This window comes from Pseudomonas sp. HD6515 (genome assembly GCF_024971855.1).
Classification (GTDB): Bacteria; Pseudomonadota; Gammaproteobacteria; order Pseudomonadales; family Pseudomonadaceae; genus Aquipseudomonas; species Aquipseudomonas alloputida.
Window position 1 is genome coordinate 3,739,042 of the sequence record NZ_CP079827.1, and the last position, 57,671, is coordinate 3,796,712.

Genomic DNA, 57,671 nt, shown 5'->3' on the forward strand with positions numbered 1-57,671 from the left:
GGCTGATGGTCAGCGCCTTGGTCCAATGGTGGTTGATTTCGGCCGGCAGGTCGGTGACCTTGGTTGGCGGGCCGTCGGCCTGGGTCTGGCCTTCCTTGTAGTCAAAGCGCACCAGCGCATCCTGGTTGGCTACATACAGCTTGCCGTTGGCATAGGCCAAGCCGTACGGTGCGTTGAGGTTATCCGCAAACACGGCCTGTACCTCGTAGTTGCCATCGCCATCAGCATCGCGCAGCAAGGTCAGACGGTTGCCACCCTTGACCTGGGTATTGCCCTTGGCCTTGATCTGGCTGGCGATCACATCCTTGGGCTTGAGCTTGGCCGCGCTGCCCCCCCCTGCCCTCAGCCACCAGAATGTCGCCATTGGGCAGCACCAGGCTCTGGCGCGGGATTTTCAAGTTGGTGGCAATGGCGGTGACACTGAAGCCCTCCGGCACGGTCGGTTTCAGTTCGCCCCAGGCAGCCGGTTGCGCAATCTTCATGCTCGGCAGCAAGCCGCGCTGAGGCTCCGGCAGCTTCGGGTCCGGGCCATGGGCCTGGGTCGGCTCGCCGTCGCCACCACAGGCACTCAGCAATAGCGCCACGCCCAACAGGCTAAATGCATGCAAAGGCTTCATGCCACACCTCCTGAACGCAGGTTGCTCAAACCGGTCCAGGCGGCCACCACCGCGAGCACTGTCACGATGACCGACAACACCAACCCAGAAGGCATCACCGCCCAGGCGTCCTTGGCATGCTCAAAGGCATTGATCAGCCCAAGCCCCCAAGTCACCAGCAGCAGCACGAAGTACAGCGTAGCGCGCCCGCCCTTGCGCTCGGCGCGGATCAGGTTGGCCAGCGCGAACAATAGTGCCAGCCCACAGAACACCAGGGCACCGGCGATCAGCCAGGCGGCGAAGTTGCTCCACTGAATCTGGTAGCTGTTGTAGTAGGCGATATCGCTCAGCAGCGCACCAAGGAACAACGGTACGCTGCCCGCCAGCAGCAGGGCATGCAGCGGGCTGGGCGTACAGCGGTAAAGGGTTTGATCAGGTGCGGTCACGGTGCCTCCTTTTCATTCAGTGACCCAGGGCTGATGGTCTTGCGCCATCAGGTAAGCGCGGGGTGCGCTTAGCAAAGGAGCCCCTTGACGCCCCGATAGTTCACCGCTTCGCTGTAATGAAATATCCTGCAAGGCATTTGCTGCCAAGCGCAGAAGGGGAATACATGAGCAGACCAAACGCGTACTGGGCCCTGGCCACCCTGCTCGGCCTCAGCCTGGCTCTCGCCGGCTGCTCCAGCAACGCCAGCAAGGCACGCTACGCCACGCCTGCAGTCGGCTCCAACTGCTTTGCCAAGGCCGTCCCCACTACCGGGGAAGGCGGCCTGGCCTGGGGCAATACCTTGAGCATTGCGCGACAGAAATCCCTGAATAACTGCGTGCGTTATGCCAGCCGCTCGGGAGGCACGCCCAGGACTTGCCAGGTAGTGATGGCCAAGTGCAAAAACTGAACATATAACAACCTTAAAGTACGAAACTTCCTACAAAAATACTGCAACTTTTCACACGATATTGCGCAAACACAATACATATACATTCAAATAAAATCTTACACTTTCAGCCTCGACCCAAAAGCAGCGATCGAGGCATTGTCTTTCACTTGAATTCCAGATACTTGATCGCCCGCGCATCTTAGCAAGTAAGTAGGAAACTTCTTACAGCATAGAGTCGGGCCTGAAATCCAGCACAGTATGAATAACGGCATTTCAGTCTTGTCAGTACTGAAAGTTGCCGCAGTGCGTCTCTGGTTCGAAAAGACTGTCTCTCTGAGCAAGGAGCTCGCATGACCAATGCCTCCGTCAGCAGCGCCACCTCCGGCCCGGCCTGCAGCGCACGCGTGCCCATCCTGCCAGTGCGCTACGCCATCGTACCCCGCACCGGCGACGCCCCCGCCTGCCGCTATGCCGATGCAGGCTTCAACCTGGAACAAGGCTTCGCCCCGCTGCAGCACTCGGCCTACACCCTCCGCGCTGTGCGCCCAGGCTATGTCTACGTGTTCATGAAAGGCCCTCTGGGCGAAAAGCTGGTCATTCATGAGCACGTCGGCGCGGGCCTCTACAAGGAGATGCGCTACCAAGGGCTGGAGGACGACCACCGCCGTGAGCGCTACCTGTCCGGCCAGAGCACGGGCTGGGTGTGGGCCGACACCTGCCAGGACACGGCCAAGGAAGTGTGGATCGGCTACAGCCCGCACCTGTGGACCAACGCCATCACCGCCCGTATCACCGGTTCGGCAGCCCTGCGCAAACGGCACATGCGCCAGCTGGACATGGCCGAGCTGGTCAGCGGCAACCCGGCGCCGTCCACCCAGCCCCATGTGTTGCCGGTCAGTGCCCTGCAAACCTGGGTCGAAGACTTCAAGCCAACCGAGCGGCGCATGCCGCTGACCTGGAGCAGCGACCCGGTCACCGAAACCTTGCCCATCGGCAACCTCAATGCCATCGCCCGCCACTACCCCTGGACCCAGCCGAAAGTGCCAGTGGTGGTGGCGCTCGCCGACGCCGAAGGCATGGCCCTGGACCTGAGCCTGTCGGTCTCGGCCTACCAGCACCAACTGCGTGACCTGATGCCGGCCGAGCAACTGGAGCACACAAGACCCGCCCAACCTCCCGAGCAGGAGCGCGTGCCGGCATGCTACCGGCTGGATGCCGAACAGCTCAGCCCGCAGAGCCGCGACTTTCACCATCGCAACCTGGTCGCCATGCTGCTGAACAAGACGCTGGAAAGCCTGTACCCGGCGGATGCACCTTCACCGGAACTGGCCGCGTTCAGGCTGGGCACGTCACGCCGGGGGCCTGCCCTGTCGCCGGCCGAGTCCCATTTCCAGGCCCTCACCCATGAAGATTACTCCCCCAATGGCGCGCGCCTGGCACAGCGCCTTGATGTCGACAAATACCGGCGCTTCCTCGCCGAACGCGACGCGCTGGAACGGCGGATTGCCGCCCTGCGCAACCTGGCCTTGCAAGCCAGCAACGATCATGACGCCTGGCTGGCGACGGCCGAATCCCAACACATTGATAACCCCTACAGCCTGGCTGCGGCACTGGCCTGTTACGACCGCGACGAACGCACCTCCGCCCGCGATCTGGAAATCTCACTGGCGTTGCTGATTCACCCGATGGGCCAGCCGACACCCGGCACCGAAGATCATGACCGACGCTTCAAACGCCTGGAGCAATGGCTGGACCAGCACGACAGCCCGCTTTACACCGCCTTGGCGCCGTTCAACCCGTTCAAGGATAAAGCCGATTCGATCGGCGCCATGTTCGGCGCCAGCGACAACGTGATCGAAGGGCTCGCCGGTCGCTTCCCGGCCATGGCGGACATCACCGACCTCACCGCCCAGTCGGTCAATGCCGTGGTGCTCAAGCGCCTGCGTGGCCAAACCCGTTGGGATGCCAGCCATGGCCTGCGCCAGCAAGTGTTGCTGGCAGCGCGTGAGGCCAATGCCGAGAAAGCGCTGGGGTTGTTGGCGGCGCGCTATCGCATCACCGAGCAGGCCGTTACGGAAAATCCCTTTAGCCAGGAGGTGCAGCGGTATTTGAAGAGCGGCATGGCGCAGGTTGAAGAGATGAAAGCGTTGCGCATTTCGGGTAGCCGCACGGTGTCCATCGAGCTGACCACCACTGCGCGGGTGAAACCCAACTTTCTGGGGTTGCTCACCTCCGGCGGTGGTGGCGGTTTAAACGCGGGGATGCTGTGGTTCAACATCTTATCGCTCAAGACGGCTTACAACAGCCTGCAAAAGAGCGACGCACCGGAATACACCATGGGGTTCGCTTCATCTGTTTTCGGGGTGATCGGTGCAGCGGCGGCGACATTGGTCAGCGTGCGGGCGACGCAAAAGGCCATGATGTTGAAGTGGATCTCAACGGCGCCAGGCATGGCCTTTGGTAACGGCATCATCAACTTTCTGACGAGTAATCTTTTCGCGCGGGCATCAGGCTACCCGGCGATAATAATTGGGTTTTCCTCAGATATTTTTAAGGCAGTACGTCAATGGCAGAACGGCAATCTTATTTCAGGCTTATATACAGCGGCCGCCAGCGCGACTACTGCTTTAGGTTCGATTCTTGTTCTAGAAGGAAGCCTTGCCATCGCGGGCACGACAGTCCTCATTCCTTTTGCAGGCTGGACAGCAGCTGGAATCGCCTTGATCGGAGCAACTTTGATCGGTGGAGGACTATTCCTCTACTCAAAAGCACACTCCCGCCTTCACAGCCCTTTAGAATTATGGGCCAGCAGAAGCATATTCGGGACAAGGGAAAATGATGGAGAAATACGGGAGAATATAGAGTTAGACTTTGATAAAAAATTGCCACCCTTTCGCCACATCCACGAAGAAATCAAGTCATGGCAGATTGAATTTCTCTCACCGAAAGCATTGTTGGCACCGTATTCTGAGCAGCTCGGCTTAGGCGCCCTAACGACACATTTGGATATAAATAACAAATGGCCAACACCTGACTGGGCAACAATTATCCATACACAGGTCATTAAACAAAACGCAACACTCGAGCTAACTATACTTTTACCAGAATTCGTATTAGGTCAAAGCGAATGGTCAGGGAGCTTAGTGAGCCAGAACCTCGACAGGCAGACAACCCCACTCCAAATAACCCCTGACTGCCATATCACCCCAGCAGGCTTATTACTTCATTACAAAACTGATGCTAGACAAATCAGGTCTGCCACGCTAACGATTAATTACTATGCCAACCAAGGACTGGATGACGACACCCCTTCTACTACCACTATTCATCTGGAACGCTAAACCTATGGCGACTATCTGGTTTTTTAATCAAGCCCACAATTCAGGATTCAAGCCAAAAATTTCCGGACAACTCATTCAAACAACCAGTTCACACTTATGCCTGCGAAACCCTTGGGTGTCCGACTCTGTATTCATGGGAAAAATCTACACAGCCATGTTTCTATTTACCTGGATATTCTCATGCTACAATCTCATTAACGAAAATATAGATTACTCAATCAACGGCGGCGACATTTTCATTGCCATCCTGATCTCACTCCCCTTTATTTTTACCCCATTCTTAGCCTACAGAATACTTTTCATAAAAAACTTATCGAACATATATTTAAATCGACACACAAAGAAAATCTACTATAAGCGATTCAAAAAACTCATAATATTTGACTGGAGCCAAGTCGCAGGCGGTCTTTTCAGTCGCACAGAATTCAGTGGTTCCTCCTTCACCACCAGCTATGCCCTCGCCTTCGCCCCCCGCCGCGAAGACGGCAGCCTGCATCAAAAAGACTGCCTCTGGGTCGACAGCAACGAACCCACCGAACCCGGCGTCAAACATGTGGCCGAAGTGTGGGAATACCTGCGCCACTTCATGGACCACGGCCCGGACAAACTCCCCCCGCCCGGTGAACCCAACTGGTGGCACAAGCCACTGCACGCCATCTGCCTGACCCCGGCAGAAGCCTGGCGCCACTATGCCCCTTGGCGAACCGGCGAGCCCGGTGAAATGCAGGGCAAAAAGAACTGGCAATTGCCGTTCTGGGCCGTGCTGTTTCCCTACAACCTCTCCGTCGCACTCTGCTGGTATGGCATCTGCCGCCTGTTCAACGTCCGAGCAGCGCCACCGCCTCCCGAAGCATTTGAGGAGGCCCCAGCGCATTCAACCCAAAGGAAACGCACATGAGCGACACCTCTGTCAGCAGCGCTACCTCCGGGCCCGGCCTGCAGCTAACGCGTATCCATCCTGACGGTGCACTACACCAACGTGCCAGGCACCCGCGACTTCCCGGCCATGGTTGAGACCCTGTCAATTTTTCGTCTGGAGCGCTGATCATGGCAACCATCTGGATATTCAATTCAACGTCAGCTTCAGGGCATAAGCCCGCTATTGGCGGGCAAGTATCAAACTTATCAAAAAACACTTTATGCCTGCGAAATCCTTGGGTATCAGATTCTGTATTCATGGGGAAACTGTACTGCACAATGACCCTATCATTAATAATCGGCTTATACCCAAATCTATTTGGTAGAGAATTCCTGGGCTACTTTAATTCCGACCCCATATTAATGTCCAGCTTCACACTCGCCCCCTTCACCTTCCTTCCTTTCCTTATTTATCGAATATATTTCATAAAACGCTTATCAAGTTTCTGCTTCAATCGGTCAACCCAAAAAATCTATTACCAACGTTTGAGCAAGGTCCTCGTATTCGAATGGGCCGACATCGGAGGTGGCATCTTCAAGCGCACCGAATACGGCGGTTCATCATTCAGCACCAGCTATGCCCTCGCCTTCGCCCCTCGCCGTGAAGACGGCAGCCTGCACCAAAAAGACTGCTTGTGGATCGACAGCAACGAACCCACCGAACCCGGCGTCAAGCATGTCGCCGAGGTATGGGAATACCTCCGCCACTTCATGGACCACGGCCCAGACAAACTCCCTCCGCCCGGTGAACCCAACTGGTGGCACAAGCCACTGCACGCCATCTGCCTGACCCCGGCAGAAGCCTGGCGCCACTATGCCCCTTGGCGAACCGGCGAGCCCGGTGAAATGCAGGGCAAAAAGAACTGGCAATTGCCGTTCTGGGCCGTGCTGTTTCCCTACAACCTCTCCGTCGCACTCTGCTGGTATGGCATCTGCCGCCTGTTCAACGTCCGGGCAGCGCCACCGCCACCAGCAGCCTTCGAAGAAGCCCCCGTTCAACCCGGCAAAAGGAAGCGCAAATGAAACCCATCGTACTGGTAGGCCATCGTCATAGCTGCCCGCTCCATGGCGAAGGCACTGTGGAAACCGGCGCAAATGCAACATTCGTGGATGGCAAGGCCGTCGCTCGTGTGGGCGATCGCATCAGTTGTGGCGCCGTTATCGAAACCGGCGCTGCCTGCACAATCATCGAGGGCCACCCCGCAGCAAGGGAGGGTGACACCACCAGTCATGGAGGGACGTTGATCGAGGGGGACCAGGGTTGGCTCATTGATTGAAAGCCACTACCGGCTACCGAGCCGGATGCTGAAGCCTGCCAGTCAACAGGTTTGGGCCGTCCAGCGGCCCAACTGGCGAGCAAAGCCACCTTTCTGGGTGACCCGTTCTCACACGCATGGCGCCATGCCCGCAGACTGCGCCATGTCTGCGTCAATCCAGCACTGGCCGAAGCAACGCCTGTGCCTCATACAGGGTCGGCAAATACCGCAACCGTATCTCATCAATACTCAACCGCGAAGCATGAGTCGTGATGGTCAGCGTCGCTTTCAACTGACCGGCCCGTCCCAGCAATGGCACCCCCAGCACCCGCATACCGATTTCATATTCCTGATCAACGATACAGAACCCCTGCCCCTTCACGCGCAACAGCTCAGCGTCCAGCTGCGCCCGGTCTGTCAGTGTGTAAGGCGTCAACGCCCGCAGCGGCTGACGGGCAAAGTATTCGTCCCGCTCCCCCTCATCCAGCCAGGCCAGCCAGACCCGCCCGCCGGCCGTGCAATACATGGGTACCCGCGAGCCCGGCCTGATCGACAAAGACGCCACATGGCTATACCGGCTACGCACCAGATGGATGATCTCATCGCCATCGCGGGTACCCACCGATACGTGCTCCTGGGTCTGGCGCGCCACCTGTTCAACAATCGGCCGCAGCATGCGCGGCAGTTGCGCCGAGTCCACATAGGCCTGGCCGATACGCAAGGCCTTGGGGGTCAGCCAGTACTCACGGCTGTCAGTTTCGGCAAAGCCCTCATGCACCAAGGTCAGCAGAAACCGCCGCACCGCACTGGGCGTAAGGCCAGACAACCTGGCCGCCTGCGGCACACTCAGGCGCGGCTGCTCGGCGCTGAACAGTTGCATCAGCGCCAGGCCTTTCTGCAAGCCCGCGATCAAGTCACGGGGATGGATGGCGGGTGTGTTCATGCATTCGACTCGCTACCAGAGGAACAAAAACAGCCGATTACTGCGATAACCGGATCATGACTGCGATTATCGCATTAAGTGGCCGCTTGACGCATTGTTGCACGCGTCCCTCTGCCTCACCCTTGCCTCCATAACAACGCCAATAAGGAGGTCAGCATGATTCGAGGTTCCACTGAACTGGTCGCCATCGTCGGTTCGCCCATCGCCCAGGTGAAGTCTCCGGAAAACTTCAACACCTGGTTCAACCACAACAACTGCAACCTCGCCATGCTGCCCTTCGACCTGCACGAGGCGGCGCTGGACAGCTTTGCGGATACCCTGCGTGGCTGGCAGAACCTGCGCGGTTGCGTGGTCACCGTGCCTTACAAGCAGGCGCTGGCCAACCGCGTGGACGGCCTGAGCGAGCGCGCAGCTGCCCTGGGTTCGGTCAATGTGATACGTCGCGAGCGCGACGGACGCCTGCTGGGCGACAACGTGGACGGCGCCGGCTTCCTCGGCGCTGCGCACAAGCATGGCTTCGAGCCGGCGGGCAAACGGGCACTGGTGATCGGTTGCGGCGGTGTTGGCAGTGCCATTGCCTATGCACTGGCTGAGGCAGGGATCGCCAGCATTACCCTCAGCGACCCCAGCACAGCACGCATGGGTGCTGTATGCGAACTGCTCGGCAACGGCTTCCCCGGGCTCACGGTCAGCACACAGTTCAATGGGCTGGAAGACTTCGACCTGGTGGCCAACGCGTCCCCAGTCGGCATGGGCACCCGCGCAGAGCTGCCGCTGTCCGCCGCCCTGCTGGCTACCCTGCTGCCAGACACCCTGGTCGCCGACGTGGTCACCTCACCCGAGATAACCCCGCTGCTGAACCGCGCGCGGCAAGTAGGTTGCAGGATCCAGACTGGCCCGGAAATGGCCTTCGCCCAACTGGGCCACCTTGGCGCCTTCATGGGCGTCACACCGTTGGAGATCTGAAGCCATGACGACTCTGGAGCACACACACAACAGCTTCGACCTGGTTGTGCTGGGCAGCGGTGCCGGTGGTTTTGCCGCTGCCGCCACGGCGGCCCGCCGTGGGCTGAAGGTGCTGGTGGTGGAAAAGGCCGAACGCTTTGGCGGCACCTCGGCGATTTCTGGCGGCGCGGTGTGGCTGTACGGCACCGACCAAGCCCGTGACGCCGGCGCCAAGGACTCCCCCGAGGCAATGCGCACCTACCTCAAGCAGGTCATCGGCGACGGCTACGATCCCGCCTTGGGCGATGCCTTCATCGAGCATGGCCACCAAGCGCTGCGCTGGCTGGAGCAGAACACCGAACTGCGTTATGCCCTGCGCCCACTCTCGCCCGACTATTACCCGGATGCACCCGGCGCCACTCAGTTCGGCCGGGCGCTGGAAATGGTCGAATACGACGGCAAGCACCTGGGCACACGCTTCAAGGACCTGCAGATGCCACCGCCCGGCATGCTGCTGTTCGGCGGCATGATGGTCAACCGGGTGGATATCCAGCATTTCCTCAGCATTCGCCGCTCACCCAAGTCGCTGTGGCATTGCCTGAAGCTGATGGCGCGTTACGCGCGCGACCGCCTGCAGCACCCACGCGGCACCCGGCTTACCACCGGCAACGCATTGATCGCCCGCCTGGCCACCAGCGCCTTCGCCCACGGCACGCAGTTGTGGTTGCGCAGCGAAGCCGTGGAGCTGATCGCCGAGCACGGCGTGATCACGGGCGTGGTCGTACAGCGCGAGGGCCGCCGTGAGCGGGTAATGGCCCGTGGTGGCGTGGTGTGCGCCATGGGCGGATTCGCAGCAGGCGCAATGGCCGCCGGCTACCGCCCTGCTCAAAAGGCGCCGCACCTGACCATGTCACCACCGGCCAACGACGGAGCCGCCCTGCGCCTTGCCCAGGCCGTGGCAGCAGCCGAGGGCGAGAGCCTGGCGGCCAACTTTTTCTGGGCACCGGTTTCCGAACTGCGTCATGCCGATGGTGAACGTGAGCGCTTCCCGCACCTGGTCACCGACCGCGCCAAGCCGGGCGTGATTGCGGTAGACCAAGCCGGGCGGCGCTTCGTCAACGAGTCCGACTCCTACCACCACTTCGTGCACACCATGTTCGCCAACGGCATTGCCAGCTGCTGGCTGGTCTGCGATGCCGAAGCAATGAACCGGTACGGGCTTGGCCTGGCGCGGCCCAAGCCCGTCAACAACCAGGCGTTGATCGACGCAGGCTACCTGTATCGGGCCACCACATCGCAGGCACTGGCCCTGGCCATCGGCGTCGATCCACAGGTGTTTGCGCAAACACTTGCACAGTTCAACAGCGATGCCAGCAATGGCATCGACCGCGCATTTGGCAAAGGCGGCAACAGTTACAACCGCTACATGGGCGACCCGCAACATACGCCCAACCCATGCTTGGCACCCCTGACCAAGGGGCCGTTCTATGCCATCCGCATTCACACCGGCGACCTCGGTTCAGCCCGTGGCCTGGTGACCAACGCCGATGCCAACGTGCTGAACCGCAGCGGTTTGCCCATTCCCGGGCTGTATGCGGTCGGCAACGACATGAACTCACTGATGAAGGGCACCTACCCCGGCCCCGGCATCACTCTGGGCCCTGCCCTCACCTTCGGCTGGCTTGCTGCCAACCACATCACCGCGCGCCTGCAGGCGCCGGCTACCCCTACGGAGAAACCGGCATGTACTACGAACTGAGAACCTACACCCTCGACCCATTGAAAATGGCCGACTGGCTGGCCCTGTACCAAAGCCACGCACTCGAGGTGCAGAGCGAACACCTGGGCAACCTGGTGGGCTTTTTCACCAGCGAGTTCGGCGACGTCAACCAAGTGGTACACATCTGGGGCTATGCCAGCCTCGACGACCGCATGGCGCGCCGCGCAGCCATGGCGGCAGACTCACGCTGGGCGGAATTCTCGCGACGCAACCGCGAGCTGGGCGCGGTACTGCGCCTGCAATCGCGGCTGCTGCGCCCGACCGGTTTCTCACCGCTGCAGTAAGCCACACGCCACCTCTTCCAACAGCCGAGCGGACCCCTTCCATGCCCCCCCTTGAATGTGACGTACTCATCATCGGCTCCGGCGCCTCTGGCCTGGCTGCCGCCGTAACCGCCGCGCATCATGGCCTGACAGTGGTCGTCGCGGAAAAAGCCAGCCAGCTGGGCGGCACCAGTGCCTGGTCGGGGGGCTGGTTGTGGATACCGCGCAACCCTCTGGCCATCGCCGAAGGCATCGTCGAAGCCGACGATGCCCCGGAGCGCTATTTGCGTGCGCAAACCCACACCCGCGAGCTGGACCCGCGTCAACGCGCCTTCCTGCGCCATGGTCCGGAAATGGTGGCGTTCTTCCAGCAACACACTGCCGTGCAGTTCCAGTGCGGCAGCCGTATGCCCGACATGCGTGAAGGCGATGGCAGTGCACGCGGTGGTCGCTCGCTGTGTGCATTACCTTACGACGGGCGACGGCTAGGGCCTTGGCTGCACACGTTACGCCCACCGCTGGACATCGTCAGCCTGGCCGGCATGGGCATTGCCGGAGGTGCCGACATGGCTGCCTTCTTCAACGCCACACGCTCGCCGAAGGCAGCGCTGCATGTTGGCAAGCGCCTGTTGCGCCATGGCCGAGACCTGCTGCTGCACCGTCGCGGCCTGCATCTGGTCAATGGCAACGCGCTGGTGGCGCGCCTGCTGCGCAGCGCCCTTGATCGTGGCGTGACATTGCTGACCGAGAAAGCGGCCAGCCGTCTGTTGTTGTGCGAGGAACGGGCCAACGGCGCGCTGTTTGCCGATGGCCAAACGATCTACGCACGGCGTGGTGTGGTGCTGGCCTGCGGTGGCTTCCCACATGATCGCCAGCGTATCTCGCGACTGATACCGCACGCGCCGGACGGTGACCAGCATTACTCCGCTGCGCCCAGGGAGAATAGCGGTGATGGTTTGCGCCTGGGCGAACAGGCGGGTGGGCGGGTGTCTGCGGCAGGCGCCCACGGGGGCGCCTGGGCGCCGGTATCGCAGGTACCGCGCCGCAATGGCCATTTCGGCCATTTCCCACACCTGATCGACCGTGCCAAGCCCGGTTTCATCGCCGTGCGCCGCGATGGTCGGCGCTTCGTCAACGAAGCCGATTGCTACCACGACTTCATGAACGCGCTGTTCGCCGCCACGCCGCAGGCTGAGCAGCCGGAGGCCTGGCTGATCTGCGACCATGCTGCGCAACGGCGCTATGGCATCGGTTGGGCCAAGCCCTTTCCCTTCCCTACCCGCTTCTATCAGCGCAGTGGCTATTTGCACAGCGGCGCTACCCTGGCGCAACTGGCGCAGCGCTGCGGGATCGACGCCGAGCAGTTGCAGCGCACGGTGGCGGACTTCAACCATCATGCGGCACAAGGTGAAGACCCTACCTTTCTACGTGGTGCGTCGGCCTACAACCGGGCCCAAGGCGACCCGCAGCAGGCACCCAACCCGTCGCTTCGGCCGTTGCTGAAGGGGCCGTTCCATGCGGTGAAACTGCTGCCAGGCAGCCTTGGCACCTTCGCCGGCCTGGACACAGACGCCTCAGCCCGCGTACTGGACCACGCAGGGCAGCCGATACCCGGGTTGTTTGCAGTGGGTAACGACATGCACAGCGTGATGGGTGGGTACTACCCGAGCGGCGGCATTACCCTTGGCCCTGGGATGACCTTCGGGTATCTGGCCGGTAGAGCGTTGAGCGGGGGCCGTGCACATCATTGATGTCGGTGTTGCGCCCATCAGGCAACCAGGGCCAAAGCCTTCTACCCTTCAGTGACGTGAATACCTGCCGCGCCCGCAGGCCAACGCAACCGTTCGATAACCGAACAGTAGCCCGTCTCTTGAATTGACGCTGCCGTCTTCACTGCTCACCATGCACCGGCCTTGCGTGCCCCCCCTGCCTGGGAAACGGTCACGTACCCGTAGCACCGCAGCTGAATACAATTTCAAGAAACGAGCAGTCTATGAACCACTCCAAGATCCCCCCCGCCGCGCCCCGGATGTCCCAGGGCTCGATCGGCGACAAGCTCCGCGGCGCCTTCGGCGTCGGCAAGACCCGTTGGGGCATGCTCGCCCTGGTGTTCTTCGCCACCACCCTGAACTACATCGACCGCGCCGCCCTCGGCATCATGCAGCCCGTGCTGGCCAAGGAAATGAGCTGGACGGCGATGGACTACGCCAACATCAATTTCTGGTTCCAGGTCGGCTATGCCATCGGCTTTCTGCTGCAAGGCCGACTGATCGACAAGGTCGGGGTCAAACGGGCCTTCTTCTTCGCTGTACTGCTGTGGAGCCTGGCCACGGGTGCCCACGGCCTGGCCACCTCGGCGGCAGGTTTCATGGTCTGCCGCTTCATCCTCGGCCTGACCGAGGCCGCCAACTACCCGGCCTGCGTCAAGACCGTGCGCCTGTGGTTCCCGGCGGGTGAGCGGGCGATTGCAACGGGGCTGTTCAACGCCGGTACCAACGTTGGTGCCATGGTCACCCCCGCGCTGTTGCCGCTGATCCTGGCTGTGTGGGGCTGGCAGGCTGCGTTCATCGCCATGGGCAGCCTGGGCCTGGTGTGGGTCGTGCTGTGGGTATTGAAGTACTACAACCCTGAAGACCACCCCCGCGTGCGTCAGAGCGAGGTGCAGTACATCCAGCAGGATGATGAGCCCGAGCCGACCCGCGTGCCGTTCAGCCGGATCCTGCGCCTGCGTGGCACCTGGGCTTTTGCAGTGGCCTATGCGATTACCGCACCGGTGTTCTGGTTCTACCTGTACTGGCTGCCGCCGTTCCTGAACCAGCAATACAGCCTGGGCATCAACGTGACCCAGATGGGGATCCCGTTGATCATCATCTGGCTGACGGCAGACTTCGGCAGCATCGGGGGTGGCATTCTGTCGTCGTGGCTGATCGGCCGTGGCGTGCGTGCCACGACGGCGCGGCTGGTGTCCATGCTGATCTTTGCCTGCACCATGCTCAGCGTCATCTTTGCCGCCAACGCCAGTGGACTGTGGGTCGCGGTGGCGGCCATCTCAATCGCGGTGGGCGCGCACCAGGCGTGGACGGCGAATATCTGGAGCCTGGTGATGGACTACACACCCAAGCATCTGGTGAGCACCGTATTCGGCTTCGGCAGCATGTGTGCGGCAATTGGCGGGATGTTCATGACGCAGATTGTCGGCAGCGTGCTGACCGCTACCAACAACAACTATGCCGTGCTGTTTACCATGATCCCCGCCATGTACTTCCTGGCGCTGGTGTGGATGTATTTCATGGCACCGCGCAAGGTCGAGAGCGCCTGAGAGCGCTAGCTACTTACCTCTACGGGGCCCTTGCGGGCCCTTTTTTTTGGCCTGGTATTTCTTGAGAAGCAAACAACGACAAGGCAATGTTCGGTGTGGGAGCGGGTTCACTCACGAACGTGACGCAGCCGGTGACAGGCGCCACGTTAGCTCGATCAGACGGTGGCCAACACCGCCTTGGCTTTCTCCAGCGCCATGCGCGCGCGCTGTTCGCCGCTGATGCCCTGCTCCAGCAATTGCCGCGTGGGGATTTCCAGGCTCAGCGGCACGCTCGGCGGCAAGGCGCGCAACAGGCCAACCAGGTCAGCATCGCCATCACCCGGGAAGCGTCGCTCGTTACGCGCCTGGCGCAGGATCTCGTCCATGTCGGCCGGTACCGGGCCAGCAACGTCACACAGTTGGGCATAGCGCATGCGCTGCGGCGCCAGCTGCGCCAGGTCGTCCAGCGAAGAGCCGGAGCGGTTGAAGTGGAAGGCATCCACCAGCACGCAGCCATTGGCGCGGTCGGCGTTGGCCACCACCCGCATGGCCTGGCGCAGGTCACGTACGTCGGTCCAGGGCATGAACTCCAGGTGAGGGTGAATGCCGTATTGCGCCGCCAGCTCGCACAATGCGGCAAAGCGTTCGGTCAGGCGCGCTTCGTCGGGGTCGTTGCCCGCTACCAGCAATTCAGTACCACCCAACCCGGCGCCCACCGCCAGGATCGCTTCGAAATCGGCCACACAGGTGGCCGGTTCAAGACGCAGGATCTCCAGGTCGAGCACCTTGATACCCGTGTCGCGCAAGCGCGCCTGGGTTTGCCGGCGCAGTTCGGCATCGGCGACCAACGGGAAATGCCGCTCCTGTTCGGTGGCTGGCACCAGCCGTAGGCCGACATGGCTGTAACCCGCTCGGGCGGCGGCCTCGACCATGTCCGGTGGAGACAGCTCGAGCACCGTCAGGGCCGCGAGGGAAAAAATTCGATCAGTCATTTATCATCACCCGCAATAGTAAGGTTGTATCAGCCAATGTGCTCGGGCGCGCAAGCCCGACCGCTTTGGGCTGCCTGCCTTATCGCTTCGATCAGCGCCAGTGTGCGCCCCCCGTCAGCAGCGTCGATCAGCGGCGCCTGTTCACCCCGGGCAACCCGCACAAAATGCTGCAATTGCAGGGTCAATGCCTCGCCGGCGGGGATGCTTTCCGAGCTTTGCAACAGGGGCGTATGCCAGCCCGAGCCTGCCTCGGCGTAATGCCAGCGCTTGAGCTGGGGAATGCTCAGTGCTCCTTGGGTACCGGCCAGCAGATAGCACGGCTGGCCATCCTGGCGCGGGTACACAGGGCTTTCGCCAGCGTCCAGCTCCCAGCTCCACGGTGCAGCCACCGCGTCGGACCCGGTCAGGCTGCCGAGGGCACCGTTGGCAAACTGCAGCAGCACCGCGGCGCTGTCTTCGTTGGCAAAACCGCGGACATCGTTGCGGGTGAAGGCCTGCACCTGCACCACCTCGCCGCACAGGTAACGCAACAGGTCAAGGTCGTGGATCAGGTTGGTCAGCAAGAAACCGGCCCCTGGCTCGCGACGTCAGGGCGTTTCGAAATAGCTGTCGGGCTTTTGCAGTTGCCACAGCGCGGTGACGTTGATCAAACGGCCCAGCTTGCCTTCGTTGATCACCTGGTGCGCCTTGGCGATCAGCGGATTGTGTCGGCGATGGTGCCCTACAAGCACCGGCACACCTCGGCGGCGTGAGGCTTCCACCAGTGCACGCACTTCATCCAGGTTCACGCCCACCGGTTTCTCCACCAGCACAGGCACTCCGGCCTCGACACAATCCAGGGCGGTGGCGACATGCAGGTTGTTGGGGTTAGCGACGATCACTGCCTCGGGGCGCGCATGCGCCAACATTTGCCGGTGGTCGGCAAAGCAGGGCACACCGCACTCGGCAGCGAAGGCCTCGGCCTGCGGGCCGGGGTCGGCTACCGCACACAGTTGGGCTTGCGGCACATTGCGCAAGTGCTGGTAATGCTGCCGGCCCATAATGCCGGCGCCAATCAAGGCAATACGAAGGGGTGCGTTCAACAGCCTGTCCTCTTGTCATTGTTGTTATGAAATTCTGAAACCGGGTTCCAAAATTCATACTCGACAATTTAGAACCAAGTTCAGCTTTTCAGAAGAACGGGCGCAACAGACTGTGCGGTAATCGACCGGAATATCCTCTCAGGCAAACAGCTCGCTGGCGGGGCTGGCCGCCGACAGCTCTTCTGCCGCCGACAGCAATAGCGGTGCCAGCGCGGTAAGGCGGCTTTGTGCCAGCCGCGCGCTGGGCCCGGCGATGCTCAGCACGCCGATCACCTCGTCACTTTGCGGGCGGCGTACCACTGCGGCCAGGGCTGAGGTGCCGATGGCGGAGGTCTCCTCGACCCAGGCATACCCACGCTCGCGGGCGCGGTGCAGGTAGGCGAGCAGCTCGTCGGTGGAGCGTGGCGCGTTCGGGCCGAACTGGTCGGGGTCGGCAATACCTTGGCGCAACACCATCTGCAGCGCCTGCTCATCGTCCAGGCTGGCCAACCAGGCATGCCCGGAGGCGGTATAGAACAGCGGCGCGTCGCGCCCCATATCCGGGTCGTAGCGCAGCCCGGAGCGGGCGCCCTGAGACTTGGCGATCCAGGTTTGCCGGGCACCGTCGATCACCCCAAGGCGCACCAGCTCACCGCTGTCCTGGGCCAGGCGGTCAAGAATCGGCTGGATGATGTCGGCACCGTTGCTGGCGAGGTAACGAAAGCCCAGCGCTACCAGCTTGGCCGACAGCTGATAGCGGCTGTTTTCCCGGTTCTGGCGCACGTAGCCCAGCCGCACCAGCTCCGTGAGCATGCGGTGGGCAGCGCTTTTGGGAATGTCCAGGCGCTCGGCCAGGGTTTGTAACGGCAGCCCTTGGGGTTCACCGGTAAGGCTTTCTACAAGACTGAAGGCGCGTTCGATCTGACTACCAGCCATGTCACAGGTCCCTGATTTTTTTGCGGATTCTAGAAGATGATTCCACATCGTCGCTAGCCAGCGCAGCTCGGGCCACCTCGAATGTCCGATGATCGCCCAGTTCTTGCCTGACATGACCAACCTGACCTTGCAGGACCACCCGCTGCCGATAAGAATGTGGAACATTGTTCTAATAAAAGCACAGGAAACCCGCAATGCCTTCCGCTCCTCTCGAAACCGAATGCGATGTACTGGTCATAGGTTCTGGCGCCGCCGGGCTGGCGGCGGCTGTCACGGCTGCCTGGCATGGGCAGAAGGTGATCGTGGCGGAGAAAGAACCGGTGTTTGGCGGCGCCACCGCCTGGTCCGGCGGCTGGGCCTGGGTGCCACGCAACCCGCTGGCGCGCAGGGCCGGCATCGAGGAAGACATCGAGCAGCCGCGGACTTATCTGCGCCATGAGCTGGGGGCGAACTACAATGCCGAGCGCGTCGATGCCTTCCTTGAGGCGTGCCCGCACATGGTGGCGTTTTTCGAGAAGTACACGGCGTTGCAGTTTGCCGACGGCAACGGCATCCCGGACATGCATGGCGATACGCCGGGGGCAGCCCTTGGCGGCCACCAGGTGATCGCCGCGCCCTACGATGCCCGCGAGGTTGGCGCCCTGCTGCCACGCTTGCGCAAGACCATGCGCGAAACCTCGTTCATGGGCATGCCGATCATGGCCGGTGCCGACCTTGCCGCCTTCCTCAACATGACCCGCTCACCCAAAGCCCTGCTGCACGTGTGCAAGCGCTTTGGCCGCCACCTGTACCACCTGGCCCGCCATGGTCGGGCCATGCACCTGGTCAACGGTGTGGCACTGGTGGCGCGCCTGGCTAAATCGGCACAGGACCTGGGTGTGCACCTGCAAGCGTCGGCGCCGGCCAAACGCCTGCTGATCGAGGGTGGCCAGGTACGCGGGGCGTGGGTCGCGACGCCACAGGGCGAGCAGCTGATCCGCGCCAAGGCCGTGGTGCTGGCGGCAGGTGGTTTCCCCAATGACAACGCCCGGCGCCAGCAACTGTTCCCGCGCGATGCCAGCGGCCACGACAACCTGGCGCTGCCGCCCAAGGGGTGTTCTGGCGATGGCCTGCGCCTGGGCGAATCCGCCGGCGGTGTGGTTGCCACCGACCTGAAGTCGCCGGTGGCCTGGGCACCGGTTTCACAGGTGCCGTATCGCGACGGCAGAGTCGGCCACTTCCCGCACATTATCGAGCGCGGCAAACCGGGCGTTATCGGCGTGCTGGCCAACGGCAAGCGTTTCGTCAACGAAGCGCATGGCTATTACGACTATGTGTCGGCCATGGTCGCTGCAGTGCCGCAGGGCCAGGAGGTGTGCTCGTGGCTGGTTTGCGATCATCGCTTCTTGCGCCGCTATGGCCTGGGGCATGCTCGCCCGGCACCGCTGCCGGTAGGGCCGCATGTGCGCAACGGCTACCTGAAACGCGGCGCCACGCTTGAGCAGCTCGCCCAGGCCTGCGGCATTGACCCGTCCGGGCTGCGCGCCACGGTCACTGACTTCAATAACCATGCCCGTAACGGCCAGGACCCGGCGTTTGGCCGTGGTTCCACGCCGTTCAACCGCAAGCAGGGTGACCCACAGCACAAGGGCCCTAACCCTTGCGTGGCGCCCATCGAGCAAGGGCCGTTCTATGCGGTGAAAGTAAAGCCCGGCTGTTTTGGCACCTTTGCCGGGTTGCGCACCGACGGCAATGCCCGTGTACTGGATGAGGCCGGGCAACCGATTGCAGGCCTGTACGCAGCAGGTACCGACATGGCCAGCGTGTTTGGTGGCTGGTACCCGTCGGGTGGCATCAACCTGGGGCCGGCGCTGACCTTTGGCTATGTCGCCGGGCGGCACATTGCCGGGGTGCAGGGGTATGAGTGAGCTGATCCACAATACCCGGGTGGTCGGCGCTCTGCAGGAGGACGCAGGGAAAGGCCGTGGCGCTTGAATCGAGCGCCACGCGGTCTGATTTTTCAGCGCTGTCGTCCCTCAGCTCACAGGTCTCGCTGCGCTGCGCTCCTGAATCTGCGCCAGCCAGTAGACCACATCCACCTCGTCGATCTGCTCGGTGCGCAGGAAGCGCTCGGCATATTGGCGGTATACCCCGCTGCTGAGGAACAGTTGTAGCAGTTGCCCGTCGACGTGCCCCTCGCGGGCCATGGCCACCAGGATCTTCACCGATTCGGACAGCGTCTTCGGGGGTTTGTAAGGCCGGTCTGCTGCCGTCAGTGCTTCGAAGATGTCGGCAATCGCCATCACCCGCTCGGCGATGCCCAGGTCCTGCCCGCCCAGGCGGCGCGGATAGCCGCTGCCGTTCATCTTTTCGTGGTGGTTGCCGGCGATGTCGGGTACCCGCTTGAGGTGGCGCGGGAGCGGCAGCGCACTGAGCATGATGATGGTCTGCACGATGTGTTCGTTGATCTTGAAGCGTTCTTCGTCAGTCAGCGTGCCACGGCGGATCGACAGGTTGTACAACTCGCCGTGGTTGCTGGCGTGGCCTGGCAGGTGCATGTCGAACCCCCAGATATTACGCGGGTCGTCCTTGACCACCGGCGGCGTGCGGGTGCCCCAGTGCACGCAGTGCTCGGGGCGATCAGCCAGCAATGGCTCCTCTGTCGGCAGTGCAGGCTGCGGCACGCCGACAAGGCGTTCCGCCTCGTCACGGGAGATGCCCAGGCGGTTATCGAAATGGCGCAGCCAGCGGCGCTTGCCGATCACCTGCAAACGCTGGATATCGGTGTCCTGCATGAACTCGCCGCCGATGTTGGCCTGGGCGACGAAAGCGAAGTCGTCCTGCAGCTCGGCCTGGCTTCGCTGCAGTGCGGCTTTCAGCACCTGCTGGTCGGCGCCACTGGCCAGGCCTTGCCAGTAGGCCAGCTCCGCATCGCGCCACAGCACTTCGAAACGCATGCGGACTTCGTGGATGCGGTTGTACAGGGTCTCCAGCTTGGTCGCCTTGTCCACCACGTACTCGGGGCTGGTGACCTTGCCACAATCGTGCAGCCACGCTGCCACACGGAACTCGTACCGTTCTGCCTCGGTCATGCTGAAGCTGGCGAACGGGCCGCTGTCGGCTGCCACTGCCTGATCCAGCAGCATCTGCGCCAGCTGAGGCACCCGCTCGCAGTGGCCACCGGTATAGGGGCTCTTGGCATCGATGGCGTCTGCCAGCAGCTTGATCATGGCGTCCAGCAGGCGTTGCTGGGCTTCGACCAACTGGCGGGTTTCGATAGCCACCGCAGCCACTCCGGACAATTCCTCGACAAAGCGCCGGAATGCCTCGCCCACCCGCTCCTGCGCCTGCTCTTCGTCCATTTGCAGGACCAGGATGCCCAACAGTGCCTGGCTACGGTCATTCAGCACCACGGCCAGACTGCGCTCATGCAGGCCGAGGGCCTGGGTCACTGTTACAGCCAAGTGCTGCCGGGCGCCCTCATCCACTGCCAGCTCGCTTGGGTAGTGTTCACCGCGGCACGAGGCGGCCAGGCGCAGCAAAGCCTGTTCAGCGTCATACAGGTAAACCCCGCCGGCGTCGCCCCCGGCAGCTTCTACCAGATGGTTCAGCACGCCGTCGAGCATGCGCTCCAGGTTTCGCTCACGGCTGAGCGTAAGGGTAATCGCCTGAAAGTGGCGAATGGTACCGGACATGCGGCTCAGCACGCGGCTCAGTTCACGCACCTCGGAAACCCGCGAGTGCACGCCCACCTCACGGCTGAAATCAAAACTGGCCAAGCCTTGAACCTGCTCGCGCAACAGCCGCAGCGGGCGGCCAATGCGCCGGCCAAGCACACCGCCGAGCACCAGCAGCACGGCCATCAGCGCCACGGTCCAGAGCAACTGCTCGTACAAGACTTTGCGCGCCCCCACCAGTAACTCGTGGCCGGGTACGGCAATCAGCACGTACAAGTCGTGCCCGGCCAGGGTGGTCAGATGCACACGAATGCCATACCAGGTCTGGCCATCCACCTGATAAGGCTGAGGCTGGTTGCCCTTGGGCAGGTCAGCGTATAGCCGCGCCAGGCTGGGAGCGCCCAGCTCGGCGACACGCGACAGGCGCACGCCTTGCCCTTCGTGCACGATTGCCCGCTGCGGGTCCGGATAGGCCACAACGTTGCCCTGGTCATCGACCACCACGATCTCGGTACCCGGGGTCATGCGCAGGTCCTGAGCCTCGCTGGCCAAGTCGTTGACCGAGACATCCAGGCCGATCACGGCGCCACCGTCGACGCTACGTTGGGCCATGGTCAAGCCGACCTCGCGGGTGGTGAAGAACACATAAGGGCGAGTCAGCACCGTAGAGGGTTGTACCGTGGCTTCAGCGAACCAGGGGCGCAGGCGTGGATCGTAGCGATAGTCAGGTTTGGCCTGGGCCTGCAACAGGTTCAGCGCCCGATCATAAAAACGCCACTCGCCCTGCACCTTGGCGCCCTCGCCATGGCTGACGCTCTGCACCAGAAATGCCGTGCCCGGTGGAGCGGCGAAACGCTGCATCAGCTGCGGGTCATGCAGGCGACGCACCAGCAGGAACTCGCCGCTGGGGTAACCCAGATAGGCGGCGCTGAGCATGCGGTTGGCGTCCAGCATTTCCACCAGCTGTGGCAGCCGATCCAGGCGCTGTGCCTGGGTGTGCACAGTCGGGTTGTGGGCAAGCAGGCGAATGCTGCTTTGCGCAGGCTCGATCAGGCGCCTGGCGCGCTCGTCGATCGTCTTGGCAACCTGCTGGGCGGCATCGCCAGCAGCAGCCACAAGGGTTTGGCGAATACCGCGGTACCCCTGCCAGGCCAGGGCAGCGCCGAGCAGCAGCATGCCCAGCACGATGGCCAGCGCCACCAGCCACTGCAGTGAAATACCACGTCCTCTATTGCCAACGACACGCCCCGTCGACACGCAGCCCATCCCAGGTACTCCATGTGCGGCACATTGCCTTGGCTGATGTCTGCAGCAGTGTAGAGTGCATGTGAGCGTTCTGCCGGGCCGGCAACACGTTTACAGACGATCGTGCAAGGCTTTGTACCGCGACGCAGGCGACGTGGGCCATGATCAGGACATCAGCCGCGCAACTGGTACCAGGTGGTCTTGAGCTGCGAATACTTGTCGAACGAATGCAGTGACAGATCACGGCCAAACCCCGACTGCTTGCCCCCACCGAACGGCACCGTCACATCCAGCGCATCGACCGTGTTCACCGATACGGTACCGGCTTTCAACGCCCGCGCTACCCGGTGCACCTGGTTGAAGTCGTCACTCCACACCGAGGCTGCCAGGCCATAGACGCTGTCGTTGGCCAGGCGCACCGCTTCTTCTTCGGTGTCGAAGGCGCTGACCGCCAGCACCGGGCCGAACACCTCCTCCCGCGCCAGGCTCATGCGGCCCTCGACACCGGCAAAAATGGTCGGCTCGATGTAGTTGTCCGAACCTTCGACGGTCAGGCGTCGGCCGCCACACACCAATCGCGCGCCCTCTTGCCCGGCACGCACGATGGCGGCCTCGATGCGGCCGGTCTGCTCGGCATCGACAATGGCCCCGGCGCGGCTCGCCGGATCCAGCGGGTTACCGGGCAGCCACTGGCGAGCCTTGGCCTGCAGGCGCTCGATGAACTCATCGTGGATGGCACGCTGCACGTACAGCCGCGAGTTGGCCGAACACACCTCGCCCTGGTTGAAGAAAATGCCGAAGGCGGCCTTTTCCGCCGCCAGGTCCAGGTCCTGGCAGTTGTCGAACACCAGGTTTGGGCTCTTGCCGCCGCACTCCAGCCACACCTGCTTGAGGTTGGACTGCGCCGAGTACTGCATGAAGTACTTGCCCACCTGGGTGGAGCCGGTGAATACCAGGCAGTCCACATCCGGGTGCAGGCCCAGCGCCTGCCCGGCCTGCTCGCCCAGGCCCGGCACCACGTTCAGTACGCCTTCCGGCAACCCCGCTTCCAGCGCCAGTTGGGCCAGGCGCAGGGCCGAAAACGGTGATTGCTCGGCGGGCTTGAGTACCACGCTGTTACCGGCAGCCAGCGCCGGGGCCAGCTTCCAGGCGGCCATGTCGAGGGGGAAATTCCACGGCACCACAGCCGCGACCACACCGAGTGCTTCGCGGGTGATGGTGGCCAGCGCCGTGGGCGCCGTGGGCGCCACTTGGTCGTACAGCTTGTCCAGCGCTTCGCCGTACCAGCCGAACACGTGTGCCGAGCCCGGCACGTCGATGGTGTAGGCGCCCATCACCGGCTTGCCCATGTTCAGCGAGTCCAGCAATGCCAGTTCTTCACGATGGGCCATGATCAGCTCGGCCAGGCGCAGCAGCACTTTCTTGCGCTCGCCCGGCGCCATGCGCGGCCAGGGGCCTTGCTCGAAGGCTCGACGGGCGCTGGCGACAGCCAGGTCGACCTCGGCCTGGCCGCAGGCGGTAACCTGTGCCATTACGTTGTGGGTGGCGGGGTTGATGGCTGCGAAGGTGGCGCCATCCTGTGCGTTGACGGGTTTGCCGCTGATAAGCGCCTGGGATGGCAGGTACAGATCCGAAGCGCGCTGTTGCCAGAATTCGAGGGTATACATGTGTACTCCTGGTAAACATGGGAGCAATCTTTTGGATGGGGGCGTCGTCCCACGGATGAATCGCCGGGGCTGCTTTGCAGCCCAATCGCGACACAAGGCCGCTCCCAAAAGAACAGCGTTGCCCCTGCAAGCGACGCGATTGCTGTGGGAGCGGCCTTGCGTCGCGATCGGGGCGCGAAGCGCCCCCAGAAGGCTTAGAGCTTGCCGACCAGCCGCGCCGTGCGGTCTACGGCTATCCGGGTCTTCTCCACCAGCTCATCCAGCTCGCTGTGGTTGGCGATCAAGGCCGGGGCCATGATCATCCGGCCCAGGGTCGAGCGAATGATCACCCCTTCCTCGAAACCAAAGGTGCGGCACTGCCAGGCCAGGTCGTTCTCGTTGGCAAAGCGCTTGCGCGTCGGCTTGTGCTCGGCAAACTGCAGCGCCGCCACCAGCCCGGCCCCTTGCACCTGACCGATCAATGGGTGGTCGGCAAACACTTCCCGCAGAATGCGCTGCAGGTACGGCCCCGTGTCGTCCTTCACCTGGCGCACGATGCCTTCGTCACGCAGCGCCTTCAGGTTGGCGATGGCCACTGCCGCCGCCACCGGGTGGCCGGAATAGGTCAGGCCGTGGGCAAATACCCCGCCGCGCTCCACCAACGCCTCGGCAATGCGCTTGCTCAGCACCAGGCCGCCCATGGGCACATAGCCGCTGGTCAGGCCCTTGGCAATCGACAGGGTGTCGGGCTCGAAGCCGAAGTATTCATGGGCGAACCATTCGCCGGTGCGGCCAAAGCCACCGATCACCTCATCGGCGCACAGCAGCACGTCGTACTGGCGGCAGATACGCTGGATTTCCGGCCAGTAGCTTTCCGGCGGGAAGATCATGCCGCCGGCCCCCTGGAAGGGTTCGGCAATGAAGCCGGCAACGTTCTCGGCACCCAGTTCGAGGATCTTTTCCTCCAGCTGCAGGGCGCAGCGGCGGCCGAACTCGGCCGGGGTCAGTTCACCGCCCTCGGCGTACCAGTAAGGTTCGTCGATGTGTGCCACATCCGGAATCAGCCCGCCCATGTCGTGCATGAACTTCATCCCGCCCAGCGCCGTGGCCGCCAGGGTCGAGCCGTGGTAGCCGTTCCAGCGGCCGATCATGACCTTCTTGCCTGGCTGGCCAACCACCTGCCAGTAGCGGCGCACGGTGCGGATCAGTACCTCGTTGGCCTCGGAGCCGGAGTTGGTGTAGATCGCGTGGCTGTAGTGCCCCGGCAGCAGGCTGAACAGCAACTCGGACAGTTCGATCACCGCCGGGTGGGTGGTGTGGAAGAACATGTTGTAGTAGGCCAGCTGATCCATCTGCGTGGCTGCGGCGGCCGTCAGGTCACGACGGCCATAACCGAGCTGGGTGCACCACAGGCCGGACATGCCATCCAGGTAACGCTTGCCCTCGCTGTCCCACAGGTGCAGGCGTTCGCCACCGACGATCACCCGCGGCCCTTCGGCGTTCAGCGCCTTCTGGTCGAGGAAGGCATGAATGTGGTGGGCGGCATCGGCTGCCTGATAGTCACGGGTCTGGCGTTGCGGGGCGAAAGGCGCGTTCATTGTTGGTTTTCCTTTGCGGTGGGGTTGCAGGGAAGCTGGCGCTCAGCGCAGCTTGCCCATGTAGCTTTCCAGCGGGTCCTTGCCCAGCACGCCCTGGGCATTGGCCAGTGCGTCGATGAACAGGGAGAACAGTTCGGACTGGGTGCCGATGTCGAGCTTGACGTAGACGTTCTTGCGGTGCGACTTGATGGTGTCTTCCGACACCCCCAGCCGCTCGGCCAGCGACCTGGTCGAGTGACCACGCAGGATCAGCTGGGCGATACGGCATTCACGCTCGGTCAGCAGCGAGCTGCCGAAGTTGTTCAGCGCGGCATGGATACGTTGCTCGAGGATGTTCTCGAAGCGGCCTGCGCGGCTGTCCAGCCCGGCAAAATGCTTGCCGAGTACCGCCAGCACCCAAGGCGTGATGAGCCCGAACCGCGTGCGGCTTTGCCCATCCAGCTTGTCGGTGAAGGCCAGCGACACCGCCAGGCTTTGCCCGGGCGCCACCTGCAGGATGTAGTTGAGTTCGTCCTCCAGGTGCGAGTGGCGGTAGAACGATTGGTAGTATTCGCTGACCTCGAAGTGATCGGGCGCCACTTCGAACAGGCCGTAGCAGCCGGATTCGACCTGTTCCACACAAGCACCGTAGAACGGGTCAAGCAGGTAGAAGCCCGACAGGTAGCGGCTGACATTGCCCTCGGGCTGCCAAGGTGCCTTGTCATCCTGCTCGAACAGCGCACAGGGCATGCCGTCGTGCGGGTACAGGTACACCGTGGTCGCCTGGATCGGCCGTATCACACTCAATGCAGCAAACAGGCTGGCGGCAAAGCCCGGCCGGCCGATCGCCTCGGTGACCTTGGCCTGGTGCTCGAACCATTGTGCTGAAAGCAATTGATTAGTCACTGTAAGCCTGCCGTTTCTTCTCAGTGGCACCGCCGCCAGTGCGGTGCGTCGTTGAGCAGATACTCCCACGGGGCTGCAGGCACCGGAATCACCCTTTGGGGTGAGCCGGGCAAGGGCAGTGGCCGCTCACCCCAAAGGGTGATTCCGGGTGCCTGCAGGGTGTGGGAGCATCAACCCGCCCCAGCGCTGCGAGCTTTCCGCTCGACCTCCTTGCACAGCACCTAACGGTTGCGAGCCTGCTCGCCTGCCGCGGTGTCCTGCATCCCTTTTCAGGAGTTAGCAATGCATACAACAACAAGTACAGCCCATAGCCCCGCCCCGCATGCACCCTCGCAACCCGGTACCAGCACCGGCCGCTTCCGCAAGTCCATGAGCATGACCGCCCTGGTGCTGTTTGGCCTGGCCTACATGGTGCCCCTGGCCGTATTCACCACCTACGGGCTGGTCACCCAGATGACCAAAGGGCACCTGCCCACCGCCTACCTGCTCACGCTCGCCGCCATGCTGCTGACCGCCTACAGTTACGGCCGCATGGTCCAGGCCCACCCCTACTCCGGCTCGGTCTACACCTACACGCGCAAGGCCTTCGGCAGCCATATCGGCTTCATCACCGGTTGGACACTGCTGCTCGATTACATCTTTCTGCCGCTGCTCAGCTACCTGCTGATCGGCATCTACATGTCGGAATACTTCCCGACCATCCATGCCTGGGTGTGGGTGGCGGGCTCCATTGCCCTGGTCACCTTCCTCAACCTGATCGGCATCGAGTCGATCACCCGGGTCAACTGGATCCTGGTGGTGGTGCAACTGGTGTTCATCATCGTCTTCGTCGCCCTGTCCATTCTCAAGCTCAGCGGACAGGCGGAGCCGGTGTCGCTGCTGGCCCCCTTGCACCACGAAGGCTTCAGCGTGCCGTTGATCATGACCGGCGCCGCCGTGCTGTGCCTGTCGTTCCTCGGCTTCGATGCGGTATCGACCATGGCTGAGGAAACCAGTAACCCGACCTACCGCATTCCCGTGGCGATTCTGGCGGTGTCGTTGATCGGCGGCCTGCTGTTTCTGGTGGTGTCTTATTGCGCACAGATGGTGTTCCCCGATTGGGGCAGCTTCGCCGATCCGGATTCGGCGTCGGTCGACGTGATGCGCCGGGTGGGCGGCGAGCTGCTGGTAACCGCCTTCACCGCGACCTACGTGGCCGGCTGCTTCGCCTCGGCCATGGTGTCCCAGGCCAGCGTGTCGCGCGTACTGTTCGCCATGGGCCGTGACGGCGCATTGCCGCGGGCATTCGGCCAGCTGGTGACGAAAAAGCGCGTGCCGGCCACCGCCATCCTGGTGGTCAGCCTGCTGTCGCTGATCGCCCTGGTGATCACCCTGGATACCGTGGCGAACATGATCAGCTTTGGCGCACTGTTCGCCTTTTCGGCGGTGAACCTGGCGGTGGTCAAGCACTACCTGGTTGATCAGAAACTGCGCGGTTGCCGCAACTGCCTGCTGTACGGCGCCATTCCTGGCCTGGGCTTTCTCAGCACGCTGTGGCTATGGAGCAGCCTGACCAGCCTGTCGTTCACCATCGGCCTGTGCTGGATGGGCCTGGGCCTGTTGGTGCTACTGGGGCTGACCCGGGCGTTGCGCGTGAAGCTGCCAGAGTTGCAGATGGCCGAGTGAGCCCTGACGCCTTGCGCGACCGCTCCTGCAGGGCATCGCGAGAACCCGGGTGATAACTGCTCGTTATCACCCGATCCGGATTAATCATTATTCAGCCCCCCGTTCGCCCCCTACAGTCCTGACCCACGATTGTCATTGCCAACGGGAAACGAAATGTCCATCGAACACCGCCTGAACCACATCGCCGGCCAGCTCAGTGGCCACGGTGACGTGCTGCTGCACAGCCTCGACGCCCACACCGGTGAAGCACTGCCCTACGCCTTCCACCAGGCGACTGGCGACGAGGTGGAGGCCGCCGCGCAGGCCGCCGAGGTGGCCTACCCGAGCTACCGCAGCACCCGCCCGGACCAACGCGCCGCTTTTCTCGACGCGATCGCCAGCGAACTGGACGCGTTGGGTGATGACTTCATCCAGGATGTGATGCGCGAAACCGCACTGCCTGAAGCACGCATCCGCGGCGAACGCAGCCGCACCAGCAACCAGCTGCGCCTGTTTGCCGAGGTGGTACGGCGTGGCGACTTTTACGCTGCACGCATCGACCGCGCCCTGCCCCAGCGCACCCCGCTGCCGCGCCCGGACCTGCGCCAGTACCGCATCGGCGTGGGCCCGGTGGCCGTGTTCGGCGCCAGCAACTTCCCTCTGGCCTTCTCCACCGCTGGCGGTGACACCGCTTCGGCGCTGGCCGCCGGCTGCCCGGTGGTGTTCAAGGCACACAGTGGGCACATGCTCACTGCGGCCCATGTGGCCGCGGCCATCGACCGAGCAGTGACCGGCAGCGGTATGCCGGCAGGCGTTTTCAACATGATCTACGGTGCCGGTGTGGGCGAAGCGCTGGTCAAGCACCCAGCCATCCAGGCAGTCGGCTTTACCGGCTCGCTGCGCGGTGGCCGCGCCCTGTGCGACATGGCCGCAGCGCGCCCGCAGCCGATCCCTGTGTTCGCCGAAATGAGCAGTATCAACCCGGTGATCGTGCTGCCGCAGGCTCTGCAGGCTCGCGGTGAACAGGTGGCAACCGAGCTGGCCGCCTCGGTGGTGCTGGGCTGCGGGCAGTTCTGCACCAACCCGGGCCTGGTGGTGGGTATCCGGTCGCCACACTTCGAGCATTTCCTGCAAACGCTGGTGGCACGCATGGCCGACCAAGGCCCGCAGAGCATGCTCAACGCGGGCACCCTGCGCAGCTACCAGAACGCTGTGCAGCACTTGCTGGCGCACCCGGGTATCCAGCATCTGGCCGGCCAACCGCAAACGGGTAACCAGGCTCAGCCGCAGTTGTTCAAGGCCAACGTAAGCCTGCTGCTCAATGGCGACCCGCTGTTGCAGGAAGAAGTGTTCGGCCCTTGCACCGTGGTGGTTGAAGTGGCCGATGCCCAGCAACTGGCCGAAGCATTGCGTCACCTGCAAGGTCAGCTGACCGCCACCCTGATTGCCGAACCTGACGACCTGCACGCCTTTGCCTCACTGGTGCCGTTGCTGGAACGCAAGGCCGGGCGCTTGCTGCTCAATGGCTACCCGACCGGTGTGGAGGTTTCCGATGCCATGGTGCATGGCGGCCCTTACCCGGCCACCTCCGACGCCCGCGGCACTTCGGTCGGCACCTTGGCCATCGACCGCTTCCTGCGCCCGGTGTGCTTCCAGAACTACCCGGACGCACTGCTGCCGGATGCCTTGAAAAACGCTAACCCGCTGGGGATTGCCCGGTTGCTGGAGGGTGTGAGCAGCCGCGAGGCGGTGTGATCTTTCATGGCTGCAACCCGTGCCGGCCTCTTCGCGGCTCAAGCCGCCAAGAGGCCGGCACGGGTACTTCGAGCTGTATACAATCAGTAAAAAGCTTGCTTACAATACCGAGCGCCTATGACATCGGTAATCGCCGATGCGTATTGCGCAGGCTTGCACCATGTCATCTACAAACCCTGCAAAAACGCTCCTCGTCAAAAACGCCGCGCTGCTGGTCACCATGGACGGCGAACGCCGCGAAATCAAGAACGGCGGCCTGTTCATCGAAGGCAACCTGATCAAGCAAGTCGGCCCCAGCGATACCCTGCCGCAACACGCCGACGTGGTTCTGGACATGGCCGGCAAGGTGGTCATCCCAGGCCTGGTCAACACCCACCACCACATGTACCAGAGCCTCACCCGCGTGGTACCGGCAGCTCAGGACGGCGAGCTGTTCAACTGGTTGACCAACCTGTACCCGATCTGGGCGCGCCTGACCCCCGAGATGATCGCGGTGTCGACCCAGACCGCCATGGCCGAGCTGATCCTGTCCGGCTGCACCACCTCCAGCGACCATCTGTATATCTACCCCAACGGCTGCAAGCTCGACGACAGCATCCACGCGGCGGCCGAGATCGGCATGCGCTTCCACGCCGCGCGCGGCAGCATGAGCGTGGGGCAGAGCCAAGGCGGCCTGCCACCTGACGCGGTGGTGGAAAAGGAAGCCGACATCCTCAAGGAATCGCAACGCCTGATCGAGGACTACCACGATGCCAGCCACGGCTCGATGCGCCGTATCGTGGTCGCGCCATGCTCGCCGTTCTCGGTCAGCCGCGACCTGATGCGCGAAGCTGCCGTGCTGGCGCGCCAGTATGGGGTGTCGCTGCACACCCACCTGGCCGAGAACGTCAACGACATCGCCTACAGCCGCGAGAAGTTCGGCATGACCCCTGCCGAGTACGCCGAAGACCTTGGCTGGGTCGGCCATGATGTATGGCATGCCCACTGCGTGCAGCTCGACCAGCACGGCATTGAGCTGTTCGCCCGCACCGGCACCGGCGTCGCCCACTGCCCATGCTCGAACATGCGGCTGGCCTCGGGCATCGCCCCGGTACGCAAGATGCGCGACCACGGCGTACCGGTGGGCCTGGGGGTCGATGGCTCTGCCTCCAACGACGGCGCCAGCATGATCGGTGAAGTGCGCCAGGCCCTGCTGCTGCAACGGGTGGGCTTCGGCCCTGACGCGATGACCGCACGCGAAGCACTGGAGATTGCCACCCTGGGTGGCGCGAAAGTGCTCAACCGCAATGATATCGGTGCCCTGGCCCCGGGCATGGTCGCCGATTTCGTCGCCTTCGACCTGGGCCATGTGGCGTATGCCGGCGGCCACCACGACCCATTGGCGGCACTGGTGTTCTGCACCCCGACCCAGGTGCATACCAGCGTGATCAACGGCCGCGTCGTGGTGAAAGACGGCCAGCTGGCCACCGTCGACCTGCCGCGGGTACTGGAACGCCACAACCAGCTGGCCCATCTGCTGGTCAGTGGCACTTGAGGCCAGGCATCAGCTCGGCATCGCCGGGTTGAATGAAGGTCATGCGCAGCCCTCTGGGCTGCGCTGTCATGTAGAAAAGCTGCGGGTAGCGCGCACTACGATTTCACGTTCACTCAAAGGTCCATGACCATCTCATGCCAGGCCATGCCGCCGTGGTCCGACGGCGACGGTTTCACGTACTGGTAGCCCAGCTTCTGGTACAGGGCCACATGCTGTTCCTTGCACATCAAGTGAATGGTCTGCTTGCCCGCCGCGTGCATGCGCCCGATGAATTCGTTCATCAACAGTTTGGCGTAGCCTTTGCCCTGATGGGCCGGGTCTACAACCACCGACATGATCACCACGTTCGCGGCCGCCGGGTCATGGCCGACCAGCTCTTTGAAGGCCTCGTCGGACATCACGACCTCGTGGGCGCAGCCACTGTTGATGAAACCAACAATCTCGCCGTCGCTTTCCAGCACCAGGAAGCCTTGTGGGTACTGCGTGATACGCGTGCGGATTTTCTCCAGCGTGGCCGCCTCATCCCCTTCATAGGCGCCAATTTCGATGGCGTAGCAACGCTCGGCATCGGCGGGAACGGGGGTGCGGAACTGAAGGGCGCTCATGGCAAGTATCCTTGGCAATGGTAAAGACAGCCGCCATGATAAATGAGCCTTGACCTCGCGCTCCATCATTGCGAACTCGGTCAGGTCGGGCGTGTGACGCTTGATGCTTGCCAAGGATGGCAAGCATCATGGGGACCTTGCTCTATTGCCACGGATACGCCGATGACCGCTGTAACTTCCCCCTTCACCGAACCCAGCCGCTGCAAACGCCTGAAAGCGGCCAGCAGCAGGGATCATGACAGCGTCGATCAACTGGTAATGGCAGCGCGGCCCTTCGAGAACCGCGAGCGTTATGGTCGCTTCCTGCAGGTGCAGCACCGCTTTCATGGCAGCCTGCTGGCGTTGTATCAGGATGAACAGCTCAACCAGCAACTGCCGGGGCTGGCGGCGCTGTCACGTTTTGCGGCAGTCGAGGCCGACCTGCGCGACCTGGGCCTGTCGCTGCCAACGTCCACCCAACCGGTCTGTGTCAGCTCGGCCCAGGCCTTGGGATGGCTGTATTGCAGTGAAGGCTCCAACCTGGGGGCGGCGTTTCTCTACAAGCACACGCAACGTCTTGGGCTGGAGGGTGACAAGGGCGCCCGCCACCTGGCCCCCCACCCGGATGGCCGAGCGCTGCATTGGCGCGCATTTGTTGCCAGGCTGGACAGCCTGGTGCTGGGGGAGCAGGAGGAAGCAGAGGTGGTAGCGGGGGCGATTGCAGCGTTCGACAGTTATCGGGGGCATCTGCGTGAGGTATTTGCAGGCAGTTGACCGAGTGCAATGGCACCTTTAGCGGGCGCTGCACAGCACCCACTGCCACGGCGATTTTCTACAAGTTGTTGCTGTAGCGAACTTTTTCTTGATTCCCTGTCTATGTGTGAGGCACAGAAAGGTAGCGGAACGCGAGACAAGGTTCGCCCCCCACACCTGCTGGCCAGATGGCTCATTCGTTATCAGAGGTTGGCTACGCTCATGAAAATACATGTCGCAAGGTTGGTGCTGCTCGGCCTGTTCTCGCTCGCGGCGGTGGGCACGGCATCGGCAACGCAGATGAAAGCCGCCGAACCGGTTTCACCGGCTGTCCAGTCACCGTTAAAGCCAGCCGGCAACCCGTGGTCGAGCGTGGCCAGCGTGGCCGTTGAACAGCCGGCCACGCTCCTTGCGCATGATGACGATCGCTGGCACGACCACCGAAGCGACTGGCGCCGCGAACAGTGGCGGCGTGAACAAGCCCGCCGGGACTGGGAGCGGCGGCGCGACTGGGAACGGCGCCGTGATTGGGAGCGCCGCCATGAGCGCGCCATGCGCCAGCGTCATCATGACGCGCATTATTACTACCGCCGTTGAAGCCCATGCGATCGGTGCAGGGGCGGTGTCAGTCAGCCAGCTGGGAACTCTCGCCCGCCGCCTCTGCCTCCATCTTCAAGCGGTCCGCCTTGCAGATGTACTTGGGCTTGCGTGGCGCCAGTTTGGCACTGGCCTTTTTGGCATGCGCCTGCAATAGCTGCTTGATCTTCTTACGACGGTTCATAGTCTACGGGGCCTTTCAGGACGTTTCGCTGCCGCCATCATACCCCGGCAGCCTGGGAAAACGCAGTGAACAGCCCAGCTTATGCCTGCTACGGCCACGCAGGTCACAGGATTCAACGCGTTGACGTATTTTTCACAGTCCGCAGATTAGCGTCACGCCCTTTCCGGTCACGCGCACAACCGCTGGCCGCCAAGGTACGACGAGGCATACGTGTCAAACACTACATCCCCCGCCGCGCACAAGCGCGTGGACTGGGCCGGCCTCGGCTGGCTCTTGCTGTTCTTCTGGTATTTTTCCGGTGTAACCCAGGCGCTGCTGCTGTTCAGCGGGACGACCGGCTTCGCCGGTTTTCGCGATGCGTTATTCCTCAGCAGCCTATGGCTGGCGCCCGTCCTGCTGCTGCCGCGCTTCACCCGCGCCACCGCGGCGATCATTGGTCTGGTGCTGTGGGCTGCATCGCTGGTGGGCCTGAGCTACTTCGGCATCTATCGCCAGGAATTTTCACAAAGCGTCATCTTTGTGATGTTCGAGTCCAACACCGCCGAGGCTGGTGAGTACTTCAGCCAATACTTCAGCGTGGGGCTGGGCCTGGCACTGGTGCTGTACACGCTGGTCGCGGTAATGCTGTGGCGGCGCGTGCGCCCGGTCAGCCTGCCGCTGCGCAGCCGCCTGCCGGTGGTCGTGCTATTGCTGGTGGCCAACCTGGTCATGCCGTTCTACAAGCAGATGGTCACCCAGGAGCGCAACTTCGCCGATGCGCTCGAAAAAGTGCAGCAGCGAATGGAGCCGGCCGTCCCTTGGCAGTTGCTGGTCGGCTACCGACAGTACCGCCAGCAACTGGACAACATGCAGAAACTGCTGGCCCAGAATGCCGCACTGCCACCGCTGCAAAACCTGCGAGACAGCAGTGGTACAGCGCCACGCACCCTGGTATTGGTGCTCGGCGAGTCGACCACCCGCGAGCACATGCACCTGTATGGCTATAACCGCGATACCACGCCCAACCTCGACGCGCTGGCCGCCAGCGACAAGGGCCTGACCGTGTTCCGCGACGTGGTATCGCCGCGCCCGTACACCATCGAAGTGATGCAGCAGATTCTCACGTTCGGCGACGAGCAGAACCCGGACCGCTTCCTCAGCGACCCGTCGCTGATCAACCTGCTGAAACAGGCAGGCTACAAGACCTTCTGGATCACCAACCAGCAGACCTTGACCAAGCGCAACACCATGCTCACCACCTTCTCGCAGCAAACAGACGCGCCGGTGTACCTGAACAACCAGCGCAACCAGAATGCCAGCCAGTACGATGACGTGGTGCTGGCACCGTTCGAGAAAGCCCTGCAAGACCCTGCGCCCAACAAGTTCATCATCGTGCACCTGCTGGGCACGCACATGGACTACCGCTACCGCTACCCGGACGACTATGCGCACTTCAACGACAAGCAAGGTGTGCCAGCCAAGCTGACGGCGGACCAGGTAGAAACCTACAACTTCTATGACAACGCGGTGCGCTACAACGACTATGTGGTGTCGACCTTGATCAAGCGTTATGCGGCAGGCAACCCCAACGGGTTCCTGATGTACCTGTCCGATCATGGTGAAGACGTGTACAGCTCCGGTGACCACGACCGCCTGGGGCGCAATGAAGGCGCACCGACCCGGCCGATGTACACCATCCCGTTCCTGCTGTGGACCTCGCCTAGCTGGCAGGCCGAACACCCGCGTGACTTGCAGGCAATGGCCAACCGCCCCTACAGCAGTTCGCATCTGATCCATACCCTGTCAGACCTGGCCGGATTGAGCTACGACCGCTATGAACCGGCCAAGAGCCTGGTGAGCCCACAGTTCGTGGCAGCACCACGCTGGATCGGCGACCCGTACCGCAAGGATGGCTTGCGCGAGTTCGATCAGCTGCCGCAGGACAAGGCCGAAGGGGCACAGGAAACAGCCAGCACCCGGCAGTAATAAGGCCGGTTCATGCCCGGCAGCTACCCTGCAGGGCACTCCCCCGCACCGCCTCGGCCAACTTGCGCAGGTTGGCCTGGTGTGCATTCACCAGGCTGGTGATGCTGTTGTCCGCGGCAGTCTGCACAGACGTACGGCAGGTCAGCTCGGCCTGCCCTTGCTGCTTCAGGCGCCACACCGCCTCCAGCGAGGCATAGCGCCCCGGTACCGTGTCGAAGCGCTGCACATCCACCCGCAGCGACGCCTTGCCACCGCCCGCCGGGCCGCCCAACAGGTCCTGCAGGGCGCTGCGGAATTCATCCACCAGGTTGGCGCCCCACCACTCCGTCTCCAGGATGGCCAGGCCGCTCTGCCCTTGCCGCACCACCAACTGTGGGCGGTCGACCTGGGGCGGCACAGCCACCCTGACCACCTGGATGCGCTGGCCGCTGTCACGTACCGGTTCGCTCGGTACCAACGTGTGGTAGTTGTTCGGCGTACTGCTGCAGCCCCCGAGCCACACCAGCAGGCTGGCCACACATACATTGCGCAGTCGTTGCATCGGCTGTCTCCTCAGGGTTCAAGGTCTGCGGGCCCGGCCGCTTTCGGCCGGCCACGAATGAGCGACTCGGGGTGGCGGCCCAGGTAGTCGGCAAGGTCACGTAGCGAACGCGACATACGCTCCAGCTCGTCCAGTGTTTCGCCCATTCGCTCGCGCTGCGGCGAATCTTCGGAAATGGCCGAGTTGGCCGTGCGCAGGGTCTTGTGCACCTCGTCCAGCGCCACCTTCACCTCCGGCAGCGTCTGGCCATTGAACTGCCTGAGGCTGGCGCGCAGCTCACGCAAGCTACCGTCCAGGTTACCGGCGATGCTTTCCAGCGGCAGCTTGGCAATGCGCTCCATCACCCGCTGCAGCTGTTCCTGCAACTGCTCAAGGCTGCCGGGCAGCGTCGGGATCATGATGGGGTTGGCAGCCATGTCGAAGGTCACCTTGGGGGCATCCGGGTAGAAGTCCAGCGAAATGAACATCTGCCCGGTGATCAGGTTGCCACTACGCGCCTGGGCCCGCAGCCCATGTTCGACAAACGTGCCAATCAGTTTCCGCGCACCTTCAAAATCGCCCTCGGTGTGCTTGAACACCGCCAGCATCTTGCGGTGCACCGGCCCTAGCCGCTGGGGGTAGATCACCGCATCGACCACTACCGGGAAGGTTTGCCGCGTAGCATCGTAATCGAGCTGGATCGAGGTGACCCGGCCAAATTCCACACCCTTGAACTCCACTGGCGCCCCCACCGACAGGCCCCGCATGGCCTGGTCGAAGCGCAACTGCAGGTACTGTGCCTGGCCATGCGGAGGCGACAGCGCCATGTCGCGGTCGGCGAATAGCTGGAAGCGGGACTGGTCGGCAGCAGGCTCGGCTTGCGCGGCGAAATCGGGCGAGCCGAAGGCCAGCCCGCCCACCAGAATCGACGACAGCGATTCGGTATCGACCTTCAGGCCATTGGCACCGATCTGCATGTCGATGCCACTGGCATTCCAGAAGCGCGTGTCATCAGTGACGAATGTGTCGTAGGGCGCCTGCACGAACACGCCAATCTCTACCCCCTTGCCATCACTCTGGAGCGCAAAGGAAACCACTTCGCCCACCGGGATCTTGCGGTAGTAGATCGAAGAACCGATATCCAGCGAGCCCAGGTCGCTGGCGACAAGAACGAAACGCTTGCCCTTTTCGTCATAGGTGATCGGCGGTGGCAGCTCCAGGCCGACAAAGGACTTTTCCGGCACCTTCGACTCGCCGGAATCGGCCCCGATGAAACTGCCCGAAAGCAGCGTGTCCACCCCGGAAACCCCGCCCACGCCGATGCGCGGTCGCACCACCCAGAAGCGCGCCCCCTGGGTAGCAAACGAACGGGCATCGTTGGAGAGCTGAACCTTGGCCACCACGCTCTTATTGTCGTCGGCCAAGTCCACCGTGGTCACTTCGCCGATCACCACGCTGCGGTATTTTACCTGGGTCTTGTGCGCCACCAATCCCTCGCCGCTGTGGAAAGAAATGGTGATCACCGGCCCTTGCTGCATCCAGTTGCGCACCACCAGCGAAGCGCCGATCAGGATCGCCAGGATCGGCACGATCCATACCAGCGACACACTCCAACGTCGGGTGCGCACTTCAACCTGCCCAGGGCCCTCGCGCTTGTCAGTCTGTTGCCCCATCAATGCGGCCTCCCCTCGTTGGCATGGCTATCCCAGATCAAGCGTGGATCAAAGCTCATCGCAGAGAACATGGTCAGCACTACCACCATGCCAAAAAACAGAATGCCCACACGCGGCTCGATGGTGCCCAGCCCGCGCAGTTGCACCAGCGCAGCCACCAACGCCACTACCATCACATCGAGCATGGACCAATAGCCGATCAGCTCGACGAAGCGGTACAACTGCGAACGCTGCCGGCAGGCCCAGGAAGAACCACGCTGGGCAGTGAACAGCAGCAGGCCAAGGGAAAAGAACTTGATGGCGGGCACACCCACGCTGGCAATGAAAATGATCAGCGCGATGTCCCAAGCCCCGGCTTCCCAGAACTCCAGCACGCCACCGCCAATGGTGCTTTCTGTACCACTGCCGAGCATTTCGGTGTGCATCACCGGCAGCAGGTTGGCGGGGATGTAGAAAATCAGTGCGGCCAGCAGAAACGCCCAGCCACGGCTGATGGCATTGGCCTTGCGCCGGTGAATGACGGCGCCGCAACGGTTGCAGGTGTGCGCGCCACTGCGCGTGTCGCATGCCTGGCCACAGCCATGGCACAGACACAAGCCAAGGTCGTGCGCCATGGCTGGGACAGTCATACCTGTTCCCACAAATCGCGGATGTCCTTGCCGGCAATGTGGATGATCAACATGCTCAGTGCGGCCAGGGCCAGCAGGCCGATACCGGGGATCACATCGAGCAGCCCCGCCAGCTTGATCACCGCCACCATCGCCCCCAGCAGACACACCTCCAGCATGCTCCAGGGCCGCAGGCTTTCCAGGCCACGCATGCACAGGGCAAAGCCGGGGGCACGCTGGCCGGCAAGGGCAAAACTCAACACCCAGCACAACAGGGCAATTTGCAGCAGCGGCGCAAAAATGATCGACAGCGCCATGACCAGGGCGATGAAGGTGATACTGCCGTGACTGAGGATCTGCACGGCGTCCCACAATGTGGCCGAGTGGGTCAGCCCCTGCATGCCGATGGTCATCACCGGGTAATAGTTGGCGAACACCAGCAGGACACCGCCAGTCACACTCAATGCCAGCCGCTGCTCGATGGTCAGTGACCTGTGCCGGTACAGCACGCCGCCACAGCGCGGGCAAAGGGCTCGTTGATGTTTGAGCAGCGGTGCGCGGTGGTACACCGTGTCGCAATACTCACAGATGATCAGATCTTGCGTCTGGCTCATGGTTTGCCCGCAGGTAGCCTTGGATCAGGCCAAGAGGCTAATCGGAACGGCGTCTGATATCCGGTGTAGACCATCTGGGCAAAACTTCCATCACGACCTCAAAGGCGAACTATCCTGTGAGGCGGGCTTTCTGCCCGGTGGAGGTGTGCCATGCGTACGTTCACGTGGAGTTACCTGTTGATGCTGCTGTGCGCAGCATCGGCCGCCCAGGCGCAGTCGGTGGTGCCGCTCAAGGGCCAGAGCAGCCAGCAGATGCAACTGGATATCAACGATTGCAATACCGTCGCCACCAATGCCGCAAACGGCACGGCGACGTCCAGCGACCCCCATGTCGGTGGCCGGGTTCGCGGTGCAGCTGCGGGTGCCGCCGCCGGTGCTGTAGGCGCGCAGGTGCGCGGCAACCAGCATGACGCGTTGTACGACCGGGTGGGTGACGATGCCAAGCAGCAATACCGGCAGAACCGTGCCGGCGAAGTGGCCGCCGCCGGGGCCGCGGTCGGTGGCATGCGCCAGCGTCAGGACCGGCGCCAGGACCGGCGCGGCCAGGACGAGGCAAAAACCCAGGCCCATGCCAGTGCCTACAGCGGTTGCCTGCAGGGGCGCGGCTATCAGGTCAGCCCCTGAGCAATGCCACGCCATGCGCCTCCTGCCGGGGTAGCATGGCGTGCTCAGTTCAGGAACTTCGCCAGCTCTTCCCGGCAAAACTCCACGAACAACTGCGCCGGCTTGGTTAGCTGGACTCGCTTCAACCACGCCGCAGCCAGCCCCGACAGCGCCACCGGCTCGGCAATGTCGAGCATTGCCAGGCGCTGGCCGTCATAGGTGTATTCCGAGTGCGGACGGGTTACCAGCAACGAAAAACCGAAACCCTGACCGACCATGCCGCGCACCATCTCGATCGACGGCGAACTGAAGACAATGTTCGGTGCCAGGCCCATCTCGTTGAACAAGCTGACGAAGTAGGTGCGGCTAGGGGCCACGTCCAGCAGGATCATCGGCTCCGGGCACAGGTCGCGCAGCGAGACCTGGGCCTGGCCGGCAAAGCGGTGGTTCTCGGGTAGCAGCACATAGGGCTTCTGCGGCGGCATCAGCGGCTCGGCCTCGATGGTGCCATCCAGGTCGTGGTCATAGAGAAATGCCAGGTCGAATGTTCCGGCGGTCAGGCCCTGGATCAGGTCCTGCTGCTCACCGTCGCGCAGGCGAATGTCCACACCCGGGTAGCGCTGGCGAAAGCCGGCGATCAGGCGCGGCAGGTACAGTGGCGCCACGGTTTCGAAACAGCCAATGTCGATTTGCCCGGCGACGGTATCGTTGTCGGCCAGGGCGTTCTGTTCGAACTCATGGGCCATCTGCAGCAGCGACTTGGTCTTGGCGTAGAAGCGTTTGCCGCTGGGCGTCAATGACACGCCCTGGGCGTGGTGGCGGATGAACAGTTGCACACCGAAACTTTCCTCCAGGCTCTTGATGGCCGTGGAGATGGACGGCTGGGCGATGTACAGCTGGCGTGACGCTTCGGCCACACTGCCCGCTTCCACGGTGGTGACGAAGTACTTCAGTTGTCGCAAGGTATAGGCAGCCACAGGGTACCTCTCTGACGCGGGTCTGGGCAGGCTGGGATCATGCCTCACACTTTACCCTTGGCTGCCGCTCTGCGGGGGCTGAGCGCTGAAGGATTTACCTATGCCTTGAACAGGTTTTTTGTAGGGTCTGCCAGTACCTCGTCTCACAGGCCTGCGCAAACCGGCGCCGCACCACGCTTGCACCTGTAACGGGCCCCCGTGGCACTGCAACCACTGGTCAAAAACGCCCGAACGTCTTTACTGATAGTCATCGGCCCCAGGTAAACGGTGTGTGCTTATGAAGATCGTGGTCACCAGCATCCTCGTCGACGACCAGGCCAAGGCCCTGGCTTTCTACCACTACGTACTCGGTTTCGAGCCAAGACACGACATCCCCATGGGCCGGCACCGCTGGTTGACCCTGACTTCGCCCAACGACCCCAATGGCGTCGAACTGCTGCTGGAACCCGACGCGCACCCGACGGCCAAGGTATACAAGGCCGCGCTCAAGCAGGATGGCATCCCCGCCACCTCGTTCGGCGTGCGCGATATCCAGGCCGAATACACCCGGCTCTGTGCAGCCGGTGTGCAGTTCATCCGGCCACCAACCCCAATGGGGCCGGTTACCGTGGCGGTGTTCGATGACACGTGCGGCAACTTGATCCAGATTGCCCAGAAGCACTAGCCGGTTGCCCTTACCCCAATGCGCACCCACAAGGAAAAAAGATGCGCCACGAATTCAGCGAAGTGCTCAACGACCTGGTCGACTATTTTCTGCTTGGCGATATCCAGTTGCTCGAACGCTTCAAGCAAGACCATCAACTGCCCGACGACCTGGCCGGTGCGTTCACCCACGGTGACAGCGGCGACCAGGCGGTGCGCGAAGGCATCGTGCTGCCGCTGGCCGGTGTCGACAACCTGCCCTACCGCATCCTGTTCACCCTCGATAACCACACCCCGGCCCTGCGCGAGGCCGGCAGCCGCCTGAAGCACCGGCGCAATGGCTATGTACTGCGGGTCGAGCACGGTGCGCTGATGCTGTACACCTGGCGCATCCTGCAGCACTTCACGCCCAAGACCCTGGGTGACCTGATGGCGCGTTACCAGGTGCCAGGGCGGCCGATCATCGAACTGGACAATGGCTGGTACGACGTGGAGGTGCTGGCGGGGGCACTGGTGCGCGACGGGTTGTACGAGCCGGCATTCGAGTTCGTGCTGAAGAAGCGCTGGAGCCGGGGTGAGGCGACAGCTGTGGATACCGGGTATGCATTCGGGCTTCGTGGCTACTTCGACTGATTGATCGCCTGTGCCGGCCTCTTCGCGGGCAAGCCCGCTCCTACACAGCATTCGAGGCCTGTGCCGGCCTCTTCGCGGGTGAACCCGCTCCTACACAGCATTCGAGGCCTGTGTCGGCCTCTTCGCGGGTGAACCCGCTCCTACACAGCGTTCGAGGCCTGTGCCGGCCTCTTCGCGGGTGAACCCGCTCCTACACAGCGTTCGAGGCCTGTGCTGATCATTTCGCGGGTGAACCCGCTCCTGCAGCGAAGGGGCCAGCACAGGCAAACTCGACCTTCAGGTGTGAGTGATATCCCGATCCTTGGTCTCCGGCAGGAAGAAGATCCCCAATACCGCCGTCATCACGGCAATCACGATCGGGTACCACAAGCCGTAATAGATATCCCCGGTCGCTGCCACCATGGCAAACGCCACGGTCGGCAGGAAGCCGCCGAACCAGCCATTCCCGATGTGGTAAGGCAGCGACATCGAGGTGTAGCGGATGCGCGCCGGGAACAGCTCCACCAGCCAAGCGGCAATCGGCCCGTAGACCATGGTCACGTAGATCACCAGAATGGTCAGCAGCAACAGCACCATCGGGTAGTGGATCTTCGCTGGGTCGGCCTTTTCCGGGTAGCCCGCCTCTTTCAATGCACCACTCAGGGTTGCGGTAAACGCTTCGCTTTGCACCTTAAAGTCGGCCGCCGCCAGGCTGCTGCCATCAAAGCTCGGCAATACCCGTTCGCCAATGCGGATCTGTGCCACGCTGCCGGGCTCCGCCGCTTCATTGGTATAGGGGATGGCGCGCTTGGCCAGCAGGCTCTTGGCAATGTCGCAGGAGCTGGTGAATTTGGCCTTGCCCACCGGGTCGAACTGGAACGCACATTGGCCCGGGTCGGCCACCACCACCACCGGGTTCTGCTCCTGGGCAACGAATACATCCGGGTTGCCGTACTCGGTCAGCGCCTTGAAGATCGGGAAATAGGTCAGTGCGGCGATGATGCAGCCGGCCATGATGATTTTCTTGCGGCCAATCCGGTCGGACAGGCTACCAAAAATGATGAAGAACGGCGTGCCGATCAGCAGTGAGCCGGCAATCAGCAGGTTGGCGGTCTGCGGATCGATCTTGAGCATCTGCAACAGGAAGAACAACGCATAGAACTGCCCGGTGTACCACACCACGGCCTGCCCTGCGGTACCGCCCAACAGCGACATGATCACCACTTTGAGGTTGTCCCAGCGGGCAAACGACTCAGTCAGCGGGGCCTTGGATGCCTTGCCTTCGGCCTTCATCTTCATGAACACCGGCGACTCATTGAGCTGCATGCGGATGTACACCGAAATCGCCAGCAACAGGATGGACAGCAGGAACGGCACCCTCCAGCCCCAGGCTTCGAACACTTCCGTGCCCATGGCCGTGCGGCATGCCATGATCACCAGCAAAGACAGAAACAGCCCCAACGTGGCAGTGGTCTGGATCCAGGCGGTGAAAAAGCCGCGTCGGCCCTTGGGTGCATGTTCAGCCACATACGTGGCCGCGCCGCCATATTCGCCACCCAAGGCCAGGCCCTGCAGCAAACGCAAGGTGATCAGGATGATCGGCGCAGCCACGCCGATCACATTGTAGCTGGGTAGCAGGCCCACCAATGCCGTAGACAGGCCCATGATGACGATGGTGATGAGGAAGGTGTGCTTGCGCCCGATCATGTCGCCCAGGCGACCGAACACGATGGCGCCGAACGGTCGGACGGCAAAGCCGGCGGCAAAGGCCAGCAAGGCAAAGATGAACGAGGTGGTTTCATTGACGCCAGCGAAGAAGTGCCTGGCGATAATCGCGGCGAGTGAGCCGTACAGGTAGAAGTCGTACCATTCGAACACCGTGCCCAGGGACGAGGCGAAGATGACCTTGCGCTCCTCCCTGGTGATGCCGCGTTGGGGCGCGCTGCTGCCCGTGGATGCGCTGTCGAGAACCGCCATGGGTTGCCTCCGTCATGTTGTCATGCAGGCCGGAGCACCTCACAACCACTTCACCGTCGCACCCAGGCCCTTGAGCTTGCTTTGTTTGCGCGAAGCACGACGAGGCGGGCCGCCTCGGATCGCAGCAAGGTAAATGAAGCATAATCGGGATTGCCTGGATATCCACCCGCCAGGCCCTGCACAAGAAGGCGGCCTGGACTACACGGCAGCACCGGGTGATGGGCGATATCGGGTTGGCTGACGATTTTGGCGGGGGCGGTTTCACCCGCCAGGCACTACCGGCCCCTTCAACTCGACCTGATTACCATCCGGGTCGTAGCAGTAAAGCGAAAGCCCCTCGCCTTCGGCACCATAACGCTTCTCTGCAGGCTCCACCTTTACCCCGGCGGCTTCCAGATAGGCCGTCAACGCGGCCTCGTCAAACGGCTCGATGCGCAGGCAGAAATGGTGCAGGTTGCGCCCTTCCACGCCCGGTGCAGCTCCGCCTGGCTGCCCCAGCGGGCCATCCAGGGTTACCAGGTCGATCATCGCCGTGCCCGTGGCCAGGTGCACCATGCCCAAGTCTTCGCGCACGCGGCTGACGGTGCAGCCGAGCAGTTCGGTGTAAAAGGCAACACTGCGCGGCAGGTCGCTGACCCGCAACACAAGGTGGTCGATGTGCTTGATGGTGAAAGGCCGCATGCCGGGCTCCCTGTGGCGTGTTTGCGAATACGTTCGCCACCATAGCCCAGGTTCACGCGGCGTGACCAGAATCAGCTACTCGTTCACCAAGCGTTGCAGAACGCCCCCTTCATGGCGCGTCAGGATACGCAGCAACTGGTCGACCAGCGCCCGGTCCGGCGCATCCAGGTGGAAGTGGTGCCCGCCTGGGTGCCAGGAGACTTTCGCCTGGCTGGGCAAGGCGGCCTGACGCCGGGTAAAGGCCTCGCCGGTGAAGGCCCCCTGGCGGCCGAACAGCAGGTACAACGGGCAGCGGATCTGACTGAGCAGGTCGCAGGCTTCGCGCTCGGTCAGTGGCATGGGTTCGGGCAATACCAGCCGCGGGTCGTGGCGCCAGCAATAGCCATCGTCCAGCTGTAGCAGGTCGCGCAGCGCCAGCAGCCGAGCGGCACCTTCCGACAGTTCGGTGTCCAGCCGCTCGCGGCGTTGCGCCAGGGCGGCGTCCAGGTCGTCGAAGCGACCAACATCCGGCTCGGCAAAACCCGGCAACTGGCTCCGCTGTACCATGCGCTTGAGCCGGTAAGCCCGCGCCAGGTGCTGCACGCGGTCATCCTCGGCCACCGTGAACGGTGCCCCCATGCCGTCGAGGAAGGTCATGCTGGCAATGCCACTGGTCATGGCCGCCAGCAGCGACGCTATACCGGTGCCCATCCCATGGGCCAGCACATGAAATTGCGCCAGGCCCAGGCTGTCGGTCACCGCCAGCATGTCTTCGGCATGCTCCCACAGGTAATAGCCGCTGTCGTGGCGACGATGCCCAGAACGGCCATGGCCGATCAGGTCGGGGGCCACCACGAAGCAGCCGTCCAGCATCGGTGCCAGGCGCTCGAACGAGGCAGCGTTATCCAGCCAGCCATGCAAGGCCAATATGGGAATACCGTCTTCTGCCCCCCAGGTGCGAACCGCTATTTCAACGCCATCGAGGTCTAGCAGGTGGTCTTTCGGACTGCACAGCGAACGCATTGCGATTCTCCTTGGCTGAAGCCTGCACCATGGCCTGCCTCACCCTCTCGCAGATGCTCCCTCGCTGCCAGCCCCCCACCGACCCGCGCATACGCAGGACCGACTGCTGCCAACAACTATCTACCGCACCCCGGCGCCTTGATCAGCGTGGACTGTCTCCCCCCACAAAAGAGATGGTGACCATGACAACCCCGACACCGTTACATCAAAGCCAGATAACCCGATCGTTACCGAAATGGAGCAAGGCGCTCCAACCCACGCATACGCGCAAAGTGGTGCAGAGCCTGTACAAGGAGTACCTCGATGATGATGGCACCCCTTACTCGTGGTATGCCACTGCCGATGAGCCAATGCGCGAGCAGTTGCACAACGCGTTGCAAACCCGTAACAAACGGCTGGCGCACGTCAAACAGGCGCTGGGCGAGTTCAAGGACATCATCGCGTTCTGCGGCCCTCTGTTGACCGAGCGGTTGAAGCTGAATGTACCCGTAGACAGGGCGCAGTATGTGTTCCAGCCCTTTGAGTCAGAGGCCAACATCTGGGTTGGCGTTCCCGATGTGGAAACGCCTTTGGTCCCGGACGTGGAAGCGGACGTGCTGGCCACCCGCCCCGTAGGCCAGCCGCAAACACGCAGTTTGCTGGAGGCTGCCCTGCACAACTTCGAGGGGCTGGACGAAGTCGGTCCCTACAGCAGGCTCACCGACGCCGCTGGCAGCGACACGCCCCTGGCAGGCCTGACGATGGCGGACTTCGTGAGACATTGTCGGGCACTGGACCTTGGCAAACGCTATCAAGACCATTTGCTTGCAACCCATGAAGGCGCCAATCGCGCTGAAATCCAGCGCCTGTCGATTGCAGCGAACCGTGAGGCCTTGAGGGTCCAGGCATTGATCGCCAAGCTCAAAGGCCTGCTGAGCCAGGCCGGGCTCGATGCGCTTGGGCAACTGTGCGACGGCAAGCCTCACCCCACCTATGAAAACGAGGCGTTGCATTGCTGGCACTTCAACCTGTTCGATACCCCCGTCCACGAAATACTGTTCATCGGGCCAGACAACCCTTACCGCAAGAACCCCTGCATTGTGTATGTCCCTGGCGACAGCGAGCACCCGGTAAGGGAGTTCGCTTCTCGTCAGGAAGCGGGCAAGCACCTGCGCAGCCGGCTATTGCAAAGCGAGTTTCGCCGCGCTTTGGTGCATTTCGCCTACAAGGACAGGCAAAAAGAACTCGCCGTAAAGCTGGAAATCGCGCTGTTCGAAGAGGATGAAGCGGGCATACGCAAACCCCGCATCATGCCAGTGATCCCTTTCACGCTCTCGCCCATCAGGACCGACCCTTGGACGTCCTTGTACAACGCACACCTTGCGCGCATGAAGGCCGACGCAAAAACCATTGCTGTGCCTACCGCCGAAGTCGACGCCAACGCCCGCAATGAGCGTCTGAAGTACTGGTTCGACCTGGGGATGAACGTGCTGAATGTCGCCGCGTTCTTCGTGCCGGGTTTGAACACGGTCATGCTAGGTGTTTTTGCTTACGACCTGATGAGCTCTGTTTTCACCGGGTTCGAGGCCTGGGAAGAAGGTGATACCCGGCAGGCACTGGCGCAGTTGGAATCGCTGGCCATCAACGCGGGCGTGATTGCCGGCTTTGCAGTGGGCACCAGGATCGTCCAGGCGTCTGGCTTTGTCGATGCACTGAAACGTGTATGGCATGAAGACAAGGAGGTGCTCTGGCACCCCGACATGAAACCCTATGCGAGCACGGCGGCTATTCCTGAGGGGGCTCAACCCGATTTGCTCGGCCATGTACACGTCGATGGGAAGACCTACCTGAAGCTGGATGGAACCCTGTACGAGGTGTTTCAGGGCACTGATCAGCAATGGCGCGTGCGCCACCCCGATGACGCGCAGGCCTATGCTCCACGCTTGCTGCATCAGGGTAACGCCCGCTGGCAACTGGCCCATGAGCAGCCTCTGGAATGGGACCGCGCACAGCTCGCGCGCCGCCTCGGCAGCCATAGTGCAGGCCTGGACGACAGCGAACTGGACCATGCCATGCGCAGTACCGGTACCGATCCAGACGTGCTGCGCCGCACCCAGGCAACGGGCCTGCGTCCACCCGCTTTGTTGATCGACACGCTGCAGCGGTTGCAACTGGACAATCAGACACAACAGATCATCAACTGCGTACGCCATGGGCTGCCGCTGGCTGCGTACAAGAACTTTGCCTTGCCCGAGTTGCTGCGCCTGCCGGGGTGGCCCGAGGGGAACGTACTCAAGGTTTACCAAGGGCCAGAACCCTGGGGCGAATCTGTGCGCTACGGCCCCCCTCACACGCTGGGCCAGACAGAAATCGAAATTACCCATACCGACCTGGACAATGGCCAATTGAGCCAGACCGTGCTGGATCAGATGGATGAAGAAGCCATTGGGCATTTGCTCGGTGACACACCAACCGAGCACCGATCGTCCGCACTGAACAACAAGCTCGCGCAACACCTGGAACAGCACCGCGAAGCGCTGTTCGAGAGCCTGCAACAAAGACACCGCCCCGCACGCCCAGCAACCGCACAAACCCTCGCCCGGCAGTTTCCTGGGCTGCCGGACAGCGCGCTTGAAGCATTGCTTGGCAACATCAGCAACGCCGAACGGGAACGCCTGACCAACGGCCGGGTGCCGCTTCGCATTGCCGAAGAAGCACGCCTTCTGCAAGCTCGAGCGCGGCTTGACCGCGCCCTCCTCGGCCTGTTCAGGCCTAGCCTGGCCAACGACGACAGTCTACGCATCAAACAGGCGCTGCAAGCCGCGCACCCGCAGGCTGACCCGGCCCGGTTACTGCAACTTGCCCTTGACGATCGCCAGCACTGCGCCTCACTGCTTGGCCAACAGCCCATCAACCCCAGGTTCCGCTCCCCTTTGCGATTGGCCAACGGCCAGCTGGGCTATCCCCTGAGCGGCCGAGGCTTGCCAGGACGAGCCTTGCCGGCTGCACGTCGACTCCGGGCGCTCTACCCCGAACTCAGCAGCGAGCAAATCAGTGGGCTACAAGCCGAACTGACTCGAGGAGGCGACCTGGGTAGCGCGATCAACCAACTGGAGGTCGAGCAGCGTACCCTCAACCGGGATCTCAACCGCTGGGTAAGCACCGCCCGCACCCTTGAAGAGCGCTTTGATCGCCAGCAATGCACCGAGCGACTGATGAGTGCTTCGCGCCGTGAAGGCGGCGCGCAACGCGCAGTGCTGGTACTGAGCCATATGCAACTGGAAGCGCTGCCAGCGTTCACTGCCCGTATGCCGCATATACGGCACCTCGTCCTTGAGGGGTTGCAGATGCAACGCCTGGAGGGCGGCTTCCTGGCAAACTTCCCTGATCTGAGCACCCTGGAAATTGTCGGTAACCCGGAGATGGACGCTGAAGCATTGTTCGAGGCGCTCAAGTCTGCCCCACGGCTACGCGAGCTGGGCCTGACAGGCAATGGCTTGACTACCCTTTCAGCCACTGCCCAGCAGGCCATTGGGGCGATGCCTGGCCTGCGGGTACTCGGCCTCAGCCGTAACCGGCTGCGGCTCGATAATGCCAGCCTCGCCTTCCTGACGCGTTTGCCCCTGGATGGACTTGGCCTGGGCAGCAACCAGATCACACTGGATGAGAGCCTGGCCGCCCAGTTTCAGGACATGATCCATCCCAAGGTACTGCACATGTCGGGCAACCCACTGCGGCTGGCGCCAGACCTGCGCTTCATGGCCCGCCTCAGCCACCTGGACCTTGACCGCTGCGAACTGCAGCAGTGGCCCGACAGCCTGACCGTCCTGATGAGCCAGCCCCAGTACCAACTGCGCTACCTGAACCTGTCGTCCAACCGCATTCGTACCCTGCCAGACTTGCCTGGTGTGCTGCGTACCCCGTTTGCCCGCGATGTCGCCGCGCACTTGCCGGAGCGCCGCTGGCTGTTCAACTACAACACCCTGGAAGCCCAGACACGAGCACGCCTGGGCAGCAGCGGCGTCAACGTATTCGAGCACGCAGAAGACGTGCCACTGTGGCAAGGCATTTTCCGTGGCGAGGCGAGCAGTGCCGAGGAGCAACTGTGGAGCGACCTGTTTGACCAAGGTGAAAACGCATCGCTGCTGGGCGTACTCGAACGTCTTGCCCAATCGGCAGAAGCGCAGCGTGATGGCGAGGCCCTGAGGGCACGCGTCTGGAAGCTGTTGGATGACGCGGCCCGCGACACCGCGCTGCGTGAACGCCTCGCCACCGTGGCCGGCGACTTCCCGCCAACCTGTGGCGACGCAGGTGCCGACGCGTTCAGTGCCTTGGAGATAGAAGTACTGGCCCACGAAGCGGCAGCCGTCGCCGGTAGTCGACCCGCTGATCTACTGAGCCTGTATGGCAAGTTGTATCGACGCAGTCAGGTCAATCAACTGGCCGATCGCATCAGCTGGAGAAGGTCCTTGCGCAAACAGGCGCTGCTCGACGGGGCCTTCGATGAAAACCTCCCCCCCTACGATGAGCTGGACGACCCCTCAGCCTTTCCAGACAGCGAACTTCAAACGGGGCTGGTGGACGATGTCGAGGTACGTTTGGCCTTGCGCCAGTCGTTGGCCAGCGCGCTGGACTACCCTGAGCCGAGCCGAGGCATGCTGTACCGCAATACGGCCAGAATCAACGACACAATCATCGAAATGGTGAAAGCTGCGGTCCGTTCCCTGGACAGGGATGCCATCGCTCGGGAGCAATGGTTGACCCAGCAGCCGGGCTGGGTCGAGTACTTGAAACGAGAGCATGCGGCACAGTTCAGCCTGATCACCGACTTCTGGCGGCCAGGCCTTGACTACCTCTATTACTGCCTGGATGAAACCGCCGACCCGGTGACATCCCTGGACAGCTCTGTGCGACGAGCCTTGGCCAGGGTCATGCCTGAAAGCCCGGTGGATGCTGAGGGCAGGCTGCGGCGCGTCGTGCTCAACGAGCAGCAGTATCGCCAGGGCGTGGACGCGCTGACTGCCGAGCAGCAGCAGGTTGAAACCGGTCTGCTGATCAGCCTCACCCGCCAGACGCAAACAATCGGCCGCTGAACCCCACTCACTGCCCGCGCAGGTCTTCGAAGAAGGCCTGCTTGCCGTCCACCTGGCTGGACGCCCGTGGGGCCGCTGCGGCGTCACCACTGACGGCCTCCACGTGCCAATAGCAGTGCTGCACTGCACGGGTCACCGCCACGTAGGCCAAGCGCTGCACTTCTTCCTTCTGTGCCGAGTCGAACGGTTGGGCATCACCTGCCTTGCCCAGCCCGGCCTGACGGTATACCTGGTTCTTGTAGGGTGAGCTGGTCAGGTACTGGCAGTCACCCAGCATGAACACCGCATCGGCCTGCAAACCCTTGGCACTGTGGTAGGTCAGCTGGCGCAGCCGGCGCTGCTCGGCCGGAAGCGCCGCGTCGGCGTGCAACACGCTTTGCAGGTGCTCGTTCATCAACGCTCGGTCACTGCCCTTGCGGTACAGCATCATGACCGTCTCACCCCGCTGGTAATGCTCGACAAGCGTTTCGCCCAACGCAGCCTCGTCACGGTCGAACACCTTGACCGGCGAGCCGGGCAACTCAGCCGCCGGGCCACTGGCGCGGGCTTTCTTGCCGGCAATCGCCGGGGTGCCCTTGACCAGGTGCTCGGCCGCATCGATCACCTGTTGCTGGCATCGGTAGTTGTCGACCAGCATCACCCGCGTGTTGGCCGGCGACGGGAACGCCTTGGTGAACTCCATGAAATACTTGGGCGAGCTACCACGCCAGCCGTAGATCGATTGCCAGTCGTCCCCCACGCACAGCAACGACGAATGCTGGGCATGGCGCCCGGTGTGCATGGCCGGGCCGCGGCGCCGTATTTCGGCGAGGCTGGCACGCAACCAACTGACGATCTGTGGCGACACGTCCTGGAACTCGTCGATCATCAGGTGCGCCAGCGGCCGCAGCAACGGATCGGGCAGCAAGTGCAGGTTTTCTGGGTTGTTCTCGCCAAACAAGGCGAACATGCGGTTGTAGCTCATCACCGGCGGCGACTGGTCCAGCAGGTGCGCTTCCAGGGCTTTCCAGTACAGCGCCAGGGCCTCGAAGAACAGTGCATCGCTGTCGCCGGACGGAAAGCTCATCGCCGCCACCGCTTTGTTCACCTCCAACCCAAGGTTTTCGATGAAATTGGCCGCACTGACGAACGCATCCAGCAGCGGCGCCGGGGCCAGTTCGCCCTTGACCTTGTACTCGAAGCCAGGCCCGGCCACGGCATCGCCCGCCAACGATGCCGCCAGGCGCCTGGCCATGGCGTAGTTGTCGAGCCAGATCAGCGGCCTGTCGCAGAACGCCTGCAACAGTGTGCGCTTGACCGCCCACTCGGCACGCACGGTCAGCTTGGCGCCGGGGCGCTGGTACTGCGCGCTTTGTGCGGGGTCGAAGCCCAGCACCACCAAAGGCCCCTGGCCTTCCAGGCGGCCATGCACATGGAAGCGGCTGCCACGGATGTCGACCGTTTCGCGGCAGGGCTCGATGCCCTTGATCGGCCAGACGCCGGCGGCGAACCACAGGTCCTCGATCACGTCGCACAGTTCTTCGTCGCGCTGGGCGGCCAATTGGGTCACCTGTGCGCGCTTCTGCACATCGGGGTTGTTCGGGTCCAGCGGTTTCAGTTGCAAGGCTTCGCTGCGCAACTGGCCGACCAGCTCGGCAAAACGCGGGCTCTCGCCCAGCAAGCTGCTGTAGCACTGGTTCAGCTGCTGGCGCTGGGCATCGTTCAGGCGCAGGTCGAACGGGTTGCTGTCGGCCTCGGCCTCACGCCCGGCAGGCATCTCGTGGCCCAGTGTTTCAAATGCACGCACCTGGCCGAAGCCAGGCAGGCTGCGCACCAGCGGCAGGATGCGCGAATGGAACGTGCGCACCAGCTCGCGGGCCTGCGCAGGCTGCAGGTTGATCTGCCACAGGGCGAACACCTGCAGCAGGCGCTTGATGAAGTCCTTGCGCGACTCGCGGGTGAAGGTGACCACGGTCATCGCATCCAGCTCGTAACCCAGGTAATGACGCAGCAGCAGGATACGCAGCACCAGCGACGTGGACTTGCCTGCCCCGGCGCCTGCCACCACGCAGGTAGACGGGGTGTCACTGAAGATCAGCTTCCATTGCGCGGCGCTGGGCTGGGCTTCGGCGGGCAGGCGCTGGGCGACATCGGCCTTGAAGCGCTTCTTCAACTCGGCCGTCAACGGCAGGCGCCAGTCGTCGAACAAGTTGTCATCCTGGCCTGGCACGGCGGCGCTGTCGGGGCGCGTATCGCGGATCACCAGCACCTGGCGCCCCGCTTCATAGCCCTCCACCCGACCACGCTCGAACCCTTCACGCACGCCATCGGCATGGCCAGTGCGCTGGCCTGTGGCGTGGCCGAGGAACCACGAGTCGCGGTGCTGGGCTTGCAGGCGGGTCAGGCCACGCCCCAGCAAGCGGGCGGCCAGGCGGCGAAACCAGGGCAACTGGGCAGGAGGGGTAAGGTCGGCGGGGGCCAAGGGTTGCTCGTGGGCCACGGTCACTCCGTTGAAAAACAAAACAGCAGGCATGTTCGCCGCATCGACGAAAAATCGCCAGCGAATGCTTGCAGATCAGTGGATTAGGCGATGAAGCGAATAAAACATCGCAGAAAAAACATCTATAAAACAGATTGTTTTAAGCCGATATTTACGCTTATTTTCGATGTTTCTTTAGCGCATCATGGCGTCATTCCACTGATTCAAGGAGCACGACCATGCTGCAACTGCGACCCTTCGAAAGCCTCGGCCACGCCAACCATGGCTGGCTCGATGCCCACCACCATTTCTCGTTTGCCGAGTACTACGACCCGGCACGCATGCACTGGGGTAACCTGCGGGTTTGGAACGACGACCTGATCGCGGCCGGCAGCGGCTTCCCACCGCACCCGCACCGCGACATGGAAATCATCACGTATGTGCGTGAAGGCGCGATCAGCCACCAGGACAGCCTGGGCAACAAGGGCCGTACCGAAGCCGGTGATGTTCAGGTAATGAGCGCCGGTACCGGCATTGTGCACAGCGAGTACAACCTGGAAGACATCGATACACGAATTTTCCAGATCTGGATCGTGCCGGAGCGCACCGGTGAAGCACCGCAGTGGGGTAGCCGGCCATTCCCCAAAGGCGAGCGCGGCGAAGGCTTCGTGACTTTGGCCAGCGGCCGCGCGGGTGACGAGGACAGCCTGCAGATCCGTACCGATGCCCGCCTGGTGGCTGCCACCCTGCGGGCGGGTGAAACCGCCGAGTACCGCTTCGATGCCGCACGCCGGGGTTACCTGGTGCCGGCCAAGGGGCTGGTGGAAGTCAACGGGTTGCGGGCCAAGGCGCGCGATGGCGTGGCGATCGAGCAGGAAGCGGTGCTGCGGGTGACCGCCATCGAGGACAGCGAGATCGTGCTTGTGGATGTGGCTTGAAAACCAGGCCTGTGACAATCCATGTCGCAGCGCAAGGCGGCTCCCATGGAACAACCGCTAACCCGTCGGGTTAGCAGGTTTTTATGGGGGCACGCTTGCAGCCCTGGACCTGCCCGGCTATCGCAAGGCAGCCTTCAAATATTGGCGCCATCAGCCAGCCTGCACTAGCGTTGTGCTACCAGCCAGCCCAACGTTCCTGCGGAGTACTCGATCATCATGCCGGACCTGCGCCCGAACCCGACGCTGTGCCTGGAGTACCGTGCCGAACAGCCCATTCACCACGCTTTCATCCAGCAGGCCAGCCGCTGCCCGGCGGCCATTGCCATCATTGGCCAGCACACAACCTGCAACTACTCCCAACTGGAGCAGATCAGCGCGGGCATTGCCGCGTTTCTGGTTAAAAACGCCACCAGCGGCACCGATCGTGTGGTCATCGTCACCCGCCGCAGCGCCGCCCTGGTATACGCCATGCTCGGCTGCCTGCGTGCCGGCCTGGCCTTCACCGTGGCTGACGCCGCTTACCCTGCCGCGCGTATCGAGCAAATCGTCAACACCCTGAAGCCTGCGGTGATACTGCGCTGTGCCGAGGCAACCGTCGACGTCGGCCAGCCCATGGTCGTCACGGTGCCTGAAGCCCCCGCGGAGGCGCTGCAGGCCTTCCCTCGCCAACCTGTCGCGCTGCCCGCTGTCAGCCCTGAGCAGCCGGCTTACATCACCTTCACCTCGGGCAGCACCGGTGAACCCAAGGGCATCGTTACCCACCACGCACCGCTGGTGCACTTCATCGACTGGCATGTGCGCCAGCACGGCTTTACCCAGGCCGACACCTTCTCGCTGCTTTCTGGCCTGGGCCACGACCCGGTATACCGCGACGTGTTCACGCCACTGTCGCTTGGCGCGACCATTGCCTGCCCGGCGCAGTCGACCCTGACCGACCCCTCACGGCTGGCCAGCTGGCTTCAGCAGCACGGTGTGAGCGTGATCCACCTCACCCCGCCGCTGGGCAAGCTGATCGAAACTGGCGCACACCTGAACGGCCAGGTTCTCGACCACCTGCGCTACCTGTTCTGGGGTGGCGATGCACTCAGCCCGACGCAGTACCAGCAGGTCCGCGCCATCGCACCGAATGCCGTCAATGTGAACTTCTACGGCACCACCGAAACCCCACAGGCCATGGCTTTCCATACCCTCGACCCGGAAATGGACAATGCCCGGGTGCCCTTGGGCAAAGGCATTGCCGATGCACAATTGCTGGTGATAAACCCGGCCAACCAGCTGGTCAGCGAGGGCGAGACAGGCGAAATCCTGATCCGCAGCCCCTACCTGTCGCGGGGATACTGGGGCGACCCGGGGCTGACCGAAGCCAAATTCATCGCCAACCCGTTCACCGCTGACGCGGCTGACCGCTGTTACCGCACGGGCGACCTGGGCACCTACCTGGCCGATGGCAGCGCCAGTTTTCTGGGGCGTGCTGACAGCCAGGTGAAAATCCGTGGGCATCGCATCGAGCTGGCGGAAATCGAGAACACCATCAGCCGGCACCCACACATAGGGCAATGCGTGGTCCTGGCCAACCACGAGGGTGCATCGACCCGGCTGGTGGCCTATTGCGTCGCACAGCAGGCCACCCGAGCTGACGAACTGCGCCAGGCCCTCGCCGGCCAGTTGCCTGACTACATGGTACCGGCGCTGTTCGTGTTCCTTGATGCCCTGCCGCTCACCCCAAACGGCAAGGTCGACAAACGCGCGCTGCCTGCTGCATTTGACGACAGTATCAGCCCACCGTTGTCACCCTTGGCCGAAAAGCTGAGTACAGCCTGGGCACGCATCCTCCAGGTGCCGCGCCTGGACGCCAGGTTGAGCTTTGTCGAGCTGGGCGGCGACTCGCTGTCGTTCGTACAGGCTTCGCGCGTGCTCGAAGCACTCATCGGCCACCTGCCTGAACGTTGGGAAACCCTGCCGGTGTGCCAACTGGCCGAGCTGAGTGCGCCACCCAAAGGCACGTGGCGGGTAATGGAGATGCCGGTGTTCATCCGCATGCTCGCCATCATCCTGATTGTGGTCGGCCACCTGGGCGAGTTCGACCACTGGCTGATCGTCGGCGAAACCTCGGTGCTGTTTCTGGTCTCCGGCATCGCCCTGGCGCGCTTTCAGCTCAAGGCCATCGAAGCGCGTGGCGATGCACGCACGCTGCTCAGGTCACTGGCAGCCATCGTGGTGCCAACACTGTTGTATACCGCATTGATCCAGCTGGTATTCGACCGGCTGCATTGGCAATCGCTGCTGCTGGTTTCCCGCCAGCGAGGTCAGCCTGTTCAACTATTGGTACATCGAAGTGTTGGTGCAGATGATCGTGATCATTGGCCTGGTGCTGTCGATCAAGCGCGTGCGCCAGGTGCTGGTTGCCGATCCGTTTCGCTGGCTGATCATCGCTGCCTGTGCACTGGTAGCGCTGGATGTGTTCCTCAACCAGTTCGTATTCGACGCCAGTGCCCTGCTCAACCGGGTACCCCAGCACTTCCTGGCGGTGATGGTGCTGGGCATGGCCGTGCACCATGCCGACACGACCTCACGCAAATGGGTGGCCAGTGCGGTGGCCGTGCTGGTGGTGGGTGAGCTGGACCTGATGGCGGTTGCCGGTGTTGGCTGGCAAGCGTTCACACGCTATGTCGACATCGCCCTCCCAGCGATACTGGCGCTTGTCTGGTTCCGCTCGGTGCCAGTACCCGCCCTGGTTGCACGGGCAGGTGCGGTGATCGCTTCGTCAACCTTGTATATCTACCTGACGCATTTCCAGTTCGAGTCGGTGGCGGACCATGTTTTCAGGCACCCGCTGTTCGAGGTGGCCCTGGCAATCGCTGGAGGGGTGCTGGTGAGCTATTGCTGGAACACCCTGTTACGTCTGCTGTTTACCCGCAGGCGCAAGCAGCACCAGGCGCGTGGAGCCGATCCAGCTGAGCGTGCCACCTCTGCCTGAACGAAGATGTCCCCGCCGGCGCATGCACTACGCGCGTCCGGCCAGTTCAGCCAGCACCTCGACCGAGGTGGTGACCTGGCGGAAGTGGTGCTTCCACAGGTCGGTCCCCAGCTTGCCCGAGCGGTCCAGCGATGACCCTATTGTCATGTCTGTCACCAGCGTGGGCATCAGCCCTGCATCGAACAGGGCAAAGCCGGCGGCCAGCACGCAGGTTTCGGTCTGCAACCCACACACCAGCACCCGCTCGACACCCAGTTGCCGGATGTAGTCGATAGCTTCGGCACTTTGTCCATAGCCATGCTTGACGAACACCTGGTCGGCCTCGACCAGGCTCTCGTCCTCGGCCGCCGGGTGCCAACCGAGCTGGCGCTCGAACGGCGTGACCTGTTCATCGTGCAACTCGACCGAGGCTATGGTGGGAATGTTCGCTGACAACCGCCGCAAACCATCGACCAGCCACTCGGGCGGGCTGAAGGTGGACTGAACATCGACGATGAGCAAAACCTGGCGCATACCTTACTCCGGCCATCATGCAAAATGGCGCGGAGTATAACGCGTGGCGCCGGGGCTTGATCACCAATCGATACATCCCACCAACATGCCGGCTCAAGCTCGCCGAATACCTTGGCGCGCCCTGGCCCTGCAGGCTGCCGTAGCTGCGACGTATTCCTTCAGGCTATGATCGGTCACCCTGCCGCGGACACCCTGAGCCATGCCCGTAGACCTGCAAGCGTTGTACCCCAGGCTGATCCATCTGATGCTGGACACGGTATTCGTGGTCGACAGGGACAACCAGATCGTGTTCGTCAGTGATGCCTGCAAGACACTGCTGGGCTACCAGGCCTGCGAGCTGATCGGCACGTCCATCACCCAGTACATGCACCCTGACGACCTCGCGGCCACGCGCGCCTCGATCATGCGGGTGATGAACGGCCAGCCGCACTACGACTTTTGCAACCGTTACCTTCGCAAGGACGGCAGCGTGGTGCACATTTTGTGGGCGGCCTGCTGGTCCGAGGAGGCCCAAGCGCGTATCGGCGTGGCGCGGGACGTTACCGCCCAGCG

Annotated in this window: 43 protein-coding genes and 3 pseudogenes (2 of these 46 only partly in view); 24 read left to right on the forward strand and 22 right to left on the reverse strand. The window is 62.7% G+C overall.

Going from position 1 to position 57,671, the window contains the following annotated elements; genetic code table 11:
• Both KW568_RS17220 and KW568_RS17225 read right to left on the reverse strand, forming a co-directional pair.
• Positions 1-617: pseudogene (locus tag KW568_RS17220) on the reverse strand (PQQ-dependent sugar dehydrogenase) (it extends 677 nt beyond the left edge of the window).
• Entirely contained in the window at positions 614-1,042 is a 429-nt protein-coding gene (locus KW568_RS17225; RefSeq protein ID WP_003247665.1) for a DUF2231 domain-containing protein, read from the reverse strand. The pseudogene KW568_RS17220 and the gene KW568_RS17225 overlap by 4 nt, the downstream one beginning before the upstream one ends.
• Positions 1,043-1,206: 164 nt before the next feature.
• Here KW568_RS17225 and KW568_RS17230 point away from each other — a divergent pair, with 164 nt between their 5' ends.
• From KW568_RS17230 to KW568_RS17250, 5 genes are all read left to right on the forward strand, one after another.
• A complete protein-coding gene (locus KW568_RS17230; protein ID WP_003247660.1) occupies positions 1,207-1,491 on the forward strand; it encodes a hypothetical protein in 285 nt (94 codons plus the stop codon).
• Between the two features lie 332 nt (positions 1,492-1,823).
• Positions 1,824-4,814, forward strand: coding sequence for a T6SS effector BTH_I2691 family protein (locus KW568_RS17235; protein ID WP_259536539.1), 2,991 nt, complete (start codon positions 1,824-1,826; stop codon positions 4,812-4,814).
• Positions 4,815-4,818: 4 nt separating this feature from the next.
• Entirely contained in the window at positions 4,819-5,712 is an 894-nt protein-coding gene (locus tag KW568_RS17240) for a DUF6708 domain-containing protein (RefSeq protein WP_054888801.1), read from the forward strand.
• 149 nt (positions 5,713-5,861) lie between these two features.
• Entirely contained in the window at positions 5,862-6,755 is an 894-nt protein-coding gene (locus tag KW568_RS17245; RefSeq protein ID WP_103518094.1) for a DUF6708 domain-containing protein, read from the forward strand.
• A complete protein-coding gene (locus KW568_RS17250) occupies positions 6,752-7,009 on the forward strand; it encodes a PAAR domain-containing protein (protein ID WP_003250871.1) in 258 nt (85 codons plus the stop codon). Before KW568_RS17245 ends, KW568_RS17250 begins: the two co-directional genes overlap by 4 nt.
• A gap of 151 nt (positions 7,010-7,160) precedes the next feature.
• On the opposite strand, the gene KW568_RS17255 is transcribed toward KW568_RS17250, so the two are convergent.
• Positions 7,161-7,931 (reverse strand): IclR family transcriptional regulator, encoded by a 771-nt coding sequence (locus KW568_RS17255; RefSeq protein ID WP_003250869.1) that lies wholly within the window; start codon positions 7,929-7,931, stop codon positions 7,161-7,163.
• A 156-nt stretch (positions 7,932-8,087) separates the two neighbouring features.
• On the opposite strand from KW568_RS17255, the gene KW568_RS17260 reads away from it, so the two are divergent.
• The 5 genes from KW568_RS17260 to KW568_RS17280 all read left to right on the forward strand — a co-directional run bounded on the left by KW568_RS17260 (position 8,088) and on the right by KW568_RS17280 (position 14,238).
• Positions 8,088-8,897, forward strand: a complete 810-nt coding sequence (locus KW568_RS17260; RefSeq protein ID WP_003250867.1) for a shikimate dehydrogenase — start codon at positions 8,088-8,090, stop codon at positions 8,895-8,897.
• Between the two features lie 4 nt (positions 8,898-8,901).
• Positions 8,902-10,635 carry an FAD-dependent oxidoreductase gene (locus tag KW568_RS17265; RefSeq protein ID WP_003250865.1) on the forward strand — a complete coding sequence of 578 codons (1,734 nt, stop codon included), beginning with the start codon at positions 8,902-8,904 and terminating at the stop codon, positions 10,633-10,635.
• On the forward strand, positions 10,620-10,940 hold the full coding sequence (locus tag KW568_RS17270) for an NIPSNAP family protein (protein ID WP_003250862.1): 321 nt from the start codon (positions 10,620-10,622) through the stop codon (positions 10,938-10,940). The genes KW568_RS17265 and KW568_RS17270 overlap by 16 nt, the downstream gene beginning before the upstream one ends.
• Positions 10,941-10,981: 41 nt before the next feature.
• Positions 10,982-12,670: an FAD-dependent oxidoreductase gene (locus tag KW568_RS17275; RefSeq protein WP_004575430.1), complete on the forward strand. Its 1,689-nt coding sequence runs from the start codon at positions 10,982-10,984 to the stop codon at positions 12,668-12,670.
• Positions 12,671-12,912: 242 nt separating this feature from the next.
• A complete protein-coding gene (locus tag KW568_RS17280; protein ID WP_003250858.1) occupies positions 12,913-14,238 on the forward strand; it encodes an MFS transporter in 1,326 nt (441 codons plus the stop codon).
• Positions 14,239-14,393: 155 nt separating this feature from the next.
• On the opposite strand, the gene KW568_RS17285 is transcribed toward KW568_RS17280, so the two are convergent.
• The 3 genes and pseudogenes from KW568_RS17285 to KW568_RS17295 all read right to left on the reverse strand — a co-directional run bounded on the left by KW568_RS17285 (position 14,394) and on the right by KW568_RS17295 (position 17,206).
• A complete protein-coding gene (locus tag KW568_RS17285; RefSeq protein ID WP_004575429.1) occupies positions 14,394-15,209 on the reverse strand; it encodes a sugar phosphate isomerase/epimerase in 816 nt (271 codons plus the stop codon).
• 29 nt (positions 15,210-15,238) lie between these two features.
• Positions 15,239-16,291: pseudogene (locus KW568_RS17290) on the reverse strand (Gfo/Idh/MocA family protein).
• Positions 16,292-16,429: 138 nt separating this feature from the next.
• On the reverse strand, positions 16,430-17,206 hold the full coding sequence (locus KW568_RS17295; RefSeq protein ID WP_003250853.1) for an IclR family transcriptional regulator: 777 nt from the start codon (positions 17,204-17,206) through the stop codon (positions 16,430-16,432).
• 194 nt (positions 17,207-17,400) lie between these two features.
• Here KW568_RS17295 and KW568_RS17300 point away from each other — a divergent pair, with 194 nt between their 5' ends.
• Positions 17,401-19,113 (forward strand): FAD-dependent oxidoreductase, encoded by a 1,713-nt coding sequence (locus tag KW568_RS17300; protein ID WP_004575427.1) that lies wholly within the window; start codon positions 17,401-17,403, stop codon positions 19,111-19,113.
• Positions 19,114-19,221: 108 nt separating this feature from the next.
• Here the strand turns inward: KW568_RS17300 and KW568_RS17305 are convergent, their stop codons facing one another.
• The 4 genes from KW568_RS17305 to KW568_RS17320 form a co-directional block, all read right to left on the reverse strand.
• Positions 19,222-22,128, reverse strand: a complete 2,907-nt coding sequence (locus tag KW568_RS17305) for an HD domain-containing phosphohydrolase (protein ID WP_004575426.1) — start codon at positions 22,126-22,128, stop codon at positions 19,222-19,224.
• Between the two features lie 152 nt (positions 22,129-22,280).
• Positions 22,281-23,774 (reverse strand): aldehyde dehydrogenase, encoded by a 1,494-nt coding sequence (locus tag KW568_RS17310; RefSeq protein WP_259536540.1) that lies wholly within the window; start codon positions 23,772-23,774, stop codon positions 22,281-22,283.
• Between the two features lie 194 nt (positions 23,775-23,968).
• Positions 23,969-25,351, reverse strand: a complete 1,383-nt coding sequence (locus KW568_RS17315) for an aspartate aminotransferase family protein (RefSeq protein WP_004575424.1) — start codon at positions 25,349-25,351, stop codon at positions 23,969-23,971.
• A 42-nt stretch (positions 25,352-25,393) separates the two neighbouring features.
• Complete coding sequence (locus KW568_RS17320) at positions 25,394-26,236, reverse strand: helix-turn-helix transcriptional regulator (RefSeq protein WP_014859221.1); 843 nt, start codon at positions 26,234-26,236, stop codon at positions 25,394-25,396.
• Positions 26,237-26,518: 282 nt separating this feature from the next.
• On the opposite strand from KW568_RS17320, the gene KW568_RS17325 reads away from it, so the two are divergent.
• From KW568_RS17325 to KW568_RS17335, 3 genes are all read left to right on the forward strand, one after another.
• A complete protein-coding gene (locus KW568_RS17325) occupies positions 26,519-27,901 on the forward strand; it encodes an APC family permease (protein WP_012052810.1) in 1,383 nt (460 codons plus the stop codon).
• 153 nt (positions 27,902-28,054) lie between these two features.
• Positions 28,055-29,635, forward strand: coding sequence for an aldehyde dehydrogenase (NADP(+)) (locus KW568_RS17330; RefSeq protein ID WP_004575422.1), 1,581 nt, complete (start codon positions 28,055-28,057; stop codon positions 29,633-29,635).
• Positions 29,636-29,795: 160 nt separating this feature from the next.
• On the forward strand, positions 29,796-31,169 hold the full coding sequence (locus KW568_RS17335; RefSeq protein ID WP_004575421.1) for an 8-oxoguanine deaminase: 1,374 nt from the start codon (positions 29,796-29,798) through the stop codon (positions 31,167-31,169).
• Between the two features lie 113 nt (positions 31,170-31,282).
• Here KW568_RS17335 and KW568_RS17340 read toward each other — a convergent pair whose 3' ends face one another.
• The gene (locus KW568_RS17340; protein WP_004575420.1) at positions 31,283-31,774 is read right to left on the reverse strand and encodes a GNAT family N-acetyltransferase; all 492 of its coding nucleotides are present in this window, start codon (positions 31,772-31,774) and stop codon (positions 31,283-31,285) included.
• Between the two features lie 162 nt (positions 31,775-31,936).
• On the opposite strand from KW568_RS17340, the gene KW568_RS17345 reads away from it, so the two are divergent.
• Complete coding sequence (locus KW568_RS17345) at positions 31,937-32,527, forward strand: biliverdin-producing heme oxygenase (RefSeq protein WP_004575419.1); 591 nt, start codon at positions 31,937-31,939, stop codon at positions 32,525-32,527.
• A gap of 201 nt (positions 32,528-32,728) precedes the next feature.
• Positions 32,729-33,103: a hypothetical protein gene (locus tag KW568_RS17350; RefSeq protein ID WP_004575418.1), complete on the forward strand. Its 375-nt coding sequence runs from the start codon at positions 32,729-32,731 to the stop codon at positions 33,101-33,103.
• A 28-nt stretch (positions 33,104-33,131) separates the two neighbouring features.
• On the opposite strand, the gene KW568_RS17355 is transcribed toward KW568_RS17350, so the two are convergent.
• The gene (locus KW568_RS17355; RefSeq protein WP_004575417.1) at positions 33,132-33,287 is read right to left on the reverse strand and encodes a DUF2986 domain-containing protein; all 156 of its coding nucleotides are present in this window, start codon (positions 33,285-33,287) and stop codon (positions 33,132-33,134) included.
• A 210-nt stretch (positions 33,288-33,497) separates the two neighbouring features.
• Here KW568_RS17355 and KW568_RS17360 point away from each other — a divergent pair, with 210 nt between their 5' ends.
• Positions 33,498-35,252 (forward strand): phosphoethanolamine transferase CptA, encoded by a 1,755-nt coding sequence (locus KW568_RS17360; protein WP_080634923.1) that lies wholly within the window; start codon positions 33,498-33,500, stop codon positions 35,250-35,252.
• Between the two features lie 10 nt (positions 35,253-35,262).
• Here KW568_RS17360 and KW568_RS17365 read toward each other — a convergent pair whose 3' ends face one another.
• From KW568_RS17365 to KW568_RS17380, 4 genes are read right to left on the reverse strand one after another with little or no spacing between them, the layout of a single operon-like run.
• Positions 35,263-35,793, reverse strand: coding sequence for a membrane integrity-associated transporter subunit PqiC (locus KW568_RS17365; protein ID WP_004575415.1), 531 nt, complete (start codon positions 35,791-35,793; stop codon positions 35,263-35,265).
• Positions 35,794-35,804: 11 nt separating this feature from the next.
• Positions 35,805-37,445, reverse strand: a complete 1,641-nt coding sequence (locus tag KW568_RS17370) for an intermembrane transport protein PqiB (protein ID WP_004575414.1) — start codon at positions 37,443-37,445, stop codon at positions 35,805-35,807.
• Positions 37,445-38,074: a paraquat-inducible protein A gene (locus KW568_RS17375; protein ID WP_012052818.1), complete on the reverse strand. Its 630-nt coding sequence runs from the start codon at positions 38,072-38,074 to the stop codon at positions 37,445-37,447. The genes KW568_RS17370 and KW568_RS17375 overlap by 1 nt, the downstream gene beginning before the upstream one ends.
• The gene (locus KW568_RS17380) at positions 38,071-38,667 is read right to left on the reverse strand and encodes a paraquat-inducible protein A (RefSeq protein WP_003250821.1); all 597 of its coding nucleotides are present in this window, start codon (positions 38,665-38,667) and stop codon (positions 38,071-38,073) included. The genes KW568_RS17375 and KW568_RS17380 overlap by 4 nt, the downstream gene beginning before the upstream one ends.
• Before the next feature lie 150 nt (positions 38,668-38,817).
• Here KW568_RS17380 and KW568_RS17385 point away from each other — a divergent pair, with 150 nt between their 5' ends.
• The gene (locus KW568_RS17385; RefSeq protein WP_003250819.1) at positions 38,818-39,291 is read left to right on the forward strand and encodes a YMGG-like glycine zipper-containing protein; all 474 of its coding nucleotides are present in this window, start codon (positions 38,818-38,820) and stop codon (positions 39,289-39,291) included.
• A 44-nt stretch (positions 39,292-39,335) separates the two neighbouring features.
• On the opposite strand, the gene KW568_RS17390 is transcribed toward KW568_RS17385, so the two are convergent.
• Complete coding sequence (locus KW568_RS17390; protein WP_004575413.1) at positions 39,336-40,247, reverse strand: LysR family transcriptional regulator; 912 nt, start codon at positions 40,245-40,247, stop codon at positions 39,336-39,338.
• Positions 40,248-40,524: 277 nt separating this feature from the next.
• On the opposite strand from KW568_RS17390, the gene KW568_RS17395 reads away from it, so the two are divergent.
• Together KW568_RS17395 and KW568_RS17400 are read left to right on the forward strand one after the other, a co-directional pair.
• Positions 40,525-40,911, forward strand: coding sequence for a VOC family protein (locus tag KW568_RS17395; RefSeq protein ID WP_259536541.1), 387 nt, complete (start codon positions 40,525-40,527; stop codon positions 40,909-40,911).
• Between the two features lie 41 nt (positions 40,912-40,952).
• Entirely contained in the window at positions 40,953-41,522 is a 570-nt protein-coding gene (locus tag KW568_RS17400; RefSeq protein WP_003250813.1) for a hypothetical protein, read from the forward strand.
• Between the two features lie 276 nt (positions 41,523-41,798).
• Here KW568_RS17400 and KW568_RS17405 read toward each other — a convergent pair whose 3' ends face one another.
• From KW568_RS17405 to KW568_RS17415, 3 genes are all read right to left on the reverse strand, one after another.
• A complete protein-coding gene (locus tag KW568_RS17405; protein WP_004575412.1) occupies positions 41,799-43,478 on the reverse strand; it encodes an MFS transporter in 1,680 nt (559 codons plus the stop codon).
• A gap of 261 nt (positions 43,479-43,739) precedes the next feature.
• The gene (locus KW568_RS17410) at positions 43,740-44,159 is read right to left on the reverse strand and encodes a VOC family protein (RefSeq protein WP_003250810.1); all 420 of its coding nucleotides are present in this window, start codon (positions 44,157-44,159) and stop codon (positions 43,740-43,742) included.
• A 75-nt stretch (positions 44,160-44,234) separates the two neighbouring features.
• The gene (locus KW568_RS17415; protein ID WP_004575411.1) at positions 44,235-45,161 is read right to left on the reverse strand and encodes an alpha/beta fold hydrolase; all 927 of its coding nucleotides are present in this window, start codon (positions 45,159-45,161) and stop codon (positions 44,235-44,237) included.
• Between the two features lie 275 nt (positions 45,162-45,436).
• Between KW568_RS17415 and KW568_RS17420 the strand changes: the two genes are divergently transcribed.
• Positions 45,437-50,233: an NEL-type E3 ubiquitin ligase domain-containing protein gene (locus tag KW568_RS17420; protein ID WP_310796005.1), complete on the forward strand. Its 4,797-nt coding sequence runs from the start codon at positions 45,437-45,439 to the stop codon at positions 50,231-50,233.
• Positions 50,234-50,240: 7 nt separating this feature from the next.
• Here the strand turns inward: KW568_RS17420 and KW568_RS17425 are convergent, their stop codons facing one another.
• A complete protein-coding gene (locus tag KW568_RS17425) occupies positions 50,241-52,745 on the reverse strand; it encodes a UvrD-helicase domain-containing protein (RefSeq protein ID WP_004575409.1) in 2,505 nt (834 codons plus the stop codon).
• Positions 52,746-52,930: 185 nt separating this feature from the next.
• Between KW568_RS17425 and KW568_RS17430 the strand changes: the two genes are divergently transcribed.
• Together KW568_RS17430 and KW568_RS17435 are read left to right on the forward strand one after the other, a co-directional pair.
• Complete coding sequence (locus KW568_RS17430) at positions 52,931-53,629, forward strand: pirin family protein (protein WP_003250802.1); 699 nt, start codon at positions 52,931-52,933, stop codon at positions 53,627-53,629.
• A gap of 216 nt (positions 53,630-53,845) precedes the next feature.
• Positions 53,846-56,606: pseudogene (locus KW568_RS17435) on the forward strand (amino acid adenylation domain-containing protein).
• A 27-nt stretch (positions 56,607-56,633) separates the two neighbouring features.
• Here KW568_RS17435 and KW568_RS17440 read toward each other — a convergent pair.
• Complete coding sequence (locus KW568_RS17440; RefSeq protein ID WP_004575408.1) at positions 56,634-57,119, reverse strand: isochorismatase family protein; 486 nt, start codon at positions 57,117-57,119, stop codon at positions 56,634-56,636.
• A gap of 199 nt (positions 57,120-57,318) precedes the next feature.
• On the opposite strand from KW568_RS17440, the gene KW568_RS17445 reads away from it, so the two are divergent.
• Positions 57,319-57,671: the beginning of a sensor domain-containing diguanylate cyclase gene (locus tag KW568_RS17445; RefSeq protein ID WP_004575407.1), read on the forward strand. The gene runs 511 nt beyond the window's last position; only the first 353 of its 864 coding nucleotides appear in the window; its start codon is at positions 57,319-57,321; its stop codon lies beyond the right edge, outside the window.

Bases quoted from the DNA above. Each gene is read 5' to 3' on its own strand.
- KW568_RS17230 (WP_003247660.1), top strand. From the start codon at position 1,207: ATGAGCAGACCAAACGCGTACTGGGCCCTGGCCACCCTGCTCGGCCTC.
- KW568_RS17235 (WP_259536539.1), top strand. From the start codon at position 1,824: ATGACCAATGCCTCCGTCAGCAGCGCCACCTCCGGCCCGGCCTGCAGC.
- KW568_RS17240 (WP_054888801.1), top strand. From the start codon at position 4,819: ATGGCGACTATCTGGTTTTTTAATCAAGCCCACAATTCAGGATTCAAG.
- KW568_RS17245 (WP_103518094.1), top strand. From the start codon at position 5,862: ATGGCAACCATCTGGATATTCAATTCAACGTCAGCTTCAGGGCATAAG.
- KW568_RS17250 (WP_003250871.1), top strand. From the start codon at position 6,752: ATGAAACCCATCGTACTGGTAGGCCATCGTCATAGCTGCCCGCTCCAT.
- KW568_RS17255 (WP_003250869.1), bottom strand. From the start codon at position 7,931: ATGAACACACCCGCCATCCATCCCCGTGACTTGATCGCGGGCTTGCAG.
- KW568_RS17260 (WP_003250867.1), top strand. From the start codon at position 8,088: ATGATTCGAGGTTCCACTGAACTGGTCGCCATCGTCGGTTCGCCCATC.
- KW568_RS17265 (WP_003250865.1), top strand. From the start codon at position 8,902: ATGACGACTCTGGAGCACACACACAACAGCTTCGACCTGGTTGTGCTG.
- KW568_RS17270 (WP_003250862.1), top strand. From the start codon at position 10,620: ATGTACTACGAACTGAGAACCTACACCCTCGACCCATTGAAAATGGCC.
- KW568_RS17275 (WP_004575430.1), top strand. From the start codon at position 10,982: ATGCCCCCCCTTGAATGTGACGTACTCATCATCGGCTCCGGCGCCTCT.
- KW568_RS17280 (WP_003250858.1), top strand. From the start codon at position 12,913: ATGAACCACTCCAAGATCCCCCCCGCCGCGCCCCGGATGTCCCAGGGC.
- KW568_RS17285 (WP_004575429.1), bottom strand. From the start codon at position 15,209: ATGACTGATCGAATTTTTTCCCTCGCGGCCCTGACGGTGCTCGAGCTG.
- KW568_RS17295 (WP_003250853.1), bottom strand. From the start codon at position 17,206: ATGGCTGGTAGTCAGATCGAACGCGCCTTCAGTCTTGTAGAAAGCCTT.
- KW568_RS17300 (WP_004575427.1), top strand. From the start codon at position 17,401: ATGCCTTCCGCTCCTCTCGAAACCGAATGCGATGTACTGGTCATAGGT.
- KW568_RS17305 (WP_004575426.1), bottom strand. From the start codon at position 22,128: ATGGGCTGCGTGTCGACGGGGCGTGTCGTTGGCAATAGAGGACGTGGT.
- KW568_RS17310 (WP_259536540.1), bottom strand. From the start codon at position 23,774: ATGTATACCCTCGAATTCTGGCAACAGCGCGCTTCGGATCTGTACCTG.
- KW568_RS17315 (WP_004575424.1), bottom strand. From the start codon at position 25,351: ATGAACGCGCCTTTCGCCCCGCAACGCCAGACCCGTGACTATCAGGCA.
- KW568_RS17325 (WP_012052810.1), top strand. From the start codon at position 26,519: ATGCATACAACAACAAGTACAGCCCATAGCCCCGCCCCGCATGCACCC.
- KW568_RS17330 (WP_004575422.1), top strand. From the start codon at position 28,055: ATGTCCATCGAACACCGCCTGAACCACATCGCCGGCCAGCTCAGTGGC.
- KW568_RS17335 (WP_004575421.1), top strand. From the start codon at position 29,796: ATGTCATCTACAAACCCTGCAAAAACGCTCCTCGTCAAAAACGCCGCG.
- KW568_RS17340 (WP_004575420.1), bottom strand. From the start codon at position 31,774: ATGAGCGCCCTTCAGTTCCGCACCCCCGTTCCCGCCGATGCCGAGCGT.
- KW568_RS17345 (WP_004575419.1), top strand. From the start codon at position 31,937: ATGACCGCTGTAACTTCCCCCTTCACCGAACCCAGCCGCTGCAAACGC.
- KW568_RS17350 (WP_004575418.1), top strand. From the start codon at position 32,729: ATGAAAATACATGTCGCAAGGTTGGTGCTGCTCGGCCTGTTCTCGCTC.
- KW568_RS17355 (WP_004575417.1), bottom strand. From the start codon at position 33,287: ATGAACCGTCGTAAGAAGATCAAGCAGCTATTGCAGGCGCATGCCAAA.
- KW568_RS17365 (WP_004575415.1), bottom strand. From the start codon at position 35,793: ATGCAACGACTGCGCAATGTATGTGTGGCCAGCCTGCTGGTGTGGCTC.
- KW568_RS17370 (WP_004575414.1), bottom strand. From the start codon at position 37,445: ATGGGGCAACAGACTGACAAGCGCGAGGGCCCTGGGCAGGTTGAAGTG.
- KW568_RS17375 (WP_012052818.1), bottom strand. From the start codon at position 38,074: ATGACTGTCCCAGCCATGGCGCACGACCTTGGCTTGTGTCTGTGCCAT.
- KW568_RS17380 (WP_003250821.1), bottom strand. From the start codon at position 38,667: ATGAGCCAGACGCAAGATCTGATCATCTGTGAGTATTGCGACACGGTG.
- KW568_RS17385 (WP_003250819.1), top strand. From the start codon at position 38,818: ATGCGTACGTTCACGTGGAGTTACCTGTTGATGCTGCTGTGCGCAGCA.
- KW568_RS17395 (WP_259536541.1), top strand. From the start codon at position 40,525: ATGAAGATCGTGGTCACCAGCATCCTCGTCGACGACCAGGCCAAGGCC.
- KW568_RS17400 (WP_003250813.1), top strand. From the start codon at position 40,953: ATGCGCCACGAATTCAGCGAAGTGCTCAACGACCTGGTCGACTATTTT.
- KW568_RS17405 (WP_004575412.1), bottom strand. From the start codon at position 43,478: ATGGCGGTTCTCGACAGCGCATCCACGGGCAGCAGCGCGCCCCAACGC.
- KW568_RS17410 (WP_003250810.1), bottom strand. From the start codon at position 44,159: ATGCGGCCTTTCACCATCAAGCACATCGACCACCTTGTGTTGCGGGTC.
- KW568_RS17415 (WP_004575411.1), bottom strand. From the start codon at position 45,161: ATGCGTTCGCTGTGCAGTCCGAAAGACCACCTGCTAGACCTCGATGGC.
- KW568_RS17425 (WP_004575409.1), bottom strand. From the start codon at position 52,745: ATGCCTGCTGTTTTGTTTTTCAACGGAGTGACCGTGGCCCACGAGCAA.
- KW568_RS17430 (WP_003250802.1), top strand. From the start codon at position 52,931: ATGCTGCAACTGCGACCCTTCGAAAGCCTCGGCCACGCCAACCATGGC.
- KW568_RS17440 (WP_004575408.1), bottom strand. From the start codon at position 57,119: ATGCGCCAGGTTTTGCTCATCGTCGATGTTCAGTCCACCTTCAGCCCG.